Source organism: Stenotrophomonas sp. S39, from assembly GCF_016624665.1.
Taxonomy (GTDB): domain Bacteria; phylum Pseudomonadota; class Gammaproteobacteria; order Xanthomonadales; family Xanthomonadaceae; genus Stenotrophomonas.
On sequence record NZ_JACVTT010000001.1, the window covers coordinates 229,959 to 285,662 of the forward strand.

The following is a 55,704-nucleotide window of genomic DNA, read 5'->3' on the forward strand; positions in this document are numbered from 1 at the left end:
CGTATCTGCCGCTGCACATCGCCTACTGCCTGCTGCTGCTCCCCGCTGCCCGCTACCTGGCCCTGCCCGCACGCGGCGCCAACCCATTGCAGAGCTCGGCATGGGTGCTGCGCTTCGTGGTGTGTTGCGGGCTGGTGCTGCCGCTGCTGATCGCCACGCTGTACTGGACGGTGGGTGGCGCGCTGGGCCTGCCGCCATGGCAGACCTACTGGCACTCCAACTTTCTCGCGCAGGCGCTGGGCTTCCTGTTGTTCGTTCCCATCCATGTCGGCCTCACGCATCGCGGCACGGGGGCCGGCCCGCGCCTGTCGCTGAGCCAGGTTGCGCCGCTGGCCATCTTCATCGCGCTGGCGGCAACCGCGTGGGCCAATCTCAGTTCCAGTGCCGCGCTCGCGCACACGCTGCTGGTGGTCAGCCTGCTGTGCACCTTGCTGGTGGTGCTGTTCCTGTGCGGTGCCGGCACCGCGTTCCTCTCGCTGCTGATGCTCACGCTGGGCTGCCTGCAGGTGAATTTCGCAGAAGGCGAGGCCACCACGCCATGGGAAGGCAGCACCGCAGTGACCGTCATCCAGATCGGCGCGCTGGTGGCGGTGATGGGCCTGCTGATGATGGTGGTGATTTCCGAGCAGTGGCGGCACCTGCGCACCACGCTCGAAGAGGCCGATGCGCGCATGGCGGTGATGGCCGGGCAGCTCATCAAGGTGCAGGAGGAAGAGCGCACGCGCATTGCCCGCGATCTGCACGATGACATCAACCAGTCCATCGCTGCAGTGTCCATCCAGCTGAGCAGCGTCAGGCGGCAATTGCCGGGGCCGTACCAGGACAGCCTTTCAGTGCTGCAGTGGAAACTGACCGATGTTTCCGAGCGCGTACGGCAGATCTCGCACGATCTGCATCCCAGTATCCTGCATTTCAGCACCCTCGCCTCTGCTTTGGAGAGCCTGTGCCAATCGCACTCCGGGCCGCCACGGGTGACCTTTGTTGGCTGTGCCGAAACCGAGGACGACCTGACGCGGGAGCAGAAGATCAACCTCTTCCGCATCGCCCAGGAAGCGCTGCATAACGTGGTGCGTCACGCCCAGGCGGAGTCGGCCACCATTTCATTCAGCACCGACGCGCATCTGGCGGTACTGCGCATCTGCGATGACGGCGTTGGGTTGCCCCGGCAGGCACGGCGCTCGCGTGGGCCCGGGCTGGGGGTGATCACGATGGAGGAGCGTACGCGGTTGCTGCGGGGCGTGCTGGTGCTGGGGGAGGCGCCGGAGGGAGGGACGTGCGTGGAGGTACGGATACCGCTGGAGGAAAGTGTTTTTCTGGGGATTGAGGAGTGAGATTTCCAGTGGCGGCCAGGCCGTGGTTGCCCGGCATGTGCAGGTCCAGCAGCATCAGGTCGATCGACTGGCGTTCGAGGGTCTCCAGCACGCCGTCCAGCGAATCCGCCTCGCTGATCTGCAGGTCGGCGACGGCCTCTTCCGTCGCGCGATGCAGTGCGGCGCGGAACAAGGGATGGTCGTCGGCGATCAGCAGGGTTGGCATGTTCAAGCCAGATTAGCAAAACATCCGCAGCCGGGCACGGGTACCTAGGTACGCTGGTGCGTGCGTGCCGGGTTGCTAGTGTGGCTGCATGAAGAACGGCCGCCGATGCGCCGCCCACAAGGACCGTCCATGCCCTCCACCACCGCTGCACCCGATGCACATGCCTACCCGCTGCTGATCAAGCAGCTGCTGCTCACCCCGTTGGCGGTGAACCCGGGGCAGGAAATCGTCTACGGCGACAATGTACGCTTCGACTACCGCACCCTGCAGACGCGCATCGGCCAGCTGGCGGGCCTGCTGGCCTCGCTGGGGGTGAAGCCCGGTGACACCGTGGCGGTGATGGACTGGGACAGCAACCGCTACCTGGAGGCCTACTTCGCGGTGCCGATGATCGGCGCGGTGCTGATGATGGTGAACATCCGCCTGGCACCTGAGCAGATCGCCTATACCCTCAACCACAGCGGCGCGCGGGTGATCCTGGCCAACCGCGAGTTCCTGCCGGTGCTGGACGGCATCGAGGAACACCTGCCCGACCTGCGCACGCGCATCCTGCTGGATGATGCCGGCGGCGAGCTGCCGGCGGGTTTCGTGACCGAGTACGAGGCTGGACTGCGCGACGCCACTGCTGTTACCGCGTTCCCGGATTTCGACGAGAACACGCGTGCGACGATGTTCTACACCACCGGCACCACCGGCCTGCCCAAGGGCGTGTACTTCAGCCACCGCCAGCTGGTGTTGCACTCGCTGGCCGCGATGGCCGCGCTGGGCAGTGCCGCCAGCCAGGGCCGGATGCACCGGGGTGATGTCTACATGCCGATCACCCCGATGTTCCATGTGCATGCCTGGGGCGTGCCCTACGTGGCGACGCTGATGGGCATCAAGCAGGTCTATCCCGGCCGCTACCTGCCCGGCAACCTGCTGGCACTGATCGCCCGCGAAAAGGTGACCTTCTCGCACTGCGTGCCCACCATCCTGCACATGCTGCTGGAACATCCCAGTGCGGCGCAGACCGATCTGAGCCACTGGAAAGTCATCATCGGCGGCGCGGCACTGCCGCGGGCACTGGCACAGCGTGCGCTGGCGCTGGGCGTCGATATCTTCGGCGGTTACGGCATGTCCGAGACCTGCCCGTTGTTGACCCTGGCACAGGTCGACGTTGATGCGCTGGACGATGCTGGCGAGGCGCTGTCGCTGCGCACCAAGGCGGGCATTCCGGTGCCGCTGGTCGATCTGCGAATCGTCGATCCGGACCTGCAGGACGTGGCCCACGACGGCGTCGCCACCGGCGAGGTCGTGGTGCGTGCGCCCTGGCTGACCCAGGGCTACCTGCACAACCCCGATGCATCGGCGGCACTGTGGACGGGCGGCTACCTGCACACCGGCGACATCGGCAACATCGATGAGGGGGGTTACCTGCGGGTGACCGACCGCATCAAGGATGTGATCAAGACGGGTGGCGAGTGGATCTCCTCGCTCGCGCTGGAAGACATCATCGCCCTGCACCCGGCAGTGAACGAGGTGGCCGTGATCGGGATCGCCGACACGAAATGGGGCGAGCGTCCCCTGCCGCTGGTGGTGCGCCATGCAGGCAGTGAAGTGAACGAAGCGGAGATCATCGAGCTGATCGCTGCGCGCAGCCGTGCCGGGGACCTGTCGCGATATGCGATTCCCGAGCGGGTGGCGTTCGTGGATTCGCTGGAACGTACCAGCGTGGGCAAGATCAACAAGAAGAAGCTGCGGGGCATGCATGACCCGAGCATCGTTTGATGCTGTGGTAGACGCCAACCCTGGTTGGCAAGGACAGGTGGTCCCGCCATGAATCCTGCTCATGGCTGCTGCAACAACTTCCCGCTGCTGCGCGCGGGTCGGGGTCGATAGAGTTGCTCGTGCAGGACGCCCCTCGACCCCTGAAGGAATGGAAGCGTGCAAACCCACCCCACTGCCCCGCCACGGCGGACCCTGGCCGCGAGCCTGGCACTGGGCATCAGCCTGTTGGCCGGCACCGGACACGCCCAGCCTGCTGAACCGCCTGCTCGGGAGACCCGCGCGACCGACCTGCAGGCGGTCAAGGTCACCGGTCCCTCTGCGGCGGTCCTGCGCCGCGACGACCCCACCCTGCGCGTCAGCATCGGCCGCGAGGACATCCTGCGCCACCACGATGATCGGCTCGGCAGCGTGCTGCGCCGCCTTCCCGGCGTCACGGTCACTGCCGATGGCATCCGCATGCGCGGCCTGGGTGGCGACTACGTGCAGATCCTGATCGATGGTGACCCGGCGCCCGCAGGGTTCTCGATCGATTCGATCTCGCCGGAGCTGGTCGAGCGCATCGAGATCCTGCCGACGGCGGTCGCCGAGTACAGCACGCGGTCGATTGCCGGCACCATCAACATCGTACTGCGCCGCACGGGGGAGGCGCGCCAGCGCACGCTCAAGCTCGGTGCGGCGCAACTGGGCGGCGGCATCGCGCCCGCGGCCACCGTGCTTCTGTCAGGCAAGCAACAGGGCCTGGCGTGGTCGGTGAGCGGTGCGGCGTCGGCTCCGAAGGAGCGCCGCGCTGCGACGATCGATGACCAGGCCAGCGACGCCCTGGGGGCGGTGCTGTACCAGCGCCGTACGCGCGAGCGCTATGACGGCCAGACCAGCACCTTCAATGTTGCGCCGAAGCTGACGTGGACGCTTGGCGAGCGCGACGAGGTCAGCTGGCAGAGCCTGCTGCAGTACAGGAAGGAAGCCTGGACCCGCGATCGCAACGAAGCCGTGCGTGAGGGAGGCCCCAGCGAGTACCCGCGCAACCGCTGGATCAACGACGCGCGCACGTGGACGGCCAAGTCCGATGGCCAATGGAAGCGCCGGATCGGTGATGACGATACGTTGGAGATGAAACTGGGGGTGATGCACTTCAGCCGTGACATTGACTTTGCCTTTCTCGGCTTTGCGCCCGCAGGCGACTTCGCACTGGACCGCAGCGTGCGCACGCGCGCAACCCACACGGCCTACTCCAGCACCGGCAAGTACATCAGCGGCGTCAGTGAACGGCATGATCTGGCCTTCGGCTGGGACGGCGGCTACACCGGGCGCAACGAGCATCGCGTGCAGCGCGACCAGTCCGCCGATGGGCGTCCGCTGGGTCTGATCGATGACGACTACCAGGCCGACATCCGCCGCCTCGCGCTGTTCGCCCAGGACCAGTGGCGGACCTCGCCACGCCTGCAGACCTACCTCGGCCTGCGCTGGGAGGGTCTGGAAACCGCGGTAGGAAGCCGCATCACGGGTACCCTGCACAACCGTTCGAGCGTGCTCAGCCCCATCGCACAGTGGGTGTTCAAGCCCTCGCTTTCCAGCAAGGACCAGTTCCGCCTGGGCCTGGCGCGCACGTTCAGCGCGCCGCAACCGTGGCAACTGCTGCCGCGCCGGTATTCGGTCAACAACAGCAATGGCCCGACCAACCCTGACCAGCAGGGCAACCCCGCGCTGCGCCCGGAAATCGCCTGGGGCCTGGATGCCAGCTACGAGCATTACATCGGCAAGGATGGGTTGGTCAGCCTCGGGGCGTATGCGCGCCGCATCGATGATGTGATCCTGCGCTTGCTGTACGTGCAGGACGGGCTGTGGACCACCACGCCCTACAACGCTGGCAGGGCACATACCCATGGGCTGACCCTCGATGCGCGCTTCGCACTGGCCGATCTGCTGCCGACCGAGGCCGATGTCCAGTTCACGGCGAACCTGACCCGCAACGTGTCACGCGTGGCGTCAGTGCCGGGGCCGGACAACCGGCTGGCCGACCAGACGCCGCTGAGCGGGAACGTGGGGCTGCACTGGCAGGCATCGAAGCGGTTCTCCAGCAGCGTGGACTACAGCTACAGTGGCGGCGGCACGAACCGTCTCAGCGCCGAGTGGACGCGGGCATCAACGCCCGAGCGGACGCTGGATGTTGCTGCCGACTGGAGGCTGGACGACGCCAGCCGGTTGAACCTGTCGCTGTCCAATGTACTGCAGCAGCGGCAGGGCTCGCGCACGTTGTATCGGGATGCAGATGGCGCGGCGTCGCGCTACACCGGCAGCGACAGCAGGATGGGAATCAAAGTCCAGTATGAGAGGACGTTGTAGATCCACACTGTGCGTGGATGGTCTCCGGCGGTTCATCCACGCGTGGCGTGGATCTACCAAGGCGGGTGCCATGCCCAGTAGATCCACGCCGTGCGTGGATGGCTTCCGACCCCTGCTCGGCTTACAGGAAGTCGTAGCTGAGGGTGAAGCGCACGTTGCGGCCCGGCTGCGACCAGCGGCCGATGCCATCAGGGCTGGTTGCCCCCTGGAAGATGGCCGTGCCGGCGCCGGCGGTACGCACGCGGTTCCACAGGTAGTACTCCTTGTTGAAGACGTTGTAGACACCGGCGGTCAGGTTGATCTTCGGGGTGATCGCGTAGCTGCCGAACACATCCAGCAGCGTGTACTCGCGGGCCTTGTAGGCGTAGACCGGCACCACTTCCACGCCGTAACTGCCGTTGGTGATGCTTCTGCCGTAATCCGAGGGATCCTTGCGCTGCTGGTGGGTGACGTTGGCGGTGACGCTCCAGCGTCGCGACGGTGCGTTGTAGGTCAGGCCACCCACCGCCTTGGCCGGGATGATGCTGGCCAGCGGTTCGCCGTCGTTGTCGGTGCCTTCGTTGTACGAATAGGCCACGCGGGCCAGCCAGTCATCGGCCAGCAGCCACATGCCCTCCGCTTCCACGCCCTTCACTTCCACGTTGCCGCGGTTGATCGGCATGGTGTAGGTGTAGCCGTTGGTGACCGTGGTGACGCCGCGGGTGGTGGTGCTGTACTGGGTGCCCGCATCGGCGACGAACTGCGCGGTGTCGATGAAGTTGCTGTACTTGTCACGGAACACCGAGACGCCCAGGCGCAGGCGGTCGCTCTGGTAGCGCCAGCCCAGTTCCAGGTTCAGGCTGCGCTCGGCATCCAGGTCCTGGTTGCTCTTGCCATCGGGCACGGTGACGGTCGCACCGTCGGACACGCGGGTCACTTCGGTGGTGGACGAGGTACCGTACATGTCATTCACGCCCGGCGCGCGGAAGCCACGGCCGCCCTGCACCCACAGCGACTGGGTGTCGGTGAACTTGAACTCGGCGCCGAGGTTCCAGGTGGGCGAGGAGAACTTCGAGACGCCGACGCTGCCGCCGCCATCTTCGTAGCCGGACTGGCCGTTGCCGCCGGCCGAGGTTTCCGGGGTGTACTTGTAACTGTCGTAGCGCAGGCCGCCGGTCAGGCTGAGGCGGTCGTCGAGCAGGCGCACGCGATCACGCACATAGGCGGTCAGGTCGGTCTCGCGGGTGTCCGGCCACAGCGACGGATCGGTGTCACGGGTGAACAGGCTGCCATCGTTGCCCCAGCGCGAATCCACAGAGTTCCAGTGGATCTTCGCCTGCTGCCAGGCTGCGCCGTACACGATGTCATGGCGCAGGCCGCCAGCCTCCACGCTCTTGTCGAAATCCAGGGCCACGCGATTGCGCTTCTGGGTATCCCAGCGGTCTTCCTGGCGCGAGCACGGGTCGGTGATCGAGCAGCGGGTGCCATAGGTCGCGGCGGTGCCGTTGGCGACCAGCACGTTGGTCTGGCCCTGGATGTAGTTCTTCTGGTGGTCGGCGGTGGCTTCCATGCTGTCGAACAGCGCGTTGCCCGCCCGCCAGGTGTACTTCAGGCCATAGCGGTCACGGTCGCTGCGGTCTTCGGCGCTGCGGAAGAAGTACGAGCCGGTGCCGTCGCTGCGGGTCCAGTTGTCGACATCGTTGGTGGCACGGGCCCGCTCATAGACCACGCCCAGGGTCTGGGTATCGGTGGCCAGGAAGTTGACCTTGAACAGCAGGTTGTCGCTTTCGCGGTCCGCCGGATCCGGCGTGCGGCGCCCCGGGCCCAGCCGGTCGAGGGTGGTGTCGTACCAGGATTCGGTCTCGTGGCCATCACGCTTGGTGTAGACCAGCAGCGATTCGAACCTGCCGGTGCGGTTGGCCAGCGTCAGCGAGCCCATGTTCTCGTCGCTGGACCCGGTGTAGCCGTACTTCACCGAGCCGAAGCTGTCGTTGCCATTGGCCTTGAGGAAGTCGGCCGGATCCTTGGTGGTGAACATCACCGCGCCGCTGAGTGCGCCGCTGCCGGCGGTGATGGCGTCGGCCCCCTTGATGATCTCTACCGTCTTGACGGCCTCCAGATCGACGCTGCCGCGACCGGAACGGAAGAATTCGTACGGCTGGTAGCTGCCCGGATCCATGCTCTGCGGGAAGCTGAGGCCATCCAGCGTGATCGACACGCGGTCGGCTTCCAGGCCCCGGATGTTGAAGCCGTTGAACCCGGCGCGCCCCAGGTCGACCATTTCCACGCCGGGCACGTAGCGGATGGCATCTTCCATGCTTTGCGCGCCCTGCTGCCGCAGGTTTTTTGCCGAAAGCGTGGTGACGTTCTGGTTGTCGGACTTCTTGCGCGTCTCGGTCACCTGGATGGTGTCGAGGGTGCTGTCGGCTTCAAGCGCGGCCGCGCGGGTGAGCGTGGGCATGGCAAGGCTGGTGGCGACGGCCAGGGCCAGCACCGAGGGTTTCATGTTCATCGGAGACTCCGCAGTTGTGGAAGGTGGTGGTGCCGCGGGCGGGTGGCGCCCGGGCGTTCCTGGCTGCGGAGCGCCAGAGTGCGGCGCGGTCTGCGTTGCTGGGAGTAATCGGGAAAGAACGGTGGCTAGGGCCTTGAGACCTGCACGGTGCCGATCTCGCTGCTGCCGTGCGCCTGCGTGGGCAGGTCTCTGCCCTGGCCGGTATCGATGGGCACGGAGAGGAATTCGTGGCCACCGCCCTGCCGCGCCGCCTCGACCTGCAGGCGATACGCGCCCGGCGGCAAGGCCTGGCCGCGGTCATCGCGTCCATCCCACGCCACCGAGTAATGGCCCGGCAGGCGCGTGGGCCGCGCGATGCCCTGGATCGCCGGCAGATCGTCGCGGCCATAGCGGCGCCACCATTGCGGCAGGTCCTGCAGGTAGCGCGAGCGCTCGCCGAGGACCAGCAACTGGCGCACCGGGCTGCCGTCCTCGCGCGCGATCCACAGTGCCAGGTACGGTGCGTGGTAGCGCTCGCTGGGCAGCGAGGGCACCTGGTAATCAATGACCAGCCGTTCGGGAGCGACGGTTGTGCCGCTTGCCGGCAACAGCAGGCCGGGCCAGCGCTGCGAGGCGAAGGCCGTGCCGGTATCACTGAGGATCAGCGCGGCGACATCCGGCAGCCCATCGGCCAGCTCCAGGCCGGAGCGGATCGGCATCACCGACAGTGCGGTGGCCAGCGCATCGGCACTGCTGGCATCGGGCGCCACGACGGTCGCAGACGGTGCGAACTGCATCGGCCAGCCCGACCAGGGATCAAGGATGTGGCTGTAGTGCCGGCGGCCCACCGTGTAGCCGCGGGTGGCGTGGCCGCTGGCGGCGATGGCCTGCGAGCGCAGACCCGCGGTGGCCAGTGCGGCGCGATTGTCACGTGGTGCACGGGCATCGGCCACGCCCACCGGCCAGGCCTGCCCTGCCCCATCGGCCTGCCAGTAGCGGGCATCGCCGCCGATATCCAGCCCGATGGCGGTGGCCGCCGGTGCGGCAGCGCGGGCTGCGGCCAGGGCGCGATCAATGATGTAGCCCTTGGCCAGCGCGTCCACGTCGAAGATCACCGCGGGTGGGCGCGTCACCGGCTGTCGATCGTCCAGGCGGACCTCAGCGGCGTTCGCGTCCGAGGCCAGTGCCCGCAGTGCTTCGCGCGTCGGCAGGACGCCGCTTTCCTGGGCCTGCTGCCAACGCTGGGCAAGCCCGCCCAGGCGGCAACTGAAGAGTCCTTCGGTGCGCGCCCGCCATTCCTCGCACAGGCGCAGCACGGCGCGCAGGTCGTGGGACAGTTCCTGCGGCGCGGTCGTGGCATTGAAGCGACTCAGCTCGCTGTCCGCACGCCAGCGGCTGAGCAGCGCGTCCAGCCGTTCGATCTCGGCCAGCGCCGCACGGCCGGCGGCCGCCGCCTGGGCTTCAGGCGCGTCGATGCGCAGGTCGAGCGAGGTGCCGAGCACATCATCGCGATGCAGCTCGGCAGCACCCGCGGCGACGGAAGGCAGGCCGCTCAGCGCCATGCAGATCGCCAGCAGAAAGAGGGAACATCGCTTCATCGACGACTCGATCAGGCACAGCGTTGCCCAGCCGGTCCAGGGCGGACCGGTGGATGAACGCAACGAAGGGGAAGTCAGCGGGCCACCCCGTTCGGGTGGCCCGGACCATCAGCGGCGCGGTTCGGGCGCGGGCAGCCGGGCGTCGACAGCGTCGACCACGCCGTCCTTGTTACGGTCAGCGGTTTCGAACAGGCGCTTGCCCGATTCCTGGTACTCGGCAAAGGTCATATGGCCATCCTTGTCTGCGTCGAGCACGGCAAAGCGCACGTGGACCTGGCGATCGCCGCCCTGGTCCAGCGCATCGATGCGACGATCCACGCGCGTCTCGAACTCGGCCAGGTACTCCTCCAGGGCCAGCTGGCCATCGCCGTTGCTGTCGGTACGGGCGAACTGTGCATCGCGTACGCGCTCGTACTCGGCACGCTCAACCTTGCCGTCGCCGTTCTCGTCGTACAGCTCCAGGAAGCCGGCCGCGGTATGGCTGGTGGGCATGCCGATGCGGCTGCGGCGCTGGTTGTCGAAGCGCTGGGCACCGGCGGCGGTCTTTGCTTCCCGCTCCGGTGCGGTCTTGTTTTCACTCGTTCTGCTGACCAGCGCCTTCTGTCCGCCCTGCCAGGTCTTTTCGCCGGCAGCATCGAACTCGGCGCGCGATACCTGCCCACTCTTGTCGGTGTCCAGCGCGGCAAAGCGGGCCTTGGTCTGTTCAACCTGGGCGGCACGCTCGCGCTCGATCTCGGCTGCCACGCGGGCGTCGAACTCGGCCACGTACTCGGCCTCCTCCACGGTGCCGTTGCGGTCGGTATCGGTGGCGTCGAAGCGGGTGCGGCGGAACGTCTCGAACTCCTGCCAGGTCACGCGGCCATCGGCGTTGTCGTCATGCTCGGCGATGAAGGCCAGCACGTTGTTGCCGTGGCCGCCCACCAGCGGGCGCGGGCCGGGCGCGGTCTGTGCGGATACAGCAGAAGAAAGCAGCAGCGCGGCAACGCACGCACTGGCAAGCACGGTGGTTTTCATGTCGACCTCGAAGGCGGTGTTACGGGGAAATCAGGGATTGAGCACGTGGAACGTGAGCGTCACGCTGTTGCTGTATTCGGCCACCGGCGCACCGGCCGGTGCGGCCGTGCGGTGGCGGGTCAGTGCGACCCAGGTGCCTGCGGCGGACAGCGGGAAGCGCACGTGCCCGGCAGCATCGCTTTTCAGGTTGACCACCCGCGGCGTGCGATCCGAACTCCACGCCGCCTCGGTGATCTCCACGGCCTGGTTGGCCAGGGGCGTGCCGTCGTATTGCACGACGAACTCGAAGGCTTCGCCCACGTACAGATCGCTGGGATGGGTGACCGGCACCAGCTCCACGCCCTTGTTGCGCGGGGCCAGCGCGGCGCGGTCCGGGTTGCCCACGGTGATGTAGCTGTCGGCCTGGGTAAGCGACTGGAAATCGGAGATCACCTTCGCCCCGGCCGGAATCTTCACCGCCGGGTCGCGCGAGCTCTCGCGCTTGCCGTTGTGTTCCCAGGTACGGAACAGCGCACCCAGGCGCGGGCCGGTGCTGAGGCGGTAGGTGCCCGTGCCTGCTGGCAGCGTGTACTCGGCCACGGTGCGGGTTTTCATCACCTGCGAGGCCAGCGGCGCCTGCGTGCCGTCCGGGCCGGTCACCGTGAACTGGCTGTCATCGAACGCAGTTTCCGGAATGAAGAAGGTCTCGGCAAACGAGGCGTCCATGGCAATCGTCTGCCCCGCCCGTGGCGCGAAACTGCTGGGCACCAGATAAGGCGTGTGGGCGTATGCCGGCAGGGATGCAGCCATCGCCAGCGCGACGGCGGCGAGCAGGGAAAGAGTCTTCATGGGGCCTTCGTGTCGGTGAGCGTGGGCGCTGGCGAGACGAAGGTCCGGGGCTGGCGGACGGAATGCTATTCCAAATGCGATTGGTTATCAATTGGTGAAATCTGGCGAAATGTATCGTTGTAGCCGGCAACGCATCCGCGCGTGCCGCAAGGTGCCTGGGGCCTCAACTCCTCCCGCGATCCCGCAGATCCGCGACATGAAGCAGCAGTGCGCCGCAGCCCATCAACACCGCCGTCGCCAGCAGTGCGCCCTGGTAGCTGCCGGTCGCCCTGGCCATGTACCCGGCGATGATCGGCCCGATGATCTGGGCCACGCCATACCCAAGCGTGATGCGCGCCATCGCCCTGGAGGGGTTGGACGGCACATGGCGGCCAACCAGGGCCAGGGTGAGGCTGACGATGCCCACGAACGTAGCGCCAAACAGGGCCGCCGACAGCAGGTTGACCGGCGCGCTGGAGGATACGGCAGGCAGCAGCATGCCCGCGCCCTGCAGCACATAGGCCAGAAGCAGCGCCCGGGTTGCGCCGAAGCGGCGGGCGACGCGGTCCCAGATGAAGGTGGACGGCAATGCAGCCACGCCGACGATGACCCAGACCCAGCCGCCCCTGCCCTGCAGCGGGGGCAATCGTTCGAGGATGGCAACGATGAAGGTGGCGCCGATGACGAACCCGAAGCCCGCACACACATAGGCTGCATTGAGCAGGCGCATCCAGTTGCGCGACGTCGAGGGCGGTGGCACGGCCTGTGCAGCGGCGGTGGGCGATGCGGATACCGGCGCGGGCATCCACAACCAGGCAGGCACGAAGAACAGCACGCCAAGCACGCCGAGCGCGATCCACTGCCCGGACCAGGGCAGTGCCGGCAGGGTGAGGACCACCGCCGCACCGGACACCACGATGCCCAGCCCCATGCCGGTGAAGTGCAGGCCCAGGTCCGGGCGGCGCCCGTGCTGCAGCAGCCAGTTCAGCACCAGACCCGAGGCCAGCAACAGCCCGGCCACGCTGGACAGGCCCGACAGGAAACGCAGCACGCCCCAGGCCACGGGGTTGCTGGTCAGGCCCATGGCTGCGGTACTGGCCACCGCCACCACCAGACCGATTCGATAGAGCACGTAGCGCCGGCGCAGATCGCCGGCCATCGCGGCCAGCACGGTGCCGGACATGTTGCCGGCGTAGTTGATGGCGGCCAGCCAACCCGCGGCGACATACCCCAGCCCCGCCTGCGCCTTCATGATCGGCAGCATGGGCGTATAGGCGAAACGGGCGAGGCCCACGGTGAGGACGAGTGCGCAGATGCCAGCAAATATCACCCGGTGCGGCGTGTCATGGGGCGCACTTCCAGCGAGGGTCATCGTGTTCCGTAGCGGCTGCCTGCGTTGCTGGAACCTAGCACCGGCACCGGTGCCCGGGCCATGCCGCGAAAGTAGGGTCTGGCGATGCTGAACGGAAAATGCGCGTACCGCACAACTCACTAGACGACCGGTCTAATCGCGCGTATCGTCGCTCCCATGAACTCCGCCACCGACACCGCAGGCACCGACGTCCGCCGGAAGATCCTGGCCAGCGGCCGCCGCACCATGGGCGGCAAGGGCTTCTCGGCGGTCGGCCTGAACGAGGTGCTGACCGCTGCCGGCGTGCCCAAGGGCTCGTTCTACCACTACTTCGGCTCCAAGGAAGCCTTCGGCGAGGCCCTGCTGCAGGACTACTTCGACGAGTACCTGGCCGAAATGGACCAGATCTTCCGCGCCGGTGGCCAGACCAGGGCCCAGCAGCTGGACAGCTACTTCGCCGCGTGGATGGCCAGCCAGTCCTTCGAGGACTGCCAGGGCAAGTGCCTTGCGGTGAAGCTGGGTGCGGAAGTTGCGGACCTGTCGCCGGCGATGCGTGCGGCGCTGCGCAGCGGCACCGCCGGCATCATCCAGCGGCTGGCACGGGCGATCGAGGGCGGCCAGGCCGATGGCTCGCTGGCCTGCAGCGGCGATGCGTCCGCGCTGGCGCAGAGCCTCTACCAGCTGTGGCTGGGCGCCAGCATCATGGTCAAGATCGTGCGCGGGCCGCAGCCCTTCGACAACGCGCAGCGCGCCACCCGACAGATCCTGCATCCCTCACGCTGAGCGAGGGGTGCGTACGCCACACTTCCAACGAAGTGTTTTTTTGCGACCGGATACTAGACGACCGGTCTACTGCACCACTCTCCCAACAGGAGCACCACCATGAAAGTCCTCATCGTTCTGACCTCGCACGACCAGCTGGGTGATACCGGGCACAAGACCGGGTTCTGGCTGGAAGAACTGGCTGCGCCCTACTACGCCTTCAAGGATGCGGGTGCGGAGATCGTGCTGGCCTCGCCCAAGGGTGGCCAGCCGCCGCTGGACCCGAAGAGCAACGAGCCGGCGTTCCAGACCGAGCTGACCCATCGCTTTGAAGCCGACGCCGCCGCCAAGGCGCAGCTGGCCGCCACCGTCCGCCTGGACAGCGTCAATGCCGCCGACTTCGACACGGTGTTCTACCCGGGCGGCCACGGTCCGCTGTGGGATCTGGCCAACGACACCCATTCCATCGCACTGATCGAAGCGTTCGTTGCCAGCGGCAAGCCGGTCGGCCTGGTCTGCCATGCGCCGGGCGTGCTGCGCCAGGTCAAGGCACCCGATGGCACGCCGCTGGTCGCCGGCAAGCACGTCACCGGCTTCGCCAACACCGAAGAGGACGCCGTCGGCCTGACCAACGTCGTGCCCTTCCTGGTGGAGGACATGCTGAAGGACCTGGGCGGTGACTACAGCAAGGGCCCGGACTGGAGCTCGTATGTGCTGCGCGATGGCCTGCTGGTCACCGGCCAGAACCCGGGCTCGTCGGCCGAAGCGGCTGCAGTGCTGATCCAGGCTGTGGCCAAGGCCTGAACCCCACGAAGGGGCGATCCGGCAGGCCTGTCCGGATCGCATCCCTCCCCCATGCTACGGTGCGCGCAACGGCAACCCGCAGTGTCCCAGGCCGGGAGGTTCCCATGACGCGCACCCAGGCGACACCCACGGCGGCCACCGGCACGGTCCCGCCCGACCTTTTCGGCGCCCTGCGGCAGATGCTGCTGCGCCATGGCGACGGCCTGCTCGTCGTCCACGATACAGACCAGCATTTCTACGCCAATTGCCGCAGGCCGGGCGCCAACGGCAAGGCACAGTTCTTCGCTGCAGTGAAGGTGTCCGGGCGCAGGCACGCCTTCCACCTGATGCCCGTCTACGACTTTCCCGAGCTGCTGGCAGGCATCAGCCCCGCGCTGAAGCAACACATGCAGGGCAAATCCTGCTTCAACTTCGAGCACTGGGACGCCCCGTTGCTGCAACAGCTGCAGGCGCTGGTCGACCAGGGCGCCGCGCGTTACATGGCCGAAGGCAGGCTCTGAAGCCTGCGCTCCCTCCCATCAGAAATCGACGGTGGCCGACAGCGTGAAGGTCCGCGGTGCACCCAGCGCGAGGCTGGACAGCAAGGGCTGGCCCCAGTAGGCCGTGTTGGTCAGGTTGTTGATCGTGCCGCGCAGGGTCAGCGGGCGGCCGGAGAGACGGGTCGCGTAGCGCGCCCCCAGGTCGTACACGGTGTGCCCGGCCACCCACTGCGTGTTGTCGGCACTGATGAACTGCCGGGACATGGAGGTGATGCCCGCATTAAGGCTGAAGCCTTCCAGCATCGGCAGATCCCATTCGGCGGTGATCTTACCCTGCACCTTCGGCAGGCCGGTGGCCAGCTTTCCTTCGTTGATGCCACTCTGGGTGCGCGTGAGCTTGGGCTGCACGTAGGCCACGCCGCCCATCAGGCGTACATCGTCCAGCGGTGAACCGAAGAAGCTCCAGTCCGCGCCGCGGTTGCGCTGTTCGCCGCCGAACGAATAGATGTTCGAGACCGGATCGGTGTAGCCATTGGGCCGCTTGATCTCGAACAGGCTGAAGGAATGTGCGAAGCGGCCCGCATCGAGCTTCAGGCCAAGTTCTTTCTGCCGTGTCTTGAACGGCGGGAACACTTCGCCGGCATTGGCGGCCGTGGTCGGCGCGGTCGCACCCTGGCTGAGGCCCTCGATGCTGTTGGCATACAGCGATACCTTGCCGCCCAGCTTGAACAGCAGCGCGGCGGCCGGGGTAGTGGCGCTCTGCTTGTAGCGCGAAGACAGTGCACCGGTGTTGATGTCGAACGCATCGCTCTGCACCTGCTGGCGACGCACGCCCAGCGTGACCTGCACGCGATCGTCGGCGAACCCCAGGGTATCGGCCACGCCCACGCTGCGCAGCTTCACCTCGGTATGCATGATGTGGGGAGTGATGAACGCCGGCGCTTCGTTCCAGGTGGGCGCGTAGAGGTTGGTCACCCAGCTGGCCTCGGGCACGCTGCGGCGGCCGTAGTCGTCCTGCTTGTGCTGGTAGGCGGTGGCATTGGCGGCCAGCTGGTGGCTGACCGGGCCGGTCTGGAAGCTGCCGCGCACGCCCACATCAGCCGACTGCTTGCGGGTGTGGAAGGCCAGCTGGGCCACGGTCGTGCGGAAATCACCGGCGTTGTTGAGCACCAACGCACTGATGGCACCGTTGTAACGGTAGTTCGTCTCGCTGGCACCGAAGGCCGCATAGCCCATCAGGTGATCGTTGAAGTCGACTTCACCGCGCAGGATCGCGCCCTTGTCACGGCTCTCCACCCTGCCCCATTCGGGGTTGATGAGCACATCGGCGCGCGGCGGCTTCGGTACCGCCACGCCAACATCCAGGCTGACGCCGCGGGTTGGGCCATGGATGAGATCCTCGGCAGTGTAGAGGTCCAGCGATGCGCGGCTGCGCTCGCCGCGCCAGTCCAGGGCCAGCGAACCCAGCTGGTAGGCCTTGTCCTGGTGGCGGATGGCACCCTCGCCTTCGCGGTGCACGGCGTTGAAGCGCACGCCCCACTGATTGCGGTTGCCGAAGCGGCGGCCGACATCCACATGGCCGCCGAACTGCGCGTCGGCGCCATGGTCCACGCTCAGCCGGGTCAGCGGCGCATCGTCCGCACGCTTGGGAACCAGGTTGATGGTGCCGCCTACCGAACCGCCCGGCGGCATGCCGTTGAGCAGCGCCGACGGTCCCTTCAGCACGTCGATCCGCTCGAACATTTCCGGCGACGTGCGATAGAACGGCGCCATGCCGAACAGGCCGTCCACGGTCATGTCGGTGGTGCTGGAAGCAAACCCGCGGATGGCGTAGTTCTCGCTCCACGCGCCGGAGGCATTGTTGGTGAACACCGTCGGATCTGCGGCCGCGATGACCGAGGTGATGTCACGTGCCTGCCGATCGGCGATGTAGGCCTCGGTATAGCTGATGGTGTTGAACGGCGTATCCATGAAATCACGGTTGCCGAGCAGGCCCACGCGCCCGCCCGACGCCACTTGCCCGCCGGCATAGGGGTCGGTGACGGTGCGGCGCTCGTGCACGTTCACCGAATCGAGGGTGGACACCTGCGGCGCGCGGTCGGTGGCGGCGGCGATGGCCTGGGCAAGCGCCGAAGGCGCGGGAAGGATGAGAACGCCGCCCAGCGCAAGCAGCAGCGGGGTGGCTCGGCCTGCGCGCAGGCAGGACAAGGGAGCATGGCAACGGACATCGGACGTCATGGGTGTACCTGGGTATGACGAGGCCTGCGCCCTGGTCATGGGTCCGGCAGATTCCGGATGGACGGGTGCAGGCGGGGTTGCTGGCTGGGCCGATGCCTGGCTGGGAGCGGTGAGGCGCAATTGCTACGATCACGCCGCGCGCAGGTGGTGCGCGGCGTGGTGCGATTAATTATCATTACTATAAAATAAATGGTCAAGCCGCCGATGAAAGACAGCGAACAGGCACCGACGCGCGGACGCCCGAAGAAGCTCAGCCATGCACGCATCGTCGAGGCCGGCATGGCCATGGGGCTGCGCGACCTGACCTTCGTCGGGCTTGCGGGCGCACTCGGGGTGACCCACATGACGCTCTACAACCACATCGCCAGCCTGGAGGCGCTGAAAGTCGCGGTGGCCGAAGCCATCTTCGAGCGCTGGCAGATGCCACCTGTCGAGCGGGGCGATGGGCAGGCGCTGCCGGACTACCTGATCGACTTCATCGCTTCGCTGCGCGATCTGGTGATCGCACACCCCGGGCTGACCCCTTACCTGCTGCGGCGCTCGGTGGCGTCACCCACGATGAGTGCGCGCATCGCCGGGCATCAGAGCGAGGTTGCAGCAGCGTATGCCCTGCCGGTGGAGCAGGCACGCTGGTTGATGTCGACCGTGGCGTTCCATTGCATCGCCGTGGCCGACACGCTGTACGCCGGTACCGGCAAGGACGCCGTGCCCGCAGGAACGCGCGCCCGCGACGCCAGTGAGGTCGACCGCGAGTTCGCCCAGGGCATGCATGCGTTGGCGCTGGGGGCGCTGCAGATCCTGCGCAGCGGCGTGGACCTGCAGTCGCTGTCGCTGCCGCCGCCGGCGGCAAAGGGCGGCTAGCGCTCGCGGCAGCGCAGCCAGCCGCCCGCAGGGGCTGAGATCTGTTCCCACCCGTTGGCCACCCGGCGGAAGGCCTGCCCGCCGATGCAGGCCGTGCCGGTGCGTTTGGCCTCGGCCGAACCGAGCGCAGGCAGCACGCCCACCTCGGCGGACGGACCGGGACGACCGGCCTGGCGCGCTTCATTCTGCAGGATGCCGGCTTCAACGCTGGCGCAGTACGCCTTCATGCCGGGATGCGGGTGGTTCGGCCAGGCGTACTGGTCGCAGTTGAACGGCGTCGTGCTCTTGGCCATCGAGTTGTGCGCCGGCCGGGGTGCGGCGGGCAGCGGCCTGGGCGCGGGTCCGGTGGCCGAGCGGATCTGCTGTGCTGCCGCAGGCAGCGCTGCAGCCAGCAGCCAACCCGACAGCAGCAAGGGGCGAACAACCATGGCGTGTCCTCGTTCCATGAGTGGGCAGTGCAAAGGCCCTGCGGCGTGACGCATCACGCTTCCGGCCGGTCCATGCCGGCGATTCTGCCCGAAACCCGGGCCGCTGCGGGGGTGGTTCATCCATTGGACGCCGGCCTGTTCTAGCATGGATCACGTCCTTTGACTGCCCAGGATCACCATGACGGATCATTCTTCTGCCGCATTCACTGAAACCGAACGCCAGCACGCGCTGGATGCGCTGCATGTGGTCGGCAGCCTGCCCGAGCCGGCCTACGATGACATCGTGAAGGTGGCCGCCGCCGTCTGCGGTACGCCGATGGCGCTGGTGACCCTGATCGATCGTGACCGCCAATGGTTCAAGGCGCGCATCGGCGTGGAGGGCAGCGAAACCGACCGCGACGTGGCGGTCTGCGACCACGCGATCCGCCAGCCCGATCAGTTGCTGGAAGTGGGCGACCTGAAGCAGGACAGCCGCTTCGTCGACAACCCGGTGTTGAACGAGATGGGTGCGCGCTTCTATGCGGGCATGCCGCTGGTCACCCGCGAGGGCGCGGCGGTGGGCAGCGTCTGCGTGGTGGACCTGACGCCGCGTTCGCTCAGCGCCGAGCAGCGTGACGCCCTGCAGGCCCTGGCCCGGCTGACCATGAACCTGATGGAAGCGCGCAGCCGCGAGCGCGAGCAGGAAGTGGCGACCATCCTCGAGCAGAGCCCGCTGGTGGAAGCCGCGCACGCCACCACCGGCACCGCCTGCACCGTGGTCATCCTCGAGCTGCAGGACCTGGCGGCCCTGGCCGAGCAGATGGGCGAGCGCAGCCTGGAGCGCCAGCTGCAGCAGCTGGATGTGGCGCTGGAACAGTGCCTGGATGCCACGCGCGGCGACAGCATCAACCGGGTCACCGGCAGCGGCGAGTTCATCGCGGTGCTGGGCAGCGACCAGGCCAGCGACACCCTGGCGGCGCTGCAGGCGGTGGCCGACGATGCCTCCTCGCGGCTGGCCCGGCCGCTGCTGCTGGGCGCCGCCGGCGGTACCGGCGAGGAAAGCACCAGCGCGGTGTTCCTGCGCGCCGACCGTGAACTGAGCGCGCGCAAGGACGAACAGCGCTGAGGCTGCGCAGGTCTCAGTCGAACCAGAGCATCGTGGCCGGCCCGCTGCAGTCTGCAGGCAGGGGGTCGGCCAGGCTGCCCGGCAATGCGGACAGTGCGCCGCTGCCAAAAGTATGCGTCGTGCCGAAGGCCACACCCTTGCCGGTTCGGGTGTAGCGCACGCCCACGGCCACGCCGTCCTTTCTTTCCAGCTCGAAGCCGTCCGGCCACAGCGCAAGAAGGCGCTGACCCGATCCAGTAACGAAGTAGACGCACGAGCCGATGGGCTCGATGGTGCCGATGGAAGCAGCGGTCAACCAGACCGTCGACGCTTCAGGCGTCAGCGTTACCGCCCGCAGCTGTGGCGCAGGATGGCGATCACCGCCCCCCGTTGTGCTGCAGCCTGCCACTGCGGACAGCAGCATCAGCACAAGGCTGTTGCGGAGTGTCCGTGTCTGGGTCATCGGTCCCATCTGCCCTCCTGGCTGACTTCGTTGACTGGAGCTTACCCTGCCGCGAACGTGCAGTCTGCGCTGGCGACGAGGCTGACAAACGCCCCGCGCAGCGTGGCGTTGTGATGCTCGACGATGGTCTGCGCCTCAAGCACGGCCGAATCGGTGGTGGTGTGCGCGTCGGCCACCAGCACGGCCGCAACGCCGAGGTCGCGCGCGGCGCGGCAGGTGGTATCCACGCAGTAGTCGGTCTTCATGCCGACGATGACCAGTTCTTCGACGCCGGCCGCGGCCAGTCGCTCGACCAGGCCGGTCTCGAAGAAGCAGCTGGGCCGCGTCTTCTCGAACACGGTGTCGCGCGCCGGATCGATGGCGAGGCCAGCCAGCAGCTGCGACAGCGGGCTGTCGCTGGCAAGCGGCGAGCCTGCGGGGCCGACGTGGCGTGCGGCAAACACCGGGGCATCGGCGGCATGTGCGCGGTCGATCAGCGCATTGATGTTGACCAGGACTTCGTCAGCGCGGTAAGGGCAATGCGCGCCGTTGAACAGGCCGTGCTGCATGTCGATGACCAGCAGGCCGCGGCGGGGGATTCGGGATGGGCTCATGGTGTTTCTCCTGTGGGGTGGGCACGGACGGAGAAACAGAAGACCCCGTCCATGACTGGCGGGGTCCTGAGGGGCGGCGCTACATCACGTCACGTAACGACCTCACGACCTGCCAGGGGCAGTCGTGGTGGTAGTGACGGCGGCGGCGCGGAGGACCATGCGCCCGATGCTGCGTCAGCGCGTTGTCGTGGTCAAGCCCTCATGCCGGCGACAGCGCCTGCAATGCATCGAACACCGGGGTTTCGCCCTCGGTGAGTTCGATGATGCAGCGGCGCAGCTGCGGGTGTTCGATCAATGCCAATAGCGTGGCAGCGACGTCGGCGCGGGCGATGTTGCCGTAGGGAATGGCGAGGCCGGCACGCACCCGGCCCGTGCCCGGTTCGTCGGTGAGCGTGCCCGGGCGCAGGATCACCCAGTCCAGCGGGCTTTCGGCCAGGTGCACGTCGGCACGCTTCTTCACCACCATGTAGTTCTCGAACGTATCCGACAGGTGCTTGCCACGACCGGCTTCCGGGAAGGCCGACACCAGCAGGAAGCGCGGCACGGCCGCGGCCTGTGCCGCGGCCACGGCCAGTTCCAGTCCGCGCCCATCGATGGCGTCGGTCATCGACGCGCCGCCCTTGCCACCGGCACCGGCCGAGAACACCACCACGTCGCAGCCTTTCATCAGCGCCGCCAGCGCGGCGACATCCAGCTGCAGCAGATCGCCCTGCACCGGGCCGGCGCCGAGGGCGGTGAGTTCGGCGGCCTGGTCCTGACCGCGATGCAGGGCCAGTACGCGATGGCCACGTGCGCTGGCCTGCTCGACAAGGGAACGGCCGACCTTGCCGGCTGCGCCGACGATGAATACCTGGCTCATGCTGGATCCTGTGAAGGGGGTGGTCCAGTGTGGCGCGCAGAAAACCAACACAGCGTGATCGCCCGCGATGGCTCCGGTAGATGCCAACCTTGGTTGGCCCCTGGCCCTACGGCCCACCAAGGTGGGCATCTACCAAGGCGGCTCCCGGTGGCTGGACACGCTTCGGTAGATGCCAACCTTGGTTGGCACCCTGGATCTACGGCCCACCAAGGTGCGCATCTACCAAGGCGGCTCCCGGTGGCTGGACGCGCTTCGGTAGGTGCCAACCTTGACTGGCGCCCTGGCCCTACGGCCCACCAAGGTGGGCATCTACCAGGGCGGTTCACGTCCGTCCGCCGACTGCGACCCGCATCCATCGGGTCATGCGACCTTCGCGCCGCGCACACGGCAGCCAGCCGCTGGCTTGATGCCCGGAAGCGGAACATAGGGGCAACATGACAATACGAGCACGACCTGCGTATGCAGAAGTATGGAAATGAACAGACGCAGGAGCACTGCCTGTTATTGGTAGAGGATCAGCTGGATCTGGCTGAACTGGTTGAGGATGCGCTGTCCAACGAGGGGAACACCATCACGCACGCTGAAAGCGTATTCGAGGCACTCAGCCTGCTGCGCAACGAGCAGTTCGATGCCGCCATCCTTGATATCGAGCTCGGCGACGGCGTGGTGTTCCCGGTCGCTGACCGGCTGGCGGAGCTGGGCGTGCCCTTCCTGTTCGCCTCCGCCGTCTACGATCAGGTCGTGCCAGCCCGACACCAGAAAGCACGCTTCGTCGCCAAGCCGTTCCACATCCCGCAACTTCAGGAAGCAGTGAACCAGACGCTGGCCCAGAGCCGTGGCAGACAACCGTTACAGCGCTGAAACTGCACCCACCGCAAGGAATTCCTCCGATGAGCAAGCTACCGTTCAACCCCACGGGCGACGCCAGCGACCAGGACAAGGCGCATACGCCGGACAAGGTCCGTACCGACCAGAGCTGGAAGAAAGGCAAGGACATGCCGGAACAGAACGAGACGGCACATCCCGACGACTACGAGCGACCTGAGGTCGATCCGACGGGAGGTCGTCGAGGGTCGAAAGACTGAGCTGCCTCCCTCCCCTTCAAAGACCGTCGAACCAGCTCGCGTACGGCGTATTCTTTACCAGGTAGCGGTTGTAGTCCTTGCCACCATCTGTCCACCACACCGGGCCACGCTCGCCGAGACCTCGTTTAGCCGCATCCACCGCGCGGCGTGCATTCCGCAGCGCCGCCGCTTCTCCGCTCCTCATCGCGGCCTGCACCGCGCGCCGCGCGTCCATGAGCGCCGCCACCCACCGCGCACGTTCGATGGCGGTGAGATTCGGGTTGGTCGCGCGCCAGAGCCGCCCGCGCACCACGATGTAGCGCCTGTCAGGGGTCAGCGGCGTACCGCTCGCTGGGTCGCTTGTCACGGGGTCAGCACGATCTTCCGGCAGTCATCGTCCTTCGCATCGAACATGGCATAGCCCTGCGCGGCTTCGGCCAAGCTCAACCGGTGCGAAATGATGTTGCCGGGGTCCAGCTTGCCCTCCAGGATGGCGGTCAGCAGCTCGGGCATGAGGCCCTGCACATGGGTCTGCCCCATCTTGAAGGTCAGGCCCTTGTCGAATGCGTCCCCCAGCAGGAAGCCATGAACGAAACCGGCGTAGACCCCGGGAATGCTGACCACCCCACCCCGCCGGGCGGCCGCGATGCACTGGCGGATCGCTACGCCACTGCTGCCTTCCAGCTTCACCGCTGTCAGCGCGGTCTCAAGCGAACTGCCCTCCGCCTCGAACCCGACCGCCTCGATGCAGGCATCCACGCCCCGGCCGCTGGTCTGGCTGACGATGTAATCCGCCGGATCGTCCACCTTGCCGAAATCGATCGGCGTGACACCATAGGTGCGTTGCGCGAAGTCCAGCCGATACGGCAGATGGTCCACCATGAAGATGGTTTCCGCACCCAGGAGGCGGCAACAGGCGGCACTCATCAAGCCAACCGGGCCTGCACCGAAGATCGCTACCGTCGAGCCCGCCTTCACCCCTGCGTTGAGCGCGGCCTGATAGCCGGTCGGCAGGATATCGGACAGGAACAGCACCTGCTCATCGGCCACGCCATCCGGAATCCGCAGGGGGCCGACATTGGCCTTGGGTACACGCACGAATTCTGCCTGGCCGCCAGCGACCCCGCCGTAGAGGTGGCTGTATCCGAACAATGCGGCTGGTGGCATCAATCCCTTCGCATTGAGCGCCGCGCCTTTGCCTGGGTTGGTGGTTTCGCACGCGGCATACTCCGCCAACTGGCAGTGGAAACACTCGCCGCAGGCAATCACGAACGGTATGACCACCCGGTCGCCGGCGCGCACCTGGGTTACGCCCCTGCCAACCTCTTCCACAATGCCCATGAACTCGTGGCCCAGCACATCGCCGGTGTGCAGATCCGGGATCTTCCCCCGGTACAGGTGCAGGTCCGAGCCACAGATGGCGGTGGCGGTGACACGCAGGATGATGTCGTCTTCTGCGGCAAGTACCGGATCGGGGACGGTCTCAACGCGGACATCCTTACGGCCGTGATAGGTCAGCGCCTGCATCGTCGTTCTCCTGCCGTTGGGGACTGCAGGGTTGCATGGGCACGGCTGTGCCGGCGGTGACCTTGCCGTGTGCGGGGCGTGGATTCCACTGTTGCAGCTTCAGCGGCCTTCGGCATCCACGGTGATCTCTCCCGAGGTTTCCAGCATGGCCAGTTCGATCTGGTGATGGCCATCGCAGCCTGCCTTGCGCATGGCCACGTCCAGGTCCTCCGGCGCCACATTGCAACGGCGCAACTGCTCCCAGAACACCTTGCCGTTACGCACCAGCACGACCGGCGCGCCCTCCACCCAACGGTGCAGCCGACGATTGCGCGCGGTCACGAAACCGACCAGCCAGTTCAGACCCAGCAACGTGGCGGCAAGGATGAGTCCGCCAAGCAGCGAGGTGTCCTCACCGATCAGCGAGTTCTGCACCGCCGTACCCAGCAGGACGATCACCAGCATATCGAACGGTGCGGACTGCCCGATCGATCGTTTGCCACTGAGCCGCGTCAACAGCAGCACCACCACGTAAACGGCGGTGGCCCGTAGTACGAACTCAAACCACGGCATGCCCAGCTCGAACAGATCGGTCACGGTCTTCTCCCTGCATGGCCTGCCCGGAGGGATACAGAACAGGTCGTCCACGCTGCGTGACTCTGTCTACGCGACCTGCTATAGCGGGTGCAGGGCCCAGTGGCCCAACGACAGCCCCTTGCGAAGGATGCGGTACGCGTCGCGGTCAAACAGCGGATCAGTCCGACGCACGCGCCGGGCAGCGGCCAGGGTCTTCGCGCTGCCGTGATAGAACCACCCATCAACGACGTGGAACTGCCGCATCGCTTCGCCGCGCTCCTCGATGGCCACGGGGCCGGCGTAGGGCCATTCGGCAATCTCCAGCAGCATGAGCGCATCGGCCAGCCGCTGCTGATGCTCGGCAAGGGTCTCGCCGCCGCAGCAGGCACCGGCACACTGGCGCAGCATCGAGCGGAAGCACGGGCGTCCAGAGGGAAGCCGCTCCAGGCCCAGCAGCGAATAGCAGAGCCGATTCTCATCCGCCACGCGGCGCAGTGACTCACGCGCGGCGCGGGCACTCGAATAGATGCCGTACAACATCGGCGTGGACGTCAGATCCACGTCTGACGAGTTCACCACGCTGATCTCGCCCCGGTACAGACGCAGGCTGAACTGACGCGGCAACCGCCGCAGCAGCCGGTTGTACAGCGGGCGCTGTTCTTTCACCATCGCCGCCTCCAGCAGCTGCGCGCCCAGATCGCCCGCCATCGGCAGATGACTGATGCGCTCTGACTGGCGCAGCATCGCAGCCTCCTCAGCCGTCCGCAGATGGTCCATCACCCGCGTGCGCAGGTTGATGCTTTTGCCGATGTAGAGCGGCAGGCCACCCTCGCGGCCATGGAACGTATAGACGCCGGGTTGTGCGGGGAGCGCCTGCGCCTGCTCGCGCAGATGCTCGGGAAACACATACCCGGCGGCGCGGGCGGAACGTCGCGCGGCCTGCGCATTGGAAGGCATGAAGGGCAGCAGTCAGGTGCAGTGGAACCAGCGATGCATGATAGGCAAGCGCCGCAGGACGGCCAACGCGTAACGGTGCACGCCACTGAACGCTTCATGTTGATGCCGTGGACACTTGACGTGCACGCCTTCGGCGCGGGCGCCTCGACCACTCTGGTGGCCGCCTTACGGAGAGAAACCATGACGCAGGAAAACCCCGGCGCCCTCGGGCGCACGCGCTGGGCCATTGCCGAGGGCTACATTCCCGGTTGGAGCAACGGGCCTGAGCCCGAGCTGCAGAGTCACGACACGTGCTGCATCCTCAATGCCGGCAGCACCGATGCCCGTATCAGCCTGATGCTGTACTTCGAAGATCGAGCGCCGCAGGGGCCCTACACCTTCACCGTTCCTGCCCAGCGCACCTGCCACAAACGCTTCAACGACCTGCAGGAACCAGCCCCGGTGCCGCTGGGCGTTGGCTTCTCCTGCGTCATCGAGTCCGACGTGCCCGTGGTGGTGCAGCACACGCGCCTGGATTCGCGCCAGGCGGCGAACAGCATCATGACCACCATCGCGCACCCGCTGTGACCCACGCCGTGCACGCCGTGCCGACATTGCTGGGCCACGGCGTTTACTGCGGGGTGCCCACACTGGCCGCTCCCTCCCTCCATAGACGACGCACGCATGCCAGTCCCCAACTACCCGAAGCCGCCATTCAAGGCGCAGCAACAGTCCTTCCCTGGCAAGACCAGCAAACTTGACCCGAAACCGGACCACGGTGAACAGAGCTACAAGGGTCACCGCCAGCTTGAGGGCAAGAAGGCACTCATCACCGGTGGCGACAGCGGCATCGGCGCAGCCGTGGCCATTGCCTATGCACGCGAAGGTGCGGATGTGGCGATCGCCTTCCTGGAAAGCGAAAAGGACGATGCTGCCGCCATCGGCAAGCTCATCCAGGAGGCCGGCCAGAAGGCGGTTCTGGTCCCCTGCGATATCAGTGACGAGGCGCAGGCCGAACAGTTGATCCAGCGCGTCGTGCATGAGCTGGGCGGCCTGGACATCCTGGTCAACAACGCCGCCTACCAGCGCTACTACGAGTCGTTTGACGAGATCACGATGGACGACTGGCGCAAGACATTCGATACCAATGTCCATGCGCTGTTCAACCTGACCCGCCTCAGCGTTCCGCACCTGAAGGGCGGCGGCTCGGTCATCAACACCGCATCGGTGAACTCGAAGAAGCCGACGCCGAACATCCTGCCGTACTCCACCACCAAGGGTGCGGTCGCCAACCTCACCATCGGCCTGGCGGGACTGCTGGCCGAAAAGGGCATCCGGGTCAACGCGGTCCTGCCGGGCCCGATCTGGACGCCATTCATTCCCGCCGGCATGGCCGCGGACAAGGTCGAAAATTTCGGCAGCCAGACCCCGTTCGGCCGCCCCGGCCAGCCCGCCGAACTCGCGTCCGCCTACGTGATGCTGGCCGCTGACAGTGCCAGTTACACGTCGGGCGCGCTGCTCACCATCTCCGGTGGCGCCGTCACCCTGTAACCCGTTATCTACCTCCCCCAAGGAAACCCCATGACCCGCAACCAGTACGACATGCAGAACCCCCTCACCCAATTCCCGCAACCGACCTACCCGGCCCAGGTGCAGACGCCACCGGGTACGGTGCACGAGTTGAATCCCAAGGCAGATCACGGCGAGAAGAGCTACGTCGGCCTGGGGCGGATGAAAGGGCGCAAAGCGCTGATCACCGGCGCTGACTCCGGAATCGGCCGCGCGGTGGCCATCGCCTTCGCGCGGGAAGGTGCGGATGTCGCGCTCAACTATCTGCCCGAGGAAGAGAAGGACGCGGCGGAAGTCGTCGCCCTGATCAACGCGGAAGGCCGCAAGGCCATTGCCCTGCCCGGCGATCTGCAGGACGAGGCGTTCTGCCGGGACCTGGTGAAGCAGGCCGTGGACGGGCTGGGCGGACTGGATGTGCTGGCGAACATCGCTGGCAAGCAGCTGGCCGTGGAAAAAATCGAGGATCTGGACACCGAGCAGTTCGAGGCGACATTCCGCACCAACGTGCACGCGCTGTTCTGGGTGTGCAAGGCCGCCCTGCCCCATCTACCGGCCGGCGCGACGATCATCAACACCGCTTCCATCCAGGCCTACCAGCCCTCGCCGAACCTGCTCGACTACGCGCCCACCAAGGCCGCCATCGTCAACTTCACCAAGTCGCTGGCACAGCAGGTCGCCGAGCGCGGCATCCGCGTCAATGCGGTTGCGCCGGGCCCGATCTGGACGCCGCTGCAGCCCGCAGGTGGCCAGCCGCCGGAGGCGATCCCCGATTTCGGTTCGCAGACCCCGTTGAAGCGCGCGGGCCAGCCGGTAGAGATGGCATCCGCCTACGTTCTGCTGGCCACCCAGGAATCGAGTTACATCACCGGTGAGGTGATTGGCGCCACTGGCGGCATGCTGCTGCCGTGACCCAGGACGCAGTGGAAGGAGTGAGCATCGCGCGTGACCCTGAGGGTCACGCGCCGATCAACGCATACGCGGCCATCGGTGATGGGCGGTCTGCCGCACTGATCGCGCCCGATGGCAGCATCGACTGGTGGTGCGCACCCTGCCTGGATGCGCCGCCCCTGTTCGATCGCTTGCTGGATGCGGCTGACGGCGGGCGTTTCGTGCTGCAGGCGCGCAACATCGAGAACGTCTCCCGCCGCTACCGGCCGGACAGCAATGTACTGGAAACCGAGGTGCGCACCGTGTCGGGCCGTGCCCTGGTGACCGAATCGCTGAACAGCGGGCCGGCCGGACGCCTGCCGTGGTCAGAACTGGCGCGCCGCATCGAAGGACTCGACGGAGAGGTGACCTTCGATCTGCACTATCTTCCGGGTACCCGCGCCGGCAGCTGCACGCCCTGGATGAGCGACACGCCCAACGGCTGCGTGCACCATGTCGGCCCGGTGATGACCATGCTGCGCTATCCCGAGCAGACCCGCATCGAGCAGTGTGATGACCGCGAGGTGAGGGGCAGCATCCAGGTTGCACCGGGCGAGCGGGCGATCATTGCCCTGCTGGCCTCGCAGGACGAAGTGCTGCCGGTACCGCCCTTGCAGGACATCGATACCCGCATCGACCGTTCCGACCGTGAATGGCGGCAATGGGTTGCCGATCTGCATTGTGAGAGCCGCCAGCGCAGCGAGGTCATGTGTTCGGCGCTGGCGCTGAAGTTCCTCTGGTTTGCTCCCACTGGGGCGATCGCCGCAGCGGTGAGTGCCTCTCTGCCCGAACGCCTGGGGGGCGACAAGAACTGGGACTATCGATATGCCTGGGTGCGTGATGCCGCCTATGTGATCAAGGCGTTCCTGCGCGTAGGCGCCCTGCCCGACGCGAAGGCGGGTTTCAGCTGGCTGATGACCACCATCGGCCGCCACCGTCCAGGCATTCCACCGTGCTACACCCTGCGCGGAGAGCGTGTGGAGCAGGAGCGTTACATCGACATCCCGGGCTACCAGGGCAGCCAACCGGTGCGGGTCGGCAACACCGCAACCGACCAGCTGCAGACCTGTGTCTACGGCGATGTGCTGGAGATGGCCAGCCGGATGATCGAGGCCGGACACATACTGGATCCCGCTACCGCGCGCCTGCTGTTCGAGCTGGCAGACGAATGCGCCGACCAATGGATGCGCAAGGACTGCGGATTCTGGGAACTGGAAGAGCTGCAGCACTACACGATGTCCAAGGTGGAATGCTGGATGGCCCTTCGACGCGCCTGCGAGCTCGCTGAAAAGGGCCACATCACCCGCGCGCGCCTACCACGCTGGCAGCGCGAGAAAGAGCGCATCCTGGACTGGATCGATACGCACTGCTGGGATGAGAGCAAGCAGGCATACGTGATGCACGCCGGCAGTGACCGGCTGGATGCCAGCCTGATGCTGGCCTCGCGATTCGGCCTCGCCGAGGTACGGCGGGAGCGCTTCATCGCTACCCGTGACGCCATGCGACGCGAGCTGTGCGATGCCAGCGGCGATCTGTTGTGGCGCTACAGCGGCATGCAGGATTGCGAAGGCACCTTCATCAGCTGCGCGTTCTGGATGGTGGAGGCGTATGGCTTGCTGGACGAGCGGGACGAGGCCGAGCGCCTGTTCCATTCACTGCTGGGGCGGGTGCGCAACGATGTCGGGCTGATGCCGGAAATGTGGGACCCGCTCACTGGACAGGGTCTGGGCAACACACCGCAGGGCTTGAGTCATCTGGCGCTGATCCATGCCGCGTTTGCGGTGGACGGCCACTAGATCCGCGCTGAAGGACTGCTCAGCTGGCCAAGGCCAGCTGAGGAGTTGGCAACGCCTCAAAGGCAGCCAGGCTTGCCAGATGATCCGCAAAGCCACCGACGGCGCGGCCTGACAACCGGCTACTGGTGGTCACCACAGGCGCGCTGGCCCAACGGATCGACGCGCCAGCCGCCTCCAATCGACGCACCAGGTCCACATCTTCGGAGCATCGCTTCGCCGCGAATCCGCCCGCCCGCCGGTAGGCAGAGGCCGAGACCCCGAGGTTGGCCCCGTGCACGCGACCATGCCCCTCATCCCAGCGCTCGCTGCGCTGGAAGCAGCTGCGCAACCACGCCTGCTGCGGCGCCAGCTCGCCAAGATCGACGACGCCACAGAACACGTCGGTGCCTGCGGCGCGCTGGGCCACCAGCCAATCGGCCGGGACTTCGCTGTCTGCATCGGTGCTGGCCAGCCATGTGGCGCCGCGCTCGATAAGCACACCCGCCGCGGCCGCGCGCGCAGCGCCGACGCAGCGTGCCTGCAGGCTGAGGATTTCCGCGGCCATCCCTGCACAGACCTCAGCACTGCCATCCGTGCAGGCATCCAGGGCAACGATTATCTGCACCGGCTCACCAGCCAACCCGGGATGCGCTGCGGCAATGGCCAGCGAGCGCAGGCACGCCGGAAGGTGCTCGGCTTCGTTGTGTGCCGGCACCAGCACGCCGATCATCTCAGCCCCTCGTTGCTGGCCAGCGAAAGCGGTGCTCGGGTCCAGCCCTGCAGGATGAAGTCGCTGTCGCGGTAGCAGAAGGCCTCCTGCAGGCCATGCCCCAATCGCTCATGCACCAGCGCGCTGCGGGTGGCCCGGCCCGGGAACGACGGCAGCCAATGGCAGGCAACCAGCAGGCCGTCGTCCTTCATCGCGGCGTGCAGCCCGTCGCGCAGTTCGACCAGCGCATCTGGGCCGAGGTAGTAACCCATCTCGCCACATACGATCAGATCGAATCGACCGGCCGGCCACTGCTGCGGATGCTGCGCGCAATGCACCTGCACATGCGGTAGATGCGCCAGCCCGCGGCGCGCCTGGAAAGCGGCGCGCGGACTGATGTCGGTGGCCAGCAGGCGCTCGCAGCGGCCGGCCAGGCGCTCTGTGAGCACCCCGTTGGAGCAGCCCAGCTCCCAGCCGCGTTGGAAGGTGGGCTGGGTAAGACTGGCCATCAGCAGGTCGCGCTTACGCTCTTCGTACCAGCGGGTGCGGTAGCCGAAGGGATCGTCATTGGCGTGGATTTCGTCAAAGTAAGGCTGGGCGCTCATGCAAAGTAGACCTCGTGGGTACGGTAGAAGCGGGTGAGCACGTGGGCCGGAAGGATGGGCTCGGCCTGCAGCCGTGGCACGTCACCGGTCTGGGTGCGGAACTGGGCGATGGCCTCGCGCTTGCGCGCGGCGACAGCGGAAATATCGAGCAGGCGTGGCGCTTCCCAGGCCATGTGGGCGCAACCTGGGTCCAGCCAGTGCCAGCCCCACACCGGATACTCCAGGCGCTGGCATCCGGCCGAACGCGCGGCACGCCAGGCAGCACGGCCCGCTGCTTCATGGTCGGGGTGGCCATCGAAGCGCCACGGTGCCAGTACCAGGTCGTCCTCGCGCAGCGTCTGCCACAACCAATCTTCCAGGCCCGTTTCGTGATTGCTGACCCCGCCGTCGGCAATGCCAAGGTGGACGATGGACGCAGCATCGATGGCCAGCTCGGCAAGGGCGTCGCGCAGTTCCTCGCGGCGTGCCTGACGCAGGCGCTGCGGTGTCCACCAGGCTTCGCCCGGATAGCATGCCTCGCCATCGGTTACCGCCACCACCTGCACCGGCACGCCAATGGCTGCCGCCGCACACAGCAAACCGCCACAGGCCAGTACCTCGTCATCCGGATGCGGCGCGACCACCACGATGCGCCCTGCCCCGGCAACGAGTTCGGCCAAAGGCGTCTCGGGCTGCTGCCAGAGCCAGTCGCAGTGCTCCCATGCGCGTTCGTCAGAGCCTTGGCCGTGGATGGTGGCTACAGCGCCCATGGCATCACCTGCCGGGCGCACTGTTCGCCCAGCCATTCCCAATCCTTGTCGGCGTGGCTCTGCCGCATGAACACGGTCAGATCGGCCCAGCGGCGCGCATGGGCATCTTCCATGCACATCGGCGCCGGGCCAAGCGCGCGGCCGGCCAGGTCCAGTACCTGCGTGGCGGCGCGTTCGACCACGCTGCGCACGCGGACTACCTGCACCCGGTGGGTAAGCTGCGGCGCTGCATCGATGGCATGGGCCAGTTCGCGCAGCAGTGCCGCTGCCGGGGCCAGCGCGAGGTCAGCCTTGCCCAGCAGGCGTGCACGCAGGCCCTCACTGCAGGCGTGCTGCATGCGCTCGGCCAGCGCGGTCGCCGCACCGAACCAGACCGCGGCGATGCCAGCCCCCCCGTGCCAGAAGCCGGGACGTTCCAGGTAAGCGTTGACGGGCCCGACCGCTTCGGCCTCAGCGTCGTCGAAGCGCACCGTGGTGGAGGGTACGCCGGCCATGCCGGCGGCCGGCCAAGGCTCGCTCTCCATGCAGTGCCACTGCGACGCGTCCACCTTGTACAACTGGACACCCGACTCATCGCGCACGGTCACCAACGCGGTGTCGACCAGATTGCTTCCAGAACACCAGGGCTTGTCACCGCGCAGGCGTCCCGTGTGCTCGGCACGCAGCGTACTGGCGGGGCCTTCAGCCGCCCACACCGCCAGCAGTTGCTCTGCTGGGACGGGCACGCGTAGTTCATGCAGGATCGCCACTGCATCGTGATGCGCCTCAAGTACCTTGGCCAGACACAGATCCTCATGGCCCAGAGCAGCCAGCGCCCGCCAGCGCTCCAGTGTGCGGCCGTGGCCCGGAAGTGGAAGATCAGGCACCTGCAGCAGGCGTTGCCGGGCAAGGTTGGCCAACGGGGGAGGCAGCACAGGAGCGAGCATTTCGTGGCAATCGCAAGGGACAGAACTGCAACGTAGGCGCTGCCCGATCACATTGCTGTCTTGCCGGCGTGTCCGATGGATGAATGCTTTGGCAGTGCATCCTCACGACCAGCGCCTACAGCCAAGATGAAGGATTCAGATGCTGACGGTGAGCCACGTCGGCGCGTGATCGCTGGCTTTCTCCTGCAGCCGCACCCAGCGGTCGACGCCTGCGTCCTGCAGGCGCGGCGCCAATGCGGGGTTGAGCAGCAGGTGATCGATGCACAGGCCGCGGTCGCGCTCGGCGTGCTGGCGGAAGTAATCCCAGAAGGTGTAGATGACCGTTTCCCCATGTATTTCGCGCAGCGCATCGCGCCAGCCCTGCGCCAGCAGCTGCTCGAATGCCTCGCGGACGTCGGGCTGGAACAGCGCGTCACGCTTCCAGGCCTTGGGGTCATACACGTCCAGCTCGGTGGGGATGACATTGAAGTCGCCCATCAGCACCGCCGGGTGGGGCAGATCGACCAGCGAGCGGGCATGGCGCAGCAGCCGCTGCATCCAGCGCAGCTTGTAATCGTACTTCGAGCCAGGTTGCGGGTTGCCGTTGGGTAGGTACAGCGTGCCAACGACAACGCCGTGTACGGCCGCTTCCAGATATCGGCTCTGGCTGTCCTTGGGATCCCCCGGCAGCCGGCGACGGCTTTCGATCGGCATCGCATCCCGCGCCAGCAGCGCAACGCCGTTCCAGCGCGGCTCGCCGCACCAGATCGCGCCATAGCCCGCCTGCTCCAGCTCGGCTGCCGGGAAGGCAGCATCGGTGGCTTTCAACTCCTGCAGGGCCACCACATCGGGCGCTTCGCGGTCCAGCCATGCCAGCAGATGCGGCAGGCGCGGACCGATGCCGTTGACGTTGAAGGTGGCGATGCGCAGCGTCTTCCGGCGTGGCATGAAGGTAACCCCGGCAACCCCGTGCGGGGATCGATGGCCCGCAGTATCCGGGCCTGCAGATGCAGGCGCAGTGCAGGGCCATTCATCCGTCGTCAGCGCCCCTCGCGGTAATCCATGTCCTGCAGATCCTGCAGCAGCGTCGGGCCGACCGGCTGCCAGCCAAGGCGCTGCCGGGTCAGTGCACTCGATGCCGGCAGGTCCATGCCGGCGAACAGGCCAAACCAGCCGAACATCGTGGCCGCGTCATCCGCAGCGATGCTGCGCACCGGCACGCCCAGCCCGGCACCCACCACCTCGGCGATGCGCCGGGCACTGATGCCCTCCTCGGCCACGGCGTGATAGCGCTCACCGGCGTGGCCGCGCTCCAGGGCCAGGACGTAGGCACGGGCCACATCATCCACATGGGCCGCGGACCAGCGATTGCCGCCCTCGCCCACATAAGCGGCCACCGCCTGCTTGCGCGCGATGTCGATGAAGTAGCTGATCAGGCCCTGTCGGAAGGCATCGTGCACCTGCGGCAGGCGCATCACCCGCACGTCGATGCCCGCCTCGAGCAGCGCGTTGCCCGCGCGTTCGGAGGCGATGCGCGGGTTGCCATGGGCAGGATTGAACACGGTCTCCAGCGCCGGCTGGCCGGGCGCGGCCTCCCCCATGCCGACGCCGGAGGTGATCAGCAGCGGGCGCAGCGAGCCCTTCAGTACCTCGCCCAGTGCGCCGATCACGGCCGCGTCCTGCTCGCAGTTGGCGGCGAAGCGGCTGAAATCGTGGTCGAACGCGGTGTGGATCACCGCATCGGCTGCCGCCGCGCCTGCGCGCAGGCTGGCCAGGTCGCCCAGCTCGCCACGCTGCACGTGGGCGCCTGCGGCGCTCAGGGCCTCCGCGCCCGCGTCCGAGCGGGTCAGGCCGATGACCTCATGGCCTGCCGCCTGCAACTGCTCGCATACGCGGCGGCCAATGAAGCCGGTGGCGCCGGTCAGGAATACACGCATGGAATGCTGCTCCGCTGGAAAGTGGGACCAGTATCCGGCTCCGCGCATCCTGTTAAAGTAGTGACGTTATACAGGTATAGTCACTGACAGGCAGGGAACGGCATGAACCAGCACTCGCTCGGGGAATTTCTCAAGAGCCGCCGCGCACGGCTGGATCCGGCCAGTTTCGGTTTCGCCACCGGCCGCCGACGCACGCCAGGCCTGCGTCGCGAGGAGGTGGCGCAACGGGCCAGCATCAGCCCGACCTGGTACACCTGGCTGGAACAGGGCCGCGGCGGCGCACCGTCGGCCGAGGTGCTGGACCGCATCGCCGCTGCCCTGCGCCTGACCGACGCCGAACGCGAACACGTCTACATGCTGGGGCTGGGCCGCCCGCCGGAAGTGAAGTACCGCAGTGGCGACAGCATCTCGCCGCGCCTGCAGCGGGTGTTGGACGCCCTGCCCCACAGCCCGGCGCTGATCCGCACCCCGACCTGGGACGTGGTCGCCTGGAACCACGCCGCCACGGTACTGCTGACCGACTACGCGCAGGTGCCGCCCAGCGAGCGCAACATCCTGCGCTTCATCTTCAGCAACAGCCGGGTACGCGCGGCGCAGGAAGACTGGAGCAGCGTTGCACGCTTCGTGGTGGCGTCGCTGCGGGCCGACGCGATCCGTGCAGGTGCCGAGGCGGAGGTGGCGCAGCTGGCGGCCGAGCTTTCGGCCAGCAGCCCCGAGTTTGCGGCGCTCTGGCGCAGCAACGATGTGGTCAGCGAAGGCGACGGCAGCAAGCGGCTCAAGCACCCGGAGCTGGGCCCGCTGGAGCTGGAATTCTCGACGTTCTCGGTGGAGGCACGCCCGGACCTGTCGATGATCGTCTACACCGCCGGCAACGCGGCCACGCTGCAGCGGATCGCGGCGTTCATCGAGGCGCGGCGCACCCCGCCGCCGCCTGTGGGAAAATGACGGGCAGCTTCCCCCCGTTGGTTGTTGCAAGGAGTTCCTGATGTCCCCCTTCCCCTTCGATGCCGTGCTGTTCGACTGCGATGGCGTCCTCGTCGATTCCGAGCCGCTGGTTGCCCGCGTGCTTTCGGAGATGCTGACCGAGCGCGGCTGGCCGCTGACCCAGCAGCAGGCCGGTGAGATCTTCCTCGGCAAATCCGTGGCGGGCCTGGCTGGCCTGATCGAGGAACGCACCGGCAAGCCCTTCACCGAGGCGTGGCTGGATGAATTCCGCCACCAGCGCAACGTGGCGCTGGAGCGCGACCTGGTTGAAATCCCCGGTGCGCCGTCCGCCGTGCGTGCCCTGCAGGCGGCCACCGGCGGCAGGATCGCCTGCGCCTCGGGCGCCGATCTGCTGAAGGTGCGCCTGCAGCTGGGCAAGATCGGCATCCTCGATGCCTTCGGCGGGCAGATCTTCAGTGGCCAGGACCAGCCGCGGACCAAGCCGCACCCCGATGTTTACCTTGCCGCCGCCGCGGCGCTGGGCGTCGATCCAACCCGTTGCGCGGTCATCGAAGACACCGTGACCGGCGCGACCGCGGGCGTTGCTGCCGGCGCCACGGTGTTCGGTTACAGCCCGGGCGGCCAGTACCACAGCACGCCCGAAGCCCTGCGTGCAGCCGGTGCCCACGTGATCTTCGAGTCGATGCACGAACTGCCGGCCGTGCTGGCCGCGTACGCCGCCAACGCAGCCGCGTGATCGGCGCTGCCGCCGCCCCTTTGGAGTGCGGCGGCAGCCTTGCATCATCAGGTGCTCAACACCAGGTGCGCATCACCAGGTAAACCGCGCCGTCGCCGTCACCGTGCGGCCGGTGCCGTAGTAGCAGGAGGACACGCCGGTGCAGGTCGACACAAAACGCTTGTCGGCCAGGTTGCTCAGGTTCAATGACAGCAGCGTGCCCACTGCGCCATGCAGGCCGGCGTCATAGCGGATGGCCGCATCCCACAGCGTGTAGGACGGAATGCGGTACAGGTTGGCACTGTCACCATAGCTCGTGCCGTTGTAGCGCACGCCCGCCGCCAGGCTCAGGCCTTCCAGGGCACCTGCCTGGAAGGTGTAATCCCCCCACAGCGAGGCGGTCCAGTCGGGCACCATCGCCAGTTCCTTGCCGCGGTAGCCGTTGTTGCTGCGGGTGACTTCCGATTCCATCCACGACCCAGCGCCGATCACGCTGAAGCCCTGCAGCGGGGTGACACGGCCCTCCAGTTCGACACCGCGCACGCGGCCTTCGCCATCCTGCACCTGGCACTGGCTGGTGCCCGTGGTGCCACAGGTGTTGTGGCTGCTGTCCGGATCATCGGTCAGCACGTTCTGCTGGCGCAGGTCGTAGGCCGACGCGGTGATCAGGCCGTCGAAGCTGGCGGGCTGGTACTTCAGGCCCGCTTCCCACTGCTTGCCGGTGATGGGATCGAACGCCGTGCGTTCGAAGGACTGCGTGGCCGTGCTGCCGGCCGGCTGGAAGGATTCGGCATAGCTCAGGTACGGGGTCAGGCCGTTGTCGGCCACGTACAGGATGCCGGCGTTGCCGCTGAAGGCATCGTTCTTGATGTGGCTCGGCGTGCGTGTGCCGTAACGGTCGGTGGCCACGGTATAGGCCTGGGTCCAGGTGTCATCCTTGGTCCAGTCGTAACGGCCGCCGACGGTGAAGCGCCACTTGTCCAGCGCGATCTGGTCCTGCAGGTAGGCACCGGTCTGGCGGTTGATGCCACCGGAGTAGCTGATCGACGTGGTGGCCGGGATGTAGCCGCTATAGACCGGGTTGAAGATGTCGATGGCGGTGGGCGTATCGGTGGCAGTGCCCATCGCGCCGCGCGCGGCGGTCCAGTCGGCCTTCTGCCAGTCCACGCCCAGCAGCAGGGTGTGCTCGGCGGCGCCAGTGCTGAACGTGCCGGTCAGGCGGGTATCGGCGGTGTCGCCGCGCGAATCGCCCTCGCCCCAGGTGGCGCGGCGCTTCTGCGTGCGGCCATCGGCGTTCAGTGCGCCATTGGTCACCACGCTGCGGAAGGTCGATTCCACGTTCAAGCGGCGTGCGCTCTGGCTCAGCGTCCAATGGTCGTTGAAGGCGTGTTCGAACAGCCAGCCGCCGGACCAGATGGTGCGGTCGTAGGTGTTCCAGGTCGGCTCGCCAATGAAGGTGGTGTTCTTCATGTGGCCGTGGGGCGTGGCCACCAGGGTGCCGGCCATCGGCAGGAACTGGTAGGTCGAGCCGCCATCATCGCGCTGGTACAGGCCCAGCACGGTCAGGCGGGTGCGTTCGGCCATCTGCCAGGTATAGCTGGGGGCGAGGAACCAGTGCTCCTGGTCGGTGTGCTTGATCTGCGTGTCACCGTCGCGGTACAGGCCAACCAGGCGCCCGAGATGCCGACTGTCAGCGCTGCCGGCGCCGACGTCGAAGGCAGTGCTGTACTGGCCGTTGCCATCCACGCCCAGCTGCAGCACCTGCTGCTGGTCCGGGGTGGGCGTCTTGCTGACCTGGTTGACCATGCCGCCCGGTGCCACCTGGCCGTACATCACGGCCGAAGGGCCCTTGAGGACTTCCACGCGGTCCAGGTTCCAGCTGTCGACCATGGTCCGGTTCCACTGCCCACCCTGCGGGGCGCGCATGCCATCGACGGTGACGTTGTTGCTCCAGCTGCCGGCATCGAAGCCGCGGATGCGGAAATCATCCACGCGGTTGTCGATGCCGGTGCTTTCCAGCGAGACACCGGCCACGTAGCGCAACGCCTCGTTGAGGTTCTGCACGCCGCGTGCGTCCAGTTCCTCACGGGCGATGACCGAGACGGACTTGGCCATCTCCGCCACCGGGGTATCGGTCTTGGTTGCACCCGAGGTGTGGGTGATCGTGCGGTAGGCGTTGACGTGCACTGCATCCAGATCGGTGGGCGTGGCGCCGTCCGGCATTGCCGACTGGGCCTGTGCGGCGATCGGCAGCGCCAGCAGCGTGGCAACGGACACGGACAGCAGCGAGCGCATCGGCTCGCGGGCAAGGGAACGGGTATGGGACATGGGGAACCTGCTGATAGGAGGCGCGCCTGGGGCGGCGGCAGCGGCGCTGGTTAAGGGCGCGTTAAATCATAGCAGATGCGAATGGTTCCCACTAGCATCGGCGCGACAATCGGTCGCAGCGCCGATGCATCGATGGCCGAGCACGGTGCCTTAACCGGCGTTGCCTATGCTGTCTGCGCGTCGCACGCCTGCGGCGCGCCCGCAATGGAACGCACGAGGAGATTGCATGACCCGTCTGCACAGCCTGATCGTCACCGCCAGCCTGCTGGCCCTCAGCCCGCTGGCCCTGGCCGAAACGGTGAACCTGACCAACAGCGCCGACGGCGCCAACCGCGATGCCGGCATCACCGCAGTGAAGAAGAAACTCAGCGACGCCTGCACCGACCGCAAGGGAACGCCAAAGTCGGACTCGTTCGAGGTGGTCTTCGAGAAGACCAGCGAGAACCCGAACGTGCCGAAGCCCTATTACGTGGACGGCAAGATGCAGTGCGAGCTGCCAGGCTGATGCCGTTGCGGGCCTGGCCTTGGGTCAGGCCTGCAGCCAGGCCCAGAGCAACCCCATCGGCAGCGCCGCCACCAGCGCCATGACCCCCAGGCACCCTGATCCGCCTTTCGTGGTCGACTCTGGCTTGCCCCGGTGTCGCGGTGGCTGCGCCTGCAGCCACTGCCGGTGACAGGCTTGGCAGAAGAACGTGGTTTTGCCACCGCGCCAAGCCTCCATTGTCCGTGCATCATGGTGCGCGGCAGATCCGCAGCCCCGGCATCGGTAGATGCGCGATGGCGGCCTGGCGTTCCGGTGCCGGCCGCCGAATACGAAGCCCACGACGATCACGGCGATGACCGCAACGATCAGAACCCCTGGTGTGATGACATCCATGCCCCCTCCCTGAAGAGGCGATGGTAGCCGATCACCTGGCCGGGTTGGCCCGAAGCACCGTCGCCCGGCCGCCCTACAGCGCCGCGCGCACGGCGGCCATCAGTTCCAGCAGGCTGAACGGCTTGGGCAGCAGGCTCATGCCGGTACCGAGGAAGGTCTCGCGCACCGCGGCGCGCTCGGTGTAGCCGGTGATGAACAGCACCGGCAGTACCGGATTGATCTCGCGCGCGGCATCGGCCAGTTCGCGCCCGTCCATGCCCGGCAGTCCGACGTCGGTCAGCAGCAGGTCGAATGCAGGGTCCTGCCTCAGCTGGCGCAGCGCCTGGCGGGCATCCGCCGCCAGCGTGACCTGGTAGCCGGCCTCGGACAGCATCTCGCCGACCATCATCCGGACCGAATCGGTGTCATCCACCAGCAGGATGCGCTCGGACTGGCCACGTGGGGGGGCTGCCTGGTCGATGCTGGCATCGATCTGGACCGGTTCACCGGCAGGCAGCAGCAATTCAATCTCGGTCCCCTCGCCCGGCTCGCTGGCGATGCGCGCCACCCCGCCTGACTGCCGCGCGAAACCATAGGTCATCGACAGGCCCAGCCCGGTGCCCTCGCCCTGCGGCTTGGTGGTGAAGAAGGGTTCGAAGACCTTGTCCAGCAGGTCCAGCGGGATCCCCGGCCCGTTGTCGATCACCTTGAGGCTGACATAGCGGCCAGGCGTCAACTCCTTCTCGCGCTGGACCTCGCAGGCTTCGGCGCGCAGGCGGATCAGGCCGCGGCCCGCGAGTGCGTCGCGTGCATTGATGACCAGGTTCAACACCACGTTCTCGAACTGGTTGACGTCGGCGATGGCCACCAGCGGTTCATCGCCCAGCTCGAATTCCAGCTCGATGTTCTCGCCGATCGAGCGGCGCAGCAGGTCTTCCAGCGAGCGCGTGCGCGCGACCAGGTCGAAGGGACGCGAATCCAGCGGCTGCTTGCGCGCGAACGCCAGCATGCGCTGGGTCAGGGCGGCGGCGCGCTGGGCCGATGCGGCGGCGATGCTGCTGTACTGGGGCACCTTCTCCAGCCGGGAAGAGGCAACGGCCAGCTCGATCATGTCCAGGCCGGAGATGATGGTGGTCAGCAGGTTGTTGAAATCATGGGCGATGCCGCCGGTCAACTGGCCCAGCGAATCCATCTTCTGTGCCTGCAGCAGCTCGCCTTCGGTGCGGGTGCGCTCGGCGATCTGGTGGGCCAGCTCGGTGGTGGCCGTTTCCAGCTCGGCGCGCTGTGCGCGGGCGCGCACGTGGTGCTCGGTCACGTCTTCCACCACCACCAGCCCATGGCCGGTGCGGCGGTCCGGCGTCAGACGCCATTGCGTGTTGCGCAGGCCCTGCCGGCCCGTGATGGCCAGCACGCCCTGCCAGCGCTCCTGCCGGGCCAGTGCGTCCTGCAGGTCCAGCACGAACTCCTTGTTGCTGCCCATCATGGCAAACAGGGAGCCATTGGCATCGGCCTCGCTGAGCAGGCGCGCGAACGCGGGATTGCTCTCGTGGATCTGCAGCTGCTCATCGAGCACGGCAATGGGCGCGTTGACCTGGCTGAAGATCTCCTGGAACCGCGCGTCCGCGTCACGCAATGCTTCTTCGGCCCGGCGCGCGCGCAGCAGGCTGCGCAGGGTCGCCAGCAGGACATCCGGGTCCACCGGGTGGATCAGGTATCCATCGGCGCCGTTGTCCAGGCCGGTGATCATGTCGCCGGTGGCGATCGAGGCCGCCGAAACGTGCACCACCGGCAGCAGCTGGGTGCGCGGGTGCGAACGCAGCTGGCGCACCACGTCGAAGCCGCTCATGTCCGGCAGGTTGACGTCCAGCACCACCGCGCCGAACTCAGAGCCGGCCAGCCGGTCGAGCCCCTCCTGCCCGGTGGCCGCTTCACTTACGCTGTAGCCATGGTGTTCCAGCACGCGCCGCACGGAATACCGCGTGGCCGCGTTGTCGTCCACCACCAGCACACGATCAGAGTGGGGCATTGGCGGCCTCCGTCGCCTGGTCCAGTGCTACCGGCAGGATGACATGGAATGCCGAACCGCTGCCAGGCAGGCTCTCCACCGCGACACGGCCACCGAGGAGTTCAGCGAAGCGCTTGCACAGCGAGAGGCCCAGGCCGGTGCCGCGCAGGCGCTTCTGCAGCGGCGAATCCACCTGCACGAAGTCTTCGAACAGCGCCGGCAGCAGCTCCTGCGCGATGCCGATACCGGTATCGCGCACGGTGAAGCGGACCTCGACCTCGCTTTCCATCCTCGCCGACACCACCACCTGCCCCTCCGGGGTGAACTTGATGGCGTTGGAAATATAGTTGCGCAGGATCTGCGCCAGCTTCTTGTCGTCGGTGTAGAGCATCGGCAGCGGCGGCGGATCCTCGAACACCAGCTCGATGCGCTGGTTGCTCTCCACCAGCGGCCTGAACATGCCGCGCAGCGCGGCGAACAGGTCCATCAAGTCGAACCAGCCCGGCGAGATCGTGATGCGGCCCGCCTCGATCTTGGCCAGGTCCAGCAGGTCATCGACCATCTCGCGCAGCTCCGACGCCGAGGCGCTGACAAAGCGCACCTGGCGCAGCTGCTCATCGTTGAGCGGCCCGTCGAAGCCGTCCTCCAGCAACCGGGTCATGCTGAGGATGGAGCCCAGCGGCGTGCGGAACTCATGGCTCATGTAGGACAGGAACCGGCTCTTGAGATCGGACACCTCGCGCAGCTGCACCGCCTGCTGGTCCAGCTCGGCATACAGCGCCAGCACGCCCTGGTTGGTTTCTTCCAGCTCCGCCCGCAACGCGGCATTCTCGGCCGCCAGGCGCGCGTTCTCTTCCTGCATCTGCTCCTGCCCCATCACCACGCTCCCATGCGCAGGGCAACGATGCTGGCATCGTCACGCCCGCGGTCGAAATCACGCTGCAGCACCGCCACCACCAGGGCCGGGTGGCGATGCACCAGGCCCGGATAGTCCTGCAAACGCCAGCGCCCCTGCAGGCCATCGCTGTGCATCAGCAGCAGGGTGCCGTGCGCGGCGTGAACGTTGAATGCCTGTGCCTTGCGGTACTGCACGCCGACGATGCCGGGCATCGAGGCCAGGCCGCGGTAGGTCGTGGCATCGGCAATGCCGGCACTGATGTTGCCGATCCCGGAAAACTGCAGCTCGCCCCCGGCCAGCGGCAGGGTCGCCACGGCGACGGCGCCGCCGCGGGTGCCCGACATGGCCCGATGCAGCGCTTCAATCAGCGGATTCGGTGATTCTACGCCCGCCTCCGCGGCCGCGCGCGTGCCTGCCTGCGCCGCATCGGTCGCGTGCAGGCCGTGGCCCAGGCCGTCGATCACGGTCAGCGTCGCCTGCCCTTCACGCACCGACAGGTGCCACGCATCGCCGCACGCCTCCTCGCCCCGCATGGCAAGGCGCAGGGCGCCATAAGCGAGGTCAGCGCGCGGGCCGGCACGGTCGGGATAGATGCGGGCGACGACAATCGTGCCACGCGCATCGGACCAGCTGTCGAGCAGCGCCGCCTGGCGCTTGACCGCCCCCAAGCCCAGGCCCTGGCTGCCACCGGTGGAATAGCCTTCCACCAGCGCCTGCGAAAGCACGAAGCCGGGACCGGCGTCCACGGTGTACAGCTCGATACCGCGGGCGTCGCGCCCCTGCACGACCGAAAGATGGACCTTGCCGCCACCGCCATGGCGCAGCAGGTTGCTGGCAAGCTCGCTGGCCGCCAGTGCAACCCGGCCGCTGTCCGTTTCGTCGAAACCGATACGCGCCGCCAGAGCCAGCGCCTCACGGCGCACCTGCCCGACCTGGGTCGATTCCTCCACGGCCACGACGCGGGTGACGTGGCCGGAGAAACTCACGTCCATTTGGTGATGGTGATGCGCGTGCCCTGGCCCGCTGCACTGTCCAGTTCAAAGACATCCACCAGCCGCCGTGAGCCAGACAGGCCCAGGCCCATGCCCTTGCCCGACGACCAGCCATCGGTCAACGCCTGCTCGATGTTGGCAATGCCGGGGCCCTGGTCGGAAAACACCAGGCGCACGCCACGGCGCAGCCCTTCATCCAGCAGCTCCCAGTCCATCTGCCCGCCACCGCCGTAGATGACGGTGTTGCGCGCCAGCTCACTGGCCGCGGTCACCAGCTTGGTCTGGTCGACCAGGCGCAGCCCGCAGGCCACCGCGGCCTGGCGCACGGCCTGGCGGGCCAGCACGACGTCCTGCTCCACCCGCACCGGTAACGTCCCCTGACGTGCGGTCATGGCGCTTCATCACTCTGGCGCAGCAGCTTCATGCCGCGCTCCACGTTCAGTGCCGTGCGCACACCGCTCAGGTCCAGGCCCAGCTCGACCAGGGTAATGGCTACGGCCGGCTGCATGCCCACCACGACGGTGGTCGCATCCATCACCCGCGACAGCGCGGAAATGGTGGCGATCATGCGGCCGATGAAGGAATCGACGATATCCAGCGAGGAGATGTCGATCAGCACGCCACGCGCCGATGTGCGGCGGATGCGCTCGCTGAGGTCGTCCTGCAGGTTGAGCGCCAGCTGGTCGTGCATGTCCACCTGGATGGTGACCAGCAGCAGGTCGCCCATCTGCAGGATCGGGATGCGGTCCATCAGCGGTTGGCCTGGCTGACGGTCACGCCGTTCCGCTTCAGCGCCAGGGCCAGCGCGTCGGCCAGGTTGGCCTTGGTCACAATGCCCTGCAGGTCCAGGCCCAGGTGCACGATGGTCTGCGCGATCTGCGGACGCACGCCACTGATGATCGCGTCGGCGCCCATCAGGCGGATAGCGGTGACGGTCTTCAGCAGGTGCTGTGCCACCAGCGTATCCACGGTCGGCACGCCGGTGATGTCGATGATGGCGATTTCCGAGCCGGTGTCGACGATCCGCTGCAGCAGCGATTCCATCACCACCTGGGTCCGCTGCGAATCCAACGTGCCGATCATCGGCAGCGCCAGCACGCCATCCCACAGCTTCACCACGGGCGTGGAAAGCTCCAGCATCTCTTCCTGCTGGCGCTGGATGACGTCCTCGCGGGTGCGCTGGAACGCCTTCACCGTGTGCAGGCCCAGCACGTCCAGCAGCTCGGAGATCGACCACAGCTGCTCGCCGAGCGACTGCGGGTCACCGCTGTGGTGCTCCTGCAGCAGCTGGAACAGCGGCCGCTTCAGCGAGAAGATGAAGGTGGCGGTCTCCGACGAGCTGAACCCCTTGAGCGCGCGGTCGCGCGAGAGATCCTCGAGGAAATGGCGGATGCCCTGCCATTCGCCGCCCTGCAGGTTGGCTGCATCGGCCGCCGACAGGGCGGGCAGCAGCAGTTGCCAGAATTCGTTGACCTGGATGTCCAGGTCGCGCGCGCCGATGCGGCTGTCGTCGTTCTGCCCGGCGGCGTTGAGGTTGTCCCGCCACTGCGCGATCAGGGTCGACTGATGCTCGCGGATGAGATCGATGGTGCGCTGCTGCAATGCCGCCATGGGTACGGTCCAGGTAGTTGGAAACGCCGGGGACCGACCCTGAAGGACGAGCCCCCACTCGTCAGGAAGCGTATTAAGCACTGTGAAGACGTTTTCGGCATGTGAAATTCAGATCACACGCCCCGTCACGGGTCACCGAGCGCCAGCGCTTGCCTCCACAGGCATTCACATCGCCACGCAGTCATCTTCGCGATAGTGGCGCACACCCACCCGTCCCTGAGCCCGGATGCCCGCATTTCCAGTACGTTTCAAGCAATGGCCGCGCCCCTGGCGGGTGCTGGCATGGAGCATTGCCGGGGTCTACGCTGCCTACCTGCTGGCGGGCAACCTGTTCCTCAACACGCCCCTGTTCGACCGGGTCACCAACCACAAGCCGCAGAAGTTCGTGATGCGCACCGGCCCGGCAATCACCCTGCTGCCGGGCCATGTTATTGCCTGGAACGTGCACATGCGCGGGCACGTGAACCATACGGTGTATGTCCTGCATGCCGAGCGTGCCAGCGCCCGGCTGGCACTGTGGCCGCTGTTCCGCCGCGAAGTGCGCGTGCCGCGCCTGCAGGCCACGGGGGTGTCGGCCGAGGTCACCCGCGTGGAGGACGTGGTGCCACCGCCGCCCCGCGGGAACCAGGGGTGGACCCTGCGCTTCGACGCCATCCATAGCGATTCCATCCAGCACGCCCGTTTCGGCAAGCTGCTCATCATCGGCAAGGGCAGCGGCACCGTGGGGTTCCGCAAGCAGCTGCGCGGCGGCCCCTCGGAACTGTATGACTCGCAGGTGGCCTTCGCCGATGCCAGCGCCAGCTACGACGGTGTGCAGCTGCTGGACGCGATGAAGGTGGAGGCCCGCTTCGGCTACCCCTGGCACTACCGCGACCAGGCACCGGGCATCGCCAAATTCGAGATCATCCACGGCGCGTTGAAGGTGGATGCGCGCAGCCATGGCATCCGCGTGGACACCGATGCACGGACGCTGGCGGTCTCCAGTTCACCCAGCACCGGGCAGCTGCAGGCAGACATCACGCTCAATGGCGGCACCCTGCAGCCAGGCAGCCGCGCCGTGTGGCGCGTGCCGCTGCAGGCCGGTGCGGGCGCGCCCGATCGCGGCACGCTGGCCCTGCAGATGGACGCCGCACAGGACATCCGCCTGCAGGCACGCCTGCCGGCACGCGAGGATACGGGTGCCTCGCTGGATGCTGACCTGCATGTCAGCGGACGGAAGATTCCTTTCCGCGAGCCCGCCCAGCTCATCGAACGCACCTCCGGCCGCGTCCAGGGCGAGTGGACGTTCACTTCGCTCAACTGGATACCCGCGCTGTTCCTGCGCAAGCCGTGGCTGCAGCTCGATGGCGGCGGCACCGTGCGTGCCGACCTGCAGCTGCAGCAGGGCGAGCTTGCCGCCGGCAGTACGGTGGACATTCCCGAGGCCGCGGCGTCGGCCGAGGTGGCGGGCGTACGCATGGCCGGCACGGCCAGCGCCCACGGCGAACTGAAGCCCGGCACGCCCACCCGTGCGGTGCTGGATGTCCGCGTGCCGCGCTTCAATGCCCGCGCCGGTGGTGACAAGGGAGACACCCTGTTCGACGGCCGCGACCTGGCCCTGCAGCTCAGTGGTGATGGCCGGCTGCGCGAGTTCCGCAAGGACATGCGCGCGCGGCTGCGTTTCAACAACGCCACCATTCCCGACCTGACCGCCTACAACCGCTACCTGGGCGGCAACCAGGTCCGCCTGCTCGGCGGCACGGGCAGGCTTACCGGCGATGTGGAGCTGGATACCGATGGCCGCGTCGGCCACGGCACGGCCACGCTGCTGGGCAGCGGAGCACGGATGCGGGTGGCCGGGCTGGACCTGCTGGGCAATGCGCAGGTGGACGCCACCCTGCGGCGTGGCGACTTCAAGCAGCGCTACTTCGATCTCTCCGGCACTTCGGTGCAGCTGCGCAACGTGCAGGTTGGCCAGCAGGACCGCAAGGCTCCGTGGCAGGGCCGCGTGCGGTTCAAGCAGGGCCGCATCGATGCCCAGGCGCCGTTCCGGGTCGATGCCAATGCCGATCTGACCATGAGTGATGCCGGCCCCTTGCTGGCGGTGTTCGCCGAGCGCGGTGATTATCCTCGCTGGGTGCTGTCGCTGCTGGATGCCGGGCAGGTGAATGCCTCGACCCGCCTGCGCTGGCAGGCAGGACACATCGTGCTGGATGGCCTGCAGGCGGAAAACGAGCGCCTGTCACTGCGTGCACGCCTGGATCTGCTCGAGCAGAACAAGCGCGGTGATCTCTACCTGCGCTGGGGCCTCCTCGGCGCTGGCATTGAACTGGATGGCAAGCAGCGCCAGTGGCATCTGGCGGGCGCGCGCGAATGGTTTGACGGGCGCCCGGCCCTGCTCCCTGCTGACGGCGGTCCCCGCGCCGCGGACTGACCGTGGCGGCGCCTGCATCCAATACAGCGGCACATCCGTAGACACACCGCACTGAATACCGATCGAAAGGACCAACGATGAATCATAGACGACAGCTGTTCGGCCTGATGGGCTGGCTGGCCGTGACCCTGGTGGCTGCGGCACTGGGTGCCCGCGCTTCGATCTCGGCCGCCACTTTCTATGGCCAGCTGGCACAGCCCGCATGGGCACCACCGGCGAGCGTGTTCGGGCCAGTCTGGACCTTTCTATATGTACTGATGGCGATCAGTGCGTGGCTGGTCTGGCGCCACGGCGGCTGGCGCGCCAACCGGACCGCGCTTGGGCTCTATGTCGCGCAACTGGTCGCCAACGTGCTCTGGAGCTGGCTGTTCTTCGGCTGGAAGCTCGGTGCGGCAGCGTTCGCCGACATCCTGCTGTTGCTGGTGCTGATCGTCGCGACCATGCTGGCGTTTGCACGCCGTCGTGCGTTGGCAGCCTGGCTGCTGCTGCCCTATCTGGCCTGGGTCAGCTTTGCCACCGCACTCAACCATGCGGTCTGGCAGCTCAATCCAGCCCAGCTGTAATCGACGGTCAGGCCGGTGGCGCGGCAGCCGCACGCCACTGCCGCAGCGCGGCACCGCTGAAGGCCTGCTGGCCACAGCCAGAGGGGCACCGCACCACGCGGGCGGACGACGTGCTGACCAGGCCAGCGCCTTCTTCGGCCTTGAACACCGTTTCGCACGCCGTGCAGCGCGCCACCAGGGCGTAGAGGTGCACGATGCGGCCACTGCAGGGATCCTGAAGGGCGTTGACATCGAGCAGCTCGAAGTGGCCGCTGTCCGGCATCGGCCGACGGGGGAAGGAGAACGGAACGGAAGGCTGCAGGTCCACGCGGCGTCGCCAGGAGAGGGATGCAGTGCAATCTAGGCAAGCACGCGTGCAGCACGTGTGCAGCCCTGATGCAGGTTCCGCGAAAGCCCTCCCTTCGATGAAGCGCGTGAGCCTGAATTGTTCAGCGCATTGCGCGTTCGTATTCACATGAAAGAGTTGTATGCGAATCACGGTTTTTGCTTCACCATGTAGCGATGGCTTTTTCTTCCGACTCAGACGTGCGTCGTGGCGTGCATTGCGGCGCTGCCAACCTGCCCCGAACCGCGAGCGTTGCTGATGGCCTCTACTGAGATCGCGCAGGACGTCGCGCTGGATCTCTGCGCGCGGGAGCCCATCCACACGCCCGGGGCGATCCAGCCTTACGGCGTGCTGCTGGTCATCGACCCGGCATCCCTGGAGGTGCTTGAGCGCGCAGTGAGCGAACCCGCGCTGCTCGAGCGCTTCGGCGATCCGCTCGGGCAGACGCTCGAGGCGGTCCTGGGCGGCGCATTGGCAGACTGCGTCGAACCGGTCCGCCAGTTGGCGACGGACAGTTCGCTGCATCTGGGTTCCATCGATCTTCCGGCGCATGGCCGCCACCAGGTACTGGCCCACCGCTCGGCGCAGGCCGTGCTGCTGGAACTGGAATCGCCGGTTGCGGGCCAGCCGACCTCGCTTGAAGCGCTGTATCCCGCCATCCGGCAACTGATGGCGGCCATCGAGACAGCCAGCACGGTGGAGGCGCTGTGCCAGATCGCCGCCGAGCACATGCGCGCGATGACCGGCTTCGACCGCACCCTGGTGTACCAGTTCGACAGCGGCTGGAACGGCATCGTCATCGCCGAGGACGGCAATGGTGTCCTGCCCTCCTACCTCGACCTGCGCTTCCCGGAGTCGGACATCCCCGCACAGGCACGCGAGCTCTACCGCCGCAACCGCGTGCGCCTGATCGCCGATGCCAACTACAGCGCAGTGCCGCTGGTACGCGCCGCACGACAGGCCGATGCAGCGCCGACCGACCTGAGCCTGTCGGTGCTGCGCAGCGTTTCGCCGGTGCACCTGCAGTACATGCGCAACATGGGCACCGGCTCATCCATGTCGGTGTCGCTCATCCACGAGGGCCAGCTCTGGGGCCTGGTGTCCTGCCACAGCGCGGACGCCCGCCGCCTGCCGTACCCGGTGCGCACGGCGTGCGAGTTCATGGGCCAGATCGTCTCGCTGCAGATTGCCCTGAAGGAACGGGCACGTGCGGTGGAAGAACGCATCCACCGGCGCTCGGTGCTGGTGCGGCTGCTTGGGCGCATGGCCGGCGACGAGGAGTTCATGGCCGCGCTGCGCCAGGATCCGGCCAGCCTGATGTCGCTGACCAACGCGGCCGGCGCGGCGATCGTGCACAAGGGGGATTGCCTGCTGGTGGGCCAGTGCCCCAGCCGCCATGAAGTGCTGGACATCGCCCGCTGGCTGGCGACCGAGCACGCCGGCGATGAAGTCCATGCGACCGACCACCTGGCCAGCGTGTGGGCAGCGGGCGAGGCCCTCACCGACACGGCGAGCGGACTGCTGGCGGTGTCGATCTCGCAGCTGCACGACAGTTTCCTGATGTGGTTCCGCCCCGAAGTGGTGCGCACCGTGCGCTGGGGCGGCGACCCGCGCAAGACCGCGGCACCGGGGACAGTCCTGTCGCCACGACATTCCTTCGAGGCGTGGAAGGAGACCGTGCAGCAGCGCAGCCTGCCCTGGACCGATGCCGACCGCGATGCCGCGCATGAAATGCGCACCGCCATCGTCGACATCGTGCTGCGCAAGGCCGAAGAGATGGCCGAGCTCAACGAGCAGCTCCTGCGCAGCAACAAGGAGCTGGAGGCCTTCTCGTATTCGGTCAGCCATGACCTGCGCGCACCGTTCCGCCATATCGTGGGCTATTCCGAGCTGCTCGGCAGTTCCGCCGCCGAGCGCCTGAACGCCACCGAGCGCCGCTTCCTGGACACCATCGTCGAATCGGCGAAGTCGGCCGGCACGCTGGTCGATGACCTGCTGAGCTTCTCGCAGATGGGCCGCTCGACGCTGGGGCGCATGCGCCTGGACATGGGCGCCCTGGTCAGTGATGTACGCCGCACCCTGGCCTTCGATCATGCCGGGCGCGAGGTCGAGTGGAAGGTCGGCGCGCTGCCGGTCATCGAGGCCGACCCGACGATGATGCGCCTGGTCTGGCAGAACCTGCTGTCCAATGCGGTCAAGTTCACCCGCGAACGCGAGCACGCCATCATCGAGGTCGGCTGCGAACGCACCGACGAGGAAGACATCTTCTTCGTCCGCGACAATGGCTGCGGTTTCGACATGCGCTACGTCGACAAGCTGTTCGGCGTGTTCCAGCGCCTGCACCACGTCGAGGAATTCGAAGGCACCGGCATCGGCCTGGCCAATGTGCGCCGCATCGTCGGCCGCCATGGCGGCCGCACCTGGGCCGAGGGCGTGCCTGGCAAGGGCGCCACGCTGTATTTCACCCTGCCCCATCAAAACGGAGAACACCCATGAGGGATCTGCGGCCCATCCTTCTGGTTGAAGACAGCCCCAAGGATGCCGAGCTGACGATGGCTGCGCTGGCGCGCTGCCAGCTGCTGAACGACGTCATCCACGTGCGCGACGGCGCCGAAGCGCTGGACTACCTGCGCTGCGAAGGCGCCTATGCCGGCACGCAGCATGGCGGCCCGGTGGTGGTGCTGCTCGACCTGAAACTGCCGAAGATCAATGGCCTGGAAGTGCTGGAGCAGGTGCGCAACGACGCGTCGCTCAGCAGTACGCCGGTGGTCATGCTCACCTCGTCCCGCGAGGAGCAGGACCTGGTGCGCAGCTACCAGCTGGGCGTGAATGCCTTCGTGGTCAAGCCGGTGGACTTCAAGGAGTTCTTCGACGCCATCCAGGGCCTGGGCATGTTCTGGGGCATCACCAACCAGCCGCCGCCGCACCCGTCCATCGGAACAGGTCCCCGCGATGCGTGATGCCACGCGCCGCGCGTCGCACCTGCGCATCCTCATGCTGGAGGACAGCGCGCTCGATGCGGAGCTGATCACGGCGCAACTGCAGCGGGCCGGGCTGGATTTCGAGATCGAGCGCCTGTGGACCCGCGATGCCTTCATCGAAGCGATCGAGAGTGATCGTTTCGACGTCATCCTCGCCGACCACGTGCTGCCGGGCTTCGACGGCGATGCGGCGCTCGACCTGGCGCGCGAGCGCGCGCCGCAGATTCCCTTCATCTTCGTCTCCGGCACCCTGACCGAAGAACTGGCCGTGCAGGCGCTCACCCGCGGCGCGCGCGACTACGTGGTCAAGCAGCGCCTGCAACGGCTGCCCGATGCGATCCGCCGTGCCCGCCAGGAGGCCAGCGAGCGCAGCCAGCTGGCCCACGCCCGCGCTGCGCTGGACGAGAGCCAGGCGCAGCTGCAACAGATCACCGATGCGGTGCCGGCGCTGATCGCCCACCTCGACACCGACCACCGCTACCGCTTTGCCAACAAGGCGTTCCTTGACTGGCACGGCGCCGACCTGCAGGGCATCCTCGGCCGCACCGCTGCCGAGATCGGCGGAGAAGAGGCCTTTGCCAACGCCCTGCCCAGCCTGCAGCGGGTACTGGCCGGCGAGCGGGCCAGCTTCCAGACCACCCTGGTCCATCGCAGCGGCGAGTCACGTTTCGTGCAGATGGACTGCGTGCCCGAGCGTGCGGCCGATGGCAGCGTCACCGGCTATACCTGCCTGGGCAGCGACGTGTCCTCGCTGAAGCGTGCCGAGCTGGCGCTGCGCGAGGACAACGAGTCGCTGGAGCGACAGGTGCAGGCGCGTACCGCCGAACTGCAGGGCAGCAAGCGGCGCCTGCAGGCCATCTTCGAATCCAGCTTCCAGCACCAGGTCCTGCTCGACACGTCTGGCCGCATTGTCGATGCCAATGTTGCGTCTCTCGCTGCGGTACTGGCCGAGAAGGACGATGTCATCGGCCTGCCCTTCTGGGAGTCGCCGTGGTTTGCCGGCACCCCCGAGCTTGCGCGCATGGTCGAGCAGGCGGTGGGCGATGCCGCGCAGGGGCACAGCGCCCTGCAGGCGATGGACCTTGAACTGCCGACCGGCCACCGCAGCTTTGATTTCTCCTTCCGCCCGCTGCAGGGTGCCGAGGGTGCGGTGAATGCAGTGGTTTCCGAGGCCGTGGAGACCACGGCCCGCATCCAGGCCGAGCATGCGCTGCGGCAGGCACAGAAGATCGAGGCGGTGGGCCAGCTCACCGGTGGCATCGCCCATGACTTCAACAACATCCTGACCGTGATCGCCGGCAACGTTGAACACGCGATGCTGCTGAACCAGCGTGACGGCCAGCCCGGCAACATGAGTGCGCGTGCGCTGGACAACGCGCTGAAGGGTGTGGGTCGTGCGGCCAGCCTCACCCAGCGCCTGCTGGCCTTCGCCCGCAAGCAGCCGCTGCGCAGCCAGGCCGTCAATCTCAACGATGCCCTGCTGGGCATGCATGACATGCTGCAGCGGGCACTAGGCGAGCTGGTCCAGCTCGACATCCGCACCGCCGAGGGCCTCTGGTGTGTCGAACTCGACCTCAGCCAGCTCGAAGCCTCGGTGCTCAACCTGGCGGTGAACGCGCGCGACGCGATGTCCCACGGTGGGCGCCTGGTGGTGGAAGTGGACAACAGCCACCTCGACCATGACTATGCCTCGCTGTTCCCCGATGCAACGCCCGGCGAATATGTGATGCTGCGCGTACGCGACAACGGCCACGGCATGTCGGCCGATACGCTTGCCAAGGTCTTCGAGCCCTTCTTCACCACCAAGCAGGTGGGCCGTGGCACCGGCCTGGGCCTGTCGATGGTGCATGGCTTCGTCAAGCAGTCCGGCGGTCACGTCCTCATCGATTCGGTGGAGGGCGGCGGCACCAGCATCACCATGATGTTCCCGCGCTCGTCGCTGGAGCTGCCCTGTGAAACCGCCGTGGCGGCCACCGGGCTGGCCGGCTACGAACCGCGCGAAGAAACCATCCTGGTCGCCGAAGACAACGACGACGTGCGTGCCTACACCGTCGAGGCGCTGCGCCAGCTGGGCTACCGGGTGCTGGAAGCGCACGACGGTCCGTCCGCGCTGCGCCTGCTGGAACGCCCGGACGCGAAGATCGATCTGCTGTTCTCCGACATCGTGATGCCGGGCATGTCAGGCTGGGAACTGGGCCGCCAGGTACGCGAACGCTGGCCCAGCGTGGCCGTGCTGTTCACGTCCGGCTACCCGCGTGACCACGATGCGGTCGGCAGCAAGGGCCGCTCGGCGCCCCTGCTGTCAAAGCCATTCACCCGCAGCGATCTGGCGGAGTCGGTGGTCAGCGTCCTGAAGGCCCACGCGCCAGCCGGTTGATCTGCACGCATTCCACGACCGCCGGCGGTGCCGGCATCCCGGCCAGCGCGATCATTGCCTGGCCGATGGCCCGGTTGCTGGTGGTCAGCGCGGGCAGCAGCCCTTCGGCCACCGCCATCAGCGGGCGGGCCAGCAGATAGAACGGCTTGAGCAGTGCGTGCCGCGTGCCCGTGCCGGATACCGGCCGCACGCCGGCCGGTCGCAGCATCACCGTGCGCACCGGAAGTTGCGCCAGCGCCCGCTCGGTCTCGCCCTTCACCCGCAGCGGCATGATCCGGCTGGCCGGGTTGGCATGGGCACCGGACACGTACAGAAAGCATCCTTCAGGGTTCGCCGCCACCCACGCGTCAGCGACGGCGCGGGTCACCTGCAGCGTCACCTGGCGGTACTCAGCCTCGGGCGTACCCACGGGCGGAGCACCGGCGCAATAGAAGCAGGCATCGAATCCCGAAAGCGCATCGCCCAGGGTGGCGGCTCGCAGGAAGTCCGGCAGCACGATCTCATCGACGTTGCCCGCCACGCTGCCCGGCCGCCGCACCAGCGCGGCCACCCGGGCCACATCGGCCGATTGCAGGCACGCCTGCAGCACGCCCTGGCCCACCAGCCCGGTCGCGCCTACCACCAGCACCCGCAGCGCATTGCCGTTGTCCATGGGCCCTCCTCCCCGCGTGCTACAGCTTGACGAACCGCTGGATCTTGCGCGCCAGCCAGCCACTGAACACCAGCGGGGCATCCAGTGCCGACACACAGATGCATGGCACACCGGGTGCGGTCACCGGCTGGTGTTCAACATCCTCATCCAGGTCGGCCACATCGCCCGGCGCGAACAGGCCCAGCGCATCATTGTAGGAACCGCGCAGGATCTGGGTAAGCTCGCTGCGGCCGTGGCTGTGCATCGGCAGGCACTTGCCCGGTGCGATCTTCAGCATGATCAGCGACGGCATTTCTGCGGAGCGGATGCAATGCACGCCCGGGGCGATCCAGCGCCAGCGCAGGCCCCCCAGCGAGCGTCCGAAGTACGGATGCAACGAGGCCGGCAGGTGGTCCGCATTCACTTCAGGCCGCTCCACCGGTGGCTCGGCCGGCCGGGCGACGGCGACGGCAGCCACGGCAGGCTCACTACGCTCCAGCTCGGCCAGCATGGCTGCACGCAGTGCCGGGCCGCGCCCGCTGACCACCATCGGCTGGGTCTGCTCAATCAGCGCCGCACCGATGGCCTCGGCCTCGCGCAGGCGCTGGCGGCAGTGCGGGCACTGCTCCAGGTGGGTACCGGCCACCACGCTGAGCGGCGCGGGCAACGCGCCGGCGGCGTAGCTCAGCAGGGTCGATTCATGCAGGTGGTGGTGCGGGTTCATGGCATGCCCCCCACCTTCTGCTGCAGCTGCAGGAATGCCCGGCGCAGGTGCGATTTCACCGTGCCCAGCGGCATCCCCAGCGCCTCGGAAATTTCACCGTGGCTCTTGGCTTCGAAATAGGACATGCGCACCAGCCGTGCCTGCACTGCCGGCAGTTCGTTGATGCGCTGGCGCAGCCTGGCCTGGTCAGCATAGTGCTCGGCACTGCTGTGCGACTGTGCATCACTGCTGGAGGCCTCCTCCACCGCGGCCTGCACCTGCATCCAGCTGCGTTCATGGCGCACCCGGTCGATCTGCAGGTTGCGCGCGATGCGGTACAGCCAGGTGCTCAGCGCCCCCTGCGCCGCATCGTAATCGGCGGCGCGCAGCCACAGGCGCAGCAGGCACTCCTGGGCCAGTTCCTCGGCCACCGCCTCCGGCGCCCCCAGGCCACGCAGGTACACACACAGGCGCGGCATGAAGTGGTCATAGATGCGCATGAAACAGGCGCGGTCGCGCAGGCGCGCCACACCGTCCATGTCACCGGTCCAGTTCGTCGGCTCGTTGCTCGGCTGCTGGGAACTGGACACGATGCGCGCGGTGTCGAAGTCAAAGGAAGGGCTGGCGGCGTCAGGGTACATCCGGG

General features: G+C 67.2%; 54 protein-coding genes and 1 pseudogene (1 of these 55 cut by a window edge). 22 read left to right on the forward strand and 33 right to left on the reverse strand.

The genetic code is table 11. From position 1 onward, the window contains the following. Positions 1-1,331, forward strand: partial view of a histidine kinase gene (locus IAE41_RS01050; RefSeq protein ID WP_200731671.1) — the 3' portion only. It extends 433 nt beyond the left edge of the window; 1,331 of the gene's 1,764 nt are visible here — the last part of the coding sequence; its start codon lies off the left edge, out of view; the stop codon is at positions 1,329-1,331. Between the two features lie 13 nt (positions 1,332-1,344). Here the strand turns inward: IAE41_RS01050 and IAE41_RS01055 are convergent. Further along, a pseudogene (locus IAE41_RS01055) lies at positions 1,345-1,536 on the reverse strand (response regulator); the annotation flags it as partial. A 129-nt stretch (positions 1,537-1,665) separates the two neighbouring features. Here IAE41_RS01055 and IAE41_RS01060 point away from each other — a divergent pair. Beyond that, positions 1,666-3,303: a fatty acid--CoA ligase gene (locus IAE41_RS01060; protein WP_200731672.1), complete on the forward strand. Its 1,638-nt coding sequence runs from the start codon at positions 1,666-1,668 to the stop codon at positions 3,301-3,303. A gap of 156 nt (positions 3,304-3,459) precedes the next feature. Beyond that, positions 3,460-5,646 carry a TonB-dependent receptor gene (locus IAE41_RS01065; RefSeq protein WP_200731673.1) on the forward strand — a complete coding sequence of 729 codons (2,187 nt, stop codon included), beginning with the start codon at positions 3,460-3,462 and terminating at the stop codon, positions 5,644-5,646. Positions 5,647-5,767: 121 nt separating this feature from the next. Here the strand turns inward: IAE41_RS01065 and IAE41_RS01070 are convergent, their stop codons facing one another. The 5 genes from IAE41_RS01070 to IAE41_RS01090 form a co-directional block, all read right to left on the reverse strand. Then, positions 5,768-8,137 carry a TonB-dependent hemoglobin/transferrin/lactoferrin family receptor gene (locus tag IAE41_RS01070; protein ID WP_234458200.1) on the reverse strand — a complete coding sequence of 790 codons (2,370 nt, stop codon included), beginning with the start codon at positions 8,135-8,137 and terminating at the stop codon, positions 5,768-5,770. 125 nt (positions 8,138-8,262) lie between these two features. Beyond that, positions 8,263-9,714, reverse strand: a complete 1,452-nt coding sequence (locus IAE41_RS01075; protein ID WP_200731674.1) for a DUF2271 domain-containing protein — start codon at positions 9,712-9,714, stop codon at positions 8,263-8,265. 108 nt (positions 9,715-9,822) lie between these two features. Next, positions 9,823-10,728 carry an EF-hand domain-containing protein gene (locus IAE41_RS01080; RefSeq protein WP_200731675.1) on the reverse strand — a complete coding sequence of 302 codons (906 nt, stop codon included), beginning with the start codon at positions 10,726-10,728 and terminating at the stop codon, positions 9,823-9,825. Positions 10,729-10,758: 30 nt separating this feature from the next. Further along, entirely contained in the window at positions 10,759-11,556 is a 798-nt protein-coding gene (locus IAE41_RS01085; protein ID WP_200731676.1) for a DUF4198 domain-containing protein, read from the reverse strand. A 163-nt stretch (positions 11,557-11,719) separates the two neighbouring features. Beyond that, positions 11,720-12,907, reverse strand: coding sequence for a YbfB/YjiJ family MFS transporter (locus IAE41_RS01090; protein WP_200731677.1), 1,188 nt, complete (start codon positions 12,905-12,907; stop codon positions 11,720-11,722). A 156-nt stretch (positions 12,908-13,063) separates the two neighbouring features. Between IAE41_RS01090 and IAE41_RS01095 the strand changes: the two genes are divergently transcribed. The 3 genes from IAE41_RS01095 (at position 13,064) to IAE41_RS01105 (ending at position 14,952) form a co-directional block, all read left to right on the forward strand. After that, the gene (locus IAE41_RS01095) at positions 13,064-13,669 is read left to right on the forward strand and encodes a TetR/AcrR family transcriptional regulator (protein WP_200731678.1); all 606 of its coding nucleotides are present in this window, start codon (positions 13,064-13,066) and stop codon (positions 13,667-13,669) included. Between the two features lie 99 nt (positions 13,670-13,768). Then, positions 13,769-14,452 (forward strand): type 1 glutamine amidotransferase domain-containing protein, encoded by a 684-nt coding sequence (locus IAE41_RS01100; protein ID WP_200731679.1) that lies wholly within the window; start codon positions 13,769-13,771, stop codon positions 14,450-14,452. Positions 14,453-14,556: 104 nt separating this feature from the next. Next, complete coding sequence (locus tag IAE41_RS01105; RefSeq protein ID WP_200731680.1) at positions 14,557-14,952, forward strand: hypothetical protein; 396 nt, start codon at positions 14,557-14,559, stop codon at positions 14,950-14,952. A gap of 18 nt (positions 14,953-14,970) precedes the next feature. Here IAE41_RS01105 and IAE41_RS01110 read toward each other — a convergent pair whose 3' ends face one another. After that, positions 14,971-17,169 carry a TonB-dependent siderophore receptor gene (locus IAE41_RS01110; RefSeq protein ID WP_200731681.1) on the reverse strand — a complete coding sequence of 733 codons (2,199 nt, stop codon included), beginning with the start codon at positions 17,167-17,169 and terminating at the stop codon, positions 14,971-14,973. Positions 17,170-17,373: 204 nt separating this feature from the next. Here IAE41_RS01110 and IAE41_RS01115 point away from each other — a divergent pair, with 204 nt between their 5' ends. Further along, positions 17,374-18,030, forward strand: coding sequence for a TetR/AcrR family transcriptional regulator (locus tag IAE41_RS01115; protein WP_200731682.1), 657 nt, complete (start codon positions 17,374-17,376; stop codon positions 18,028-18,030). On the opposite strand, the gene IAE41_RS01120 is transcribed toward IAE41_RS01115, so the two are convergent. Next, positions 18,027-18,458 carry a hypothetical protein gene (locus IAE41_RS01120; protein WP_234458201.1) on the reverse strand — a complete coding sequence of 144 codons (432 nt, stop codon included), beginning with the start codon at positions 18,456-18,458 and terminating at the stop codon, positions 18,027-18,029. The two genes, IAE41_RS01115 and IAE41_RS01120, sit on opposite strands and share 4 nt — an antisense overlap. A gap of 178 nt (positions 18,459-18,636) precedes the next feature. On the opposite strand from IAE41_RS01120, the gene IAE41_RS01125 reads away from it, so the two are divergent. Then, a complete protein-coding gene (locus tag IAE41_RS01125; protein ID WP_200731684.1) occupies positions 18,637-19,563 on the forward strand; it encodes a GAF domain-containing protein in 927 nt (308 codons plus the stop codon). A 13-nt stretch (positions 19,564-19,576) separates the two neighbouring features. On the opposite strand, the gene IAE41_RS01130 is transcribed toward IAE41_RS01125, so the two are convergent. The 3 genes from IAE41_RS01130 to IAE41_RS01140 form a co-directional block, all read right to left on the reverse strand. After that, the gene (locus IAE41_RS01130) at positions 19,577-20,014 is read right to left on the reverse strand and encodes a hypothetical protein (protein ID WP_159095353.1); all 438 of its coding nucleotides are present in this window, start codon (positions 20,012-20,014) and stop codon (positions 19,577-19,579) included. A gap of 32 nt (positions 20,015-20,046) precedes the next feature. After that, entirely contained in the window at positions 20,047-20,598 is a 552-nt protein-coding gene (locus IAE41_RS01135) for a cysteine hydrolase family protein (RefSeq protein ID WP_200731685.1), read from the reverse strand. A gap of 199 nt (positions 20,599-20,797) precedes the next feature. Next, positions 20,798-21,457 carry an NAD(P)H-binding protein gene (locus IAE41_RS01140; RefSeq protein ID WP_079221963.1) on the reverse strand — a complete coding sequence of 220 codons (660 nt, stop codon included), beginning with the start codon at positions 21,455-21,457 and terminating at the stop codon, positions 20,798-20,800. A gap of 459 nt (positions 21,458-21,916) precedes the next feature. Here IAE41_RS01140 and IAE41_RS01145 point away from each other — a divergent pair, with 459 nt between their 5' ends. Both IAE41_RS01145 and IAE41_RS01150 read left to right on the forward strand, forming a co-directional pair. Then, entirely contained in the window at positions 21,917-22,318 is a 402-nt protein-coding gene (locus IAE41_RS01145; RefSeq protein WP_079221964.1) for a response regulator, read from the forward strand. Between the two features lie 29 nt (positions 22,319-22,347). Further along, complete coding sequence (locus tag IAE41_RS01150; RefSeq protein ID WP_079221965.1) at positions 22,348-22,542, forward strand: hypothetical protein; 195 nt, start codon at positions 22,348-22,350, stop codon at positions 22,540-22,542. 16 nt (positions 22,543-22,558) lie between these two features. Here IAE41_RS01150 and IAE41_RS01155 read toward each other — a convergent pair whose 3' ends face one another. The 4 genes from IAE41_RS01155 to cho all read right to left on the reverse strand — a co-directional run bounded on the left by IAE41_RS01155 (position 22,559) and on the right by cho (position 25,560). Beyond that, positions 22,559-22,888, reverse strand: a complete 330-nt coding sequence (locus IAE41_RS01155) for a hypothetical protein (protein ID WP_200731686.1) — start codon at positions 22,886-22,888, stop codon at positions 22,559-22,561. Beyond that, complete coding sequence (locus IAE41_RS01160) at positions 22,885-24,048, reverse strand: zinc-dependent alcohol dehydrogenase (protein WP_200731687.1); 1,164 nt, start codon at positions 24,046-24,048, stop codon at positions 22,885-22,887. Before IAE41_RS01160 ends, IAE41_RS01155 begins: the two co-directional genes overlap by 4 nt. A gap of 99 nt (positions 24,049-24,147) precedes the next feature. Then, positions 24,148-24,624, reverse strand: a complete 477-nt coding sequence (locus IAE41_RS01165; RefSeq protein WP_108768928.1) for a YetF domain-containing protein — start codon at positions 24,622-24,624, stop codon at positions 24,148-24,150. Between the two features lie 78 nt (positions 24,625-24,702). Then, a complete protein-coding gene (gene cho, locus IAE41_RS01170) occupies positions 24,703-25,560 on the reverse strand; it encodes an excinuclease Cho (RefSeq protein ID WP_200731688.1) in 858 nt (285 codons plus the stop codon). A 180-nt stretch (positions 25,561-25,740) separates the two neighbouring features. Between cho and IAE41_RS01175 the strand changes: the two genes are divergently transcribed. The 4 genes from IAE41_RS01175 (at position 25,741) to IAE41_RS01190 (ending at position 29,831) form a co-directional block, all read left to right on the forward strand. Beyond that, positions 25,741-26,127 (forward strand): sensory rhodopsin transducer, encoded by a 387-nt coding sequence (locus IAE41_RS01175; protein ID WP_200731689.1) that lies wholly within the window; start codon positions 25,741-25,743, stop codon positions 26,125-26,127. Positions 26,128-26,223: 96 nt separating this feature from the next. Next, complete coding sequence (locus IAE41_RS01180; RefSeq protein WP_200731690.1) at positions 26,224-27,090, forward strand: SDR family oxidoreductase; 867 nt, start codon at positions 26,224-26,226, stop codon at positions 27,088-27,090. A 30-nt stretch (positions 27,091-27,120) separates the two neighbouring features. Further along, positions 27,121-28,017: an SDR family oxidoreductase gene (locus tag IAE41_RS01185; protein WP_200731691.1), complete on the forward strand. Its 897-nt coding sequence runs from the start codon at positions 27,121-27,123 to the stop codon at positions 28,015-28,017. Positions 28,018-28,028: 11 nt separating this feature from the next. After that, the gene (locus IAE41_RS01190) at positions 28,029-29,831 is read left to right on the forward strand and encodes a glycoside hydrolase family 15 protein (protein WP_200731750.1); all 1,803 of its coding nucleotides are present in this window, start codon (positions 28,029-28,031) and stop codon (positions 29,829-29,831) included. Positions 29,832-29,850: 19 nt separating this feature from the next. Here IAE41_RS01190 and IAE41_RS01195 read toward each other — a convergent pair whose 3' ends face one another. From IAE41_RS01195 to IAE41_RS01220, 6 genes are all read right to left on the reverse strand, one after another. Then, positions 29,851-30,540, reverse strand: coding sequence for a glycosyltransferase (locus IAE41_RS01195; RefSeq protein ID WP_200731692.1), 690 nt, complete (start codon positions 30,538-30,540; stop codon positions 29,851-29,853). After that, complete coding sequence (locus tag IAE41_RS01200; protein ID WP_200731693.1) at positions 30,537-31,124, reverse strand: SAM-dependent methyltransferase; 588 nt, start codon at positions 31,122-31,124, stop codon at positions 30,537-30,539. The genes IAE41_RS01195 and IAE41_RS01200 overlap by 4 nt, the downstream gene beginning before the upstream one ends. Continuing rightward, the gene (locus IAE41_RS01205; RefSeq protein WP_200731694.1) at positions 31,121-31,873 is read right to left on the reverse strand and encodes a PIG-L family deacetylase; all 753 of its coding nucleotides are present in this window, start codon (positions 31,871-31,873) and stop codon (positions 31,121-31,123) included. The genes IAE41_RS01200 and IAE41_RS01205 overlap by 4 nt, the downstream gene beginning before the upstream one ends. Continuing rightward, the gene (locus IAE41_RS01210; RefSeq protein WP_325166966.1) at positions 31,861-32,598 is read right to left on the reverse strand and encodes an acyl-CoA dehydrogenase; all 738 of its coding nucleotides are present in this window, start codon (positions 32,596-32,598) and stop codon (positions 31,861-31,863) included. The genes IAE41_RS01205 and IAE41_RS01210 overlap by 13 nt, the downstream gene beginning before the upstream one ends. A 336-nt stretch (positions 32,599-32,934) precedes the next feature. Then, entirely contained in the window at positions 32,935-33,726 is a 792-nt protein-coding gene (gene xth / locus IAE41_RS01215) for an exodeoxyribonuclease III (protein ID WP_200731696.1), read from the reverse strand. Positions 33,727-33,818: 92 nt separating this feature from the next. Next, complete coding sequence (locus IAE41_RS01220; protein WP_200731697.1) at positions 33,819-34,715, reverse strand: SDR family oxidoreductase; 897 nt, start codon at positions 34,713-34,715, stop codon at positions 33,819-33,821. A gap of 102 nt (positions 34,716-34,817) precedes the next feature. On the opposite strand from IAE41_RS01220, the gene IAE41_RS01225 reads away from it, so the two are divergent. Both IAE41_RS01225 and IAE41_RS01230 read left to right on the forward strand, forming a co-directional pair. Next, positions 34,818-35,660 carry a helix-turn-helix transcriptional regulator gene (locus IAE41_RS01225; protein ID WP_200731698.1) on the forward strand — a complete coding sequence of 281 codons (843 nt, stop codon included), beginning with the start codon at positions 34,818-34,820 and terminating at the stop codon, positions 35,658-35,660. A 40-nt stretch (positions 35,661-35,700) separates the two neighbouring features. After that, positions 35,701-36,396, forward strand: coding sequence for an HAD family phosphatase (locus IAE41_RS01230; RefSeq protein ID WP_200731699.1), 696 nt, complete (start codon positions 35,701-35,703; stop codon positions 36,394-36,396). 72 nt (positions 36,397-36,468) lie between these two features. Here IAE41_RS01230 and IAE41_RS01235 read toward each other — a convergent pair whose 3' ends face one another. After that, the gene (locus IAE41_RS01235) at positions 36,469-38,703 is read right to left on the reverse strand and encodes a TonB-dependent siderophore receptor (RefSeq protein WP_234458202.1); all 2,235 of its coding nucleotides are present in this window, start codon (positions 38,701-38,703) and stop codon (positions 36,469-36,471) included. 226 nt (positions 38,704-38,929) lie between these two features. Here IAE41_RS01235 and IAE41_RS01240 point away from each other — a divergent pair, with 226 nt between their 5' ends. Beyond that, positions 38,930-39,208 (forward strand): hypothetical protein, encoded by a 279-nt coding sequence (locus tag IAE41_RS01240; RefSeq protein WP_079221976.1) that lies wholly within the window; start codon positions 38,930-38,932, stop codon positions 39,206-39,208. A 24-nt stretch (positions 39,209-39,232) separates the two neighbouring features. Here the strand turns inward: IAE41_RS01240 and IAE41_RS01245 are convergent, their stop codons facing one another. The 7 genes from IAE41_RS01245 to IAE41_RS01275 all read right to left on the reverse strand — a co-directional run bounded on the left by IAE41_RS01245 (position 39,233) and on the right by IAE41_RS01275 (position 45,065). After that, positions 39,233-39,580 (reverse strand): hypothetical protein, encoded by a 348-nt coding sequence (locus tag IAE41_RS01245; protein ID WP_200731700.1) that lies wholly within the window; start codon positions 39,578-39,580, stop codon positions 39,233-39,235. 73 nt (positions 39,581-39,653) lie between these two features. Beyond that, positions 39,654-41,585, reverse strand: a complete 1,932-nt coding sequence (locus IAE41_RS01250; protein ID WP_200731701.1) for a response regulator — start codon at positions 41,583-41,585, stop codon at positions 39,654-39,656. Further along, complete coding sequence (locus IAE41_RS01255) at positions 41,572-42,426, reverse strand: ATP-binding protein (RefSeq protein WP_234458203.1); 855 nt, start codon at positions 42,424-42,426, stop codon at positions 41,572-41,574. Before IAE41_RS01255 ends, IAE41_RS01250 begins: the two co-directional genes overlap by 14 nt. A gap of 14 nt (positions 42,427-42,440) precedes the next feature. Next, positions 42,441-43,454, reverse strand: a complete 1,014-nt coding sequence (locus IAE41_RS01260) for an ATP-binding protein (RefSeq protein WP_200731703.1) — start codon at positions 43,452-43,454, stop codon at positions 42,441-42,443. Next, positions 43,445-43,846 (reverse strand): anti-sigma regulatory factor, encoded by a 402-nt coding sequence (locus IAE41_RS01265; protein ID WP_200731704.1) that lies wholly within the window; start codon positions 43,844-43,846, stop codon positions 43,445-43,447. The genes IAE41_RS01260 and IAE41_RS01265 overlap by 10 nt, the downstream gene beginning before the upstream one ends. Next, complete coding sequence (locus tag IAE41_RS01270; RefSeq protein WP_079221983.1) at positions 43,843-44,205, reverse strand: STAS domain-containing protein; 363 nt, start codon at positions 44,203-44,205, stop codon at positions 43,843-43,845. The genes IAE41_RS01265 and IAE41_RS01270 overlap by 4 nt, the downstream gene beginning before the upstream one ends. Next, on the reverse strand, positions 44,205-45,065 hold the full coding sequence (locus IAE41_RS01275) for an STAS domain-containing protein (protein WP_200731705.1): 861 nt from the start codon (positions 45,063-45,065) through the stop codon (positions 44,205-44,207). The genes IAE41_RS01270 and IAE41_RS01275 overlap by 1 nt, the downstream gene beginning before the upstream one ends. Before the next feature lie 226 nt (positions 45,066-45,291). On the opposite strand from IAE41_RS01275, the gene IAE41_RS01280 reads away from it, so the two are divergent. Further along, positions 45,292-47,478 (forward strand): hypothetical protein, encoded by a 2,187-nt coding sequence (locus tag IAE41_RS01280; RefSeq protein WP_200731706.1) that lies wholly within the window; start codon positions 45,292-45,294, stop codon positions 47,476-47,478. Between the two features lie 77 nt (positions 47,479-47,555). Beyond that, the gene (locus tag IAE41_RS01285) at positions 47,556-48,041 is read left to right on the forward strand and encodes a TspO/MBR family protein (protein ID WP_200731707.1); all 486 of its coding nucleotides are present in this window, start codon (positions 47,556-47,558) and stop codon (positions 48,039-48,041) included. Positions 48,042-48,048: 7 nt separating this feature from the next. Here the strand turns inward: IAE41_RS01285 and IAE41_RS01290 are convergent, their stop codons facing one another. Beyond that, entirely contained in the window at positions 48,049-48,348 is a 300-nt protein-coding gene (locus tag IAE41_RS01290) for a hypothetical protein (RefSeq protein WP_200731708.1), read from the reverse strand. 276 nt (positions 48,349-48,624) lie between these two features. Between IAE41_RS01290 and IAE41_RS01295 the strand changes: the two genes are divergently transcribed. Genes IAE41_RS01295 through IAE41_RS01305 form a run of 3 tightly spaced genes read left to right on the forward strand, consistent with a single transcriptional unit; the run spans position 48,625 to position 53,724 of the window. Beyond that, positions 48,625-50,862 (forward strand): ATP-binding protein, encoded by a 2,238-nt coding sequence (locus IAE41_RS01295; RefSeq protein ID WP_200731709.1) that lies wholly within the window; start codon positions 48,625-48,627, stop codon positions 50,860-50,862. Continuing rightward, positions 50,859-51,326 carry a response regulator gene (locus tag IAE41_RS01300; protein ID WP_200731710.1) on the forward strand — a complete coding sequence of 156 codons (468 nt, stop codon included), beginning with the start codon at positions 50,859-50,861 and terminating at the stop codon, positions 51,324-51,326. Before IAE41_RS01295 ends, IAE41_RS01300 begins: the two co-directional genes overlap by 4 nt. After that, a complete protein-coding gene (locus IAE41_RS01305) occupies positions 51,319-53,724 on the forward strand; it encodes a hybrid sensor histidine kinase/response regulator (protein WP_200731711.1) in 2,406 nt (801 codons plus the stop codon). The genes IAE41_RS01300 and IAE41_RS01305 overlap by 8 nt, the downstream gene beginning before the upstream one ends. Here IAE41_RS01305 and IAE41_RS01310 read toward each other — a convergent pair. The 3 genes from IAE41_RS01310 to IAE41_RS01320 are packed head-to-tail and all read right to left on the reverse strand — an operon-like array spanning position 53,690 to position 55,699. After that, positions 53,690-54,376, reverse strand: a complete 687-nt coding sequence (locus IAE41_RS01310; RefSeq protein WP_200731712.1) for an NAD(P)H-binding protein — start codon at positions 54,374-54,376, stop codon at positions 53,690-53,692. The genes IAE41_RS01305 and IAE41_RS01310 overlap by 35 nt on opposite strands. A gap of 19 nt (positions 54,377-54,395) precedes the next feature. Further along, positions 54,396-55,079 carry a ChrR family anti-sigma-E factor gene (locus tag IAE41_RS01315; protein WP_108746752.1) on the reverse strand — a complete coding sequence of 228 codons (684 nt, stop codon included), beginning with the start codon at positions 55,077-55,079 and terminating at the stop codon, positions 54,396-54,398. After that, positions 55,076-55,699: a sigma-70 family RNA polymerase sigma factor gene (locus IAE41_RS01320; RefSeq protein WP_200731713.1), complete on the reverse strand. Its 624-nt coding sequence runs from the start codon at positions 55,697-55,699 to the stop codon at positions 55,076-55,078. The genes IAE41_RS01315 and IAE41_RS01320 overlap by 4 nt, the downstream gene beginning before the upstream one ends. Positions 55,700-55,704: the final 5 nt, after the last annotated feature.

Coding starts and splice junctions, on each gene's coding strand:
- cho (WP_200731688.1), bottom strand. CDS start 25,560: ATGCCTTCCAATGCGCAGGCCGCGCGACGTTCCGCCCGCGCCGCCGGG.
- IAE41_RS01235 (WP_234458202.1), bottom strand. CDS start 38,703: ATGTCCCATACCCGTTCCCTTGCCCGCGAGCCGATGCGCTCGCTGCTG.
- IAE41_RS01115 (WP_200731682.1), top strand. CDS start 17,374: ATGAAAGACAGCGAACAGGCACCGACGCGCGGACGCCCGAAGAAGCTC.
- IAE41_RS01315 (WP_108746752.1), bottom strand. CDS start 55,079: ATGAACCCGCACCACCACCTGCATGAATCGACCCTGCTGAGCTACGCC.
- IAE41_RS01300 (WP_200731710.1), top strand. CDS start 50,859: ATGAGGGATCTGCGGCCCATCCTTCTGGTTGAAGACAGCCCCAAGGAT.
- IAE41_RS01145 (WP_079221964.1), top strand. CDS start 21,917: ATGCAGAAGTATGGAAATGAACAGACGCAGGAGCACTGCCTGTTATTG.
- xth (WP_200731696.1), bottom strand. CDS start 33,726: ATGCCACGCCGGAAGACGCTGCGCATCGCCACCTTCAACGTCAACGGC.
- IAE41_RS01305 (WP_200731711.1), top strand. CDS start 51,319: ATGCGTGATGCCACGCGCCGCGCGTCGCACCTGCGCATCCTCATGCTG.
- IAE41_RS01195 (WP_200731692.1), bottom strand. CDS start 30,540: ATGATCGGCGTGCTGGTGCCGGCACACAACGAAGCCGAGCACCTTCCG.
- IAE41_RS01075 (WP_200731674.1), bottom strand. CDS start 9,714: ATGAAGCGATGTTCCCTCTTTCTGCTGGCGATCTGCATGGCGCTGAGC.
- IAE41_RS01205 (WP_200731694.1), bottom strand. CDS start 31,873: ATGGGCGCTGTAGCCACCATCCACGGCCAAGGCTCTGACGAACGCGCA.
- IAE41_RS01310 (WP_200731712.1), bottom strand. CDS start 54,376: ATGGACAACGGCAATGCGCTGCGGGTGCTGGTGGTAGGCGCGACCGGG.
- IAE41_RS01265 (WP_200731704.1), bottom strand. CDS start 43,846: ATGACCGCACGTCAGGGGACGTTACCGGTGCGGGTGGAGCAGGACGTC.
- IAE41_RS01260 (WP_200731703.1), bottom strand. CDS start 43,454: ATGGACGTGAGTTTCTCCGGCCACGTCACCCGCGTCGTGGCCGTGGAG.
- IAE41_RS01240 (WP_079221976.1), top strand. CDS start 38,930: ATGACCCGTCTGCACAGCCTGATCGTCACCGCCAGCCTGCTGGCCCTC.
- IAE41_RS01095 (WP_200731678.1), top strand. CDS start 13,064: ATGAACTCCGCCACCGACACCGCAGGCACCGACGTCCGCCGGAAGATC.
- IAE41_RS01295 (WP_200731709.1), top strand. CDS start 48,625: ATGGCCTCTACTGAGATCGCGCAGGACGTCGCGCTGGATCTCTGCGCG.
- IAE41_RS01245 (WP_200731700.1), bottom strand. CDS start 39,580: ATGGATGTCATCACACCAGGGGTTCTGATCGTTGCGGTCATCGCCGTG.
- IAE41_RS01125 (WP_200731684.1), top strand. CDS start 18,637: ATGACGGATCATTCTTCTGCCGCATTCACTGAAACCGAACGCCAGCAC.
- IAE41_RS01220 (WP_200731697.1), bottom strand. CDS start 34,715: ATGCGTGTATTCCTGACCGGCGCCACCGGCTTCATTGGCCGCCGCGTA.
- IAE41_RS01130 (WP_159095353.1), bottom strand. CDS start 20,014: ATGGGACCGATGACCCAGACACGGACACTCCGCAACAGCCTTGTGCTG.
- IAE41_RS01275 (WP_200731705.1), bottom strand. CDS start 45,065: ATGGCGGCATTGCAGCAGCGCACCATCGATCTCATCCGCGAGCATCAG.
- IAE41_RS01105 (WP_200731680.1), top strand. CDS start 14,557: ATGACGCGCACCCAGGCGACACCCACGGCGGCCACCGGCACGGTCCCG.
- IAE41_RS01280 (WP_200731706.1), top strand. CDS start 45,292: ATGCCCGCATTTCCAGTACGTTTCAAGCAATGGCCGCGCCCCTGGCGG.
- IAE41_RS01120 (WP_234458201.1), bottom strand. CDS start 18,458: ATGGTTGTTCGCCCCTTGCTGCTGTCGGGTTGGCTGCTGGCTGCAGCG.
- IAE41_RS01085 (WP_200731676.1), bottom strand. CDS start 11,556: ATGAAGACTCTTTCCCTGCTCGCCGCCGTCGCGCTGGCGATGGCTGCA.
- IAE41_RS01070 (WP_234458200.1), bottom strand. CDS start 8,137: ATGAACATGAAACCCTCGGTGCTGGCCCTGGCCGTCGCCACCAGCCTT.
- IAE41_RS01285 (WP_200731707.1), top strand. CDS start 47,556: ATGAATCATAGACGACAGCTGTTCGGCCTGATGGGCTGGCTGGCCGTG.
- IAE41_RS01135 (WP_200731685.1), bottom strand. CDS start 20,598: ATGAGCCCATCCCGAATCCCCCGCCGCGGCCTGCTGGTCATCGACATG.
- IAE41_RS01225 (WP_200731698.1), top strand. CDS start 34,818: ATGAACCAGCACTCGCTCGGGGAATTTCTCAAGAGCCGCCGCGCACGG.
- IAE41_RS01140 (WP_079221963.1), bottom strand. CDS start 21,457: ATGAGCCAGGTATTCATCGTCGGCGCAGCCGGCAAGGTCGGCCGTTCC.
- IAE41_RS01180 (WP_200731690.1), top strand. CDS start 26,224: ATGCCAGTCCCCAACTACCCGAAGCCGCCATTCAAGGCGCAGCAACAG.
- IAE41_RS01175 (WP_200731689.1), top strand. CDS start 25,741: ATGACGCAGGAAAACCCCGGCGCCCTCGGGCGCACGCGCTGGGCCATT.
- IAE41_RS01250 (WP_200731701.1), bottom strand. CDS start 41,585: ATGCCCCACTCTGATCGTGTGCTGGTGGTGGACGACAACGCGGCCACG.
- IAE41_RS01160 (WP_200731687.1), bottom strand. CDS start 24,048: ATGCAGGCGCTGACCTATCACGGCCGTAAGGATGTCCGCGTTGAGACC.
- IAE41_RS01270 (WP_079221983.1), bottom strand. CDS start 44,205: ATGGACCGCATCCCGATCCTGCAGATGGGCGACCTGCTGCTGGTCACC.
- IAE41_RS01150 (WP_079221965.1), top strand. CDS start 22,348: ATGAGCAAGCTACCGTTCAACCCCACGGGCGACGCCAGCGACCAGGAC.
- IAE41_RS01320 (WP_200731713.1), bottom strand. CDS start 55,699: ATGTACCCTGACGCCGCCAGCCCTTCCTTTGACTTCGACACCGCGCGC.
- IAE41_RS01090 (WP_200731677.1), bottom strand. CDS start 12,907: ATGACCCTCGCTGGAAGTGCGCCCCATGACACGCCGCACCGGGTGATA.
- IAE41_RS01200 (WP_200731693.1), bottom strand. CDS start 31,124: ATGAGCGCCCAGCCTTACTTTGACGAAATCCACGCCAATGACGATCCC.
- IAE41_RS01110 (WP_200731681.1), bottom strand. CDS start 17,169: ATGACGTCCGATGTCCGTTGCCATGCTCCCTTGTCCTGCCTGCGCGCA.
- IAE41_RS01255 (WP_234458203.1), bottom strand. CDS start 42,426: ATGCAGGAAGAGAACGCGCGCCTGGCGGCCGAGAATGCCGCGTTGCGG.
- IAE41_RS01060 (WP_200731672.1), top strand. CDS start 1,666: ATGCCCTCCACCACCGCTGCACCCGATGCACATGCCTACCCGCTGCTG.
- IAE41_RS01080 (WP_200731675.1), bottom strand. CDS start 10,728: ATGAAAACCACCGTGCTTGCCAGTGCGTGCGTTGCCGCGCTGCTGCTT.
- IAE41_RS01100 (WP_200731679.1), top strand. CDS start 13,769: ATGAAAGTCCTCATCGTTCTGACCTCGCACGACCAGCTGGGTGATACC.
- IAE41_RS01185 (WP_200731691.1), top strand. CDS start 27,121: ATGACCCGCAACCAGTACGACATGCAGAACCCCCTCACCCAATTCCCG.
- IAE41_RS01230 (WP_200731699.1), top strand. CDS start 35,701: ATGTCCCCCTTCCCCTTCGATGCCGTGCTGTTCGACTGCGATGGCGTC.